Origin of the sequence: Paraburkholderia sediminicola (assembly GCF_046027825.1) — a bacterium.
Taxonomy (GTDB): Bacteria; Pseudomonadota; Gammaproteobacteria; order Burkholderiales; family Burkholderiaceae; genus Paraburkholderia; species Paraburkholderia sediminicola_D.
Genome location: NZ_JAQQDU010000004.1, coordinates 57,672 through 115,342, shown reverse-complemented (window position 1 = coordinate 115,342; position 57,671 = coordinate 57,672). Strand labels below are relative to the sequence as shown.

Here is a 57,671-nt window from a genome sequence, read left to right as displayed (position 1 = left end):
GCCGGGCTCGGAAGCCGCTATCGATCTGATCGACGAAGAGACAATTCGCCGCGGCCGCGACGCCGTGCGCTTCTTCCTGATTTCGCGCAAGGCGGATACGGAATTCGTGTTTGACATCGACCTCGCGTTGAAACAAAACGACGAAAATCCGGTGCACTACGTGCAGTATGCGCATGCGCGGATCTGCTCGGTCATCGCGGAATGCAAGGCGCGTTACAGCACGGACGAAAGCACGCTGGCCGCGGTGGACGTGTCGCCGCTCACCAGCGAGCGCGCCATGGCCTTGCTGAACAAGCTCGCCGAGTTCCCGGACATGCTGCAACACGCGGCCGACGAACTCGCGCCGCACGCGGTCGCGTTCTATCTGCGCGACCTCGCCGGGGAATTCCACTCGTTCTACAATGACAGAGCCGAACGCGTGCTGGTCGACGACGCTGCCGAGCGCAATGCGCGCGTCGCGCTGCTAGCGGCCACGCGCCAGGTGCTGGCCAACGGCCTCGCGACGATCGGCGTCTCCGCTCCCGTCAAGATGTAAGTCCTCCGGCGCAACATGTACGCGGCCGTCGTTATAATCGACGGCCGTTCCAGGGTTCTTTTTGCAGGTGATTCATACGATGGCAAAACCACGCCGCACAACAAAGCAATCGCAATCGAAACAAACCGGGGGGACTTTTCTCGGCATCGTGCTCGGCCTGATCGTCGGTCTCGCGATCGCGGTAGTGGTGGCGCTGTATATCACCCGTGCACCTACGCCGTTCGTTTCGAAGGTCGCGCCGCCCGCGGCGCCTGACACCGGCGCAAGCCAGGCGCAATACGACCCGAACCGTCCGCTGCAAGGCAAGACGCCGGGTCAGCCGGTACCGCAAGCCGCGCAACCGGCGCCGCCGAACACCGCACCGGGCCAGACCAACGCGCAAACGCAGTCGGGCATGCTGGAAGAACCGCAGATCGTCGAAGTGCCGCCGTCGAGCGGCAATACGAACGGCACGGCAGTCGCACCGAAGCCCGCGCAGGATAACGGCAACGGCACAGCCACCGCACCGGCGAAAAAACCGCAAAGCCCCAGCACACCGGCCGCCACTGCGGCTGGCTCGACGCCGAAGAGCACGGCCACCACCGCGGCCAACGCCAAGCCGGGTTCGGGCGCGGCGCCAACAGCGGCTGACGCGAACACGGGCTACTTCCTGCAAGTGGGCGCCTACAAGACCTCGGCCGACGCCGAGCAGCAGCGTGCGCGTCTCGCCTTCCAGGGCTTCGAATCGAAGGTCACGCAGCGCGATGCAGGCGGCGTGACGTACTACCGCGTGCGTATCGGACCGTTCTCGAAGTTCGAGGACATGAATTCGAGCCGTCAGCGTCTGTCCGACGCGGGCGTGGATACCGCCGTAATCCGCTTTACGAAGCAATAAGCAAACAAAAAACAAACGGTGATTTGCCGGAACGCGCCGCCGCCGAACTATCGGCGTGCGGCGCGGGTCACAAACACGACAGACAAGCACAACGGACGACTAATACGTCTAACGCCGACATTAAAAACGGTGACGGGCATTTGCGTGGCGCCACCGCTTTACCGCCTACCTGGGTCAACACAACATGAAAAAACTGCTGAGCATTCTGTTCCTTTCGCTGGGCCTCGTTGCCGCCACGGCGCATGCATCGCCGGCCGCGCCGGTGTCCGGTAAGGACTACACCGTGCTGGCCACGCCGCAACCTACGGACGCGCCGGCCGGCAAAATCGAAGTCACCGAGTTCTTCTGGTACGGCTGCCCGCACTGCAATGAATTCGACCCGTACCTCGAAGCCTGGATCAAGAAGCAAGGTCCGGACGTGGTGTTCAAGCGCGTGCCGGTCGCCTTCCGCGACGACTTCATTCCGCATTCGAAAATGTTCCACGCGCTCGACGCGCTCGGCCTCGCCCAGCAACTCACGCCGAAGGTTTTCAATGAAATCCACGTCAACAAGAACTACCTGCTGACGCCGGAAGACCAGGCCAAGTTCCTCGCGAAGAACGGCGTCGATCCGAAGAAGTACATGGACGCGTACAACTCGTTCTCGACGCAAAGCGCGTTGCAGAAGGATAAGAAGCTGATGGACGACTACAAGATCGACGGCGTGCCGACGCTCGCCGTGCAAGGCAAGTATGAAACCGGCCCGGCGGCGACCAACAGCCTGCCTGGCACGATTCAGGTACTCGACTACCTGGTGCAGCAGATCCGCGCCAAGAAGATGTAAAGCCGAGGCGCCGGAATGAGTTCACCCCTGAAGGTTTTCATTACCGGCGCTTCGAGTGGCATCGGCCTCGCGCTCGCCGCCGAATATGCGCGGCGCGGCGCGATTCTCGGCCTGGTTGCCCGCCGCGGCGACGCTCTCGCCGCCTTCCAGCAGTCCCATCCGCAGAATTCCATCTCCACGTATTCCGTCGATGTCCGCGATTGCGAGGCACTCGCCGAAGCGGCCACGCAGTTCATCGCACAGTACGGTTTGCCGGACATCGTGATCGCCAATGCCGGTATCAGCCGCGGTGCGGTCACCGGGCACGGCGATCTGCGCACCTTCCGCGAAGTGATGGATATCAATTACTTCGGCATGGTCGCCACCTTTGAGCCGTTCGCCGCCGCGATGGTCGTCGCGAAGAAAGGCACGCTGGTCGGAATCGCCAGCATCGCCGGTGTGCGCGGCTTGCCGGGGTCGGGCGCATATAGCGCGTCGAAGTCAGCCGCGCTCAAGTATCTGGAAGCATTGCGCGTCGAGATGCGGCCGCTGGGCGTCGGCGTGGTCACCATCGCGCCCGGCTATATCCGCACGCCGATGACCGAACACAACCCGTACAACATGCCGTTTCTGATGGACGCAGACCGCTTCGCGGTGAAGGTCGCCGGGGCGGTCGAACGGCAGACAGCCTTCGCTGTGTTCCCGTGGCAGATGCGCATCGTGGCGATGCTGCTGCATGTGCTGCCGCGCTGGCTCTACGATCTCGCCTTTGAACGCGCGCCGCGCAAGCCCCGCGCCGTCGCCGAATAAATCATGCAGCCACGTGCGGTCGATGCAGCCGGCGTCGCGCACGAAATGATGGGCGCCAGTGCGCGCATCGTCTCACTGGTGCCAAGCATCACCGAATTGCTGTTCGCTTTGGGGCTCGACAGGCAGATCGTCGGGCGCACGGGTTTTTGCGTGCATCCGCATGACAAGGTGCGGCAGGTACGCAAAGTCGGCGGCACCAAGGCCGTCAATATCGACGCGATTCGTGCTTTGCGGCCCACCCATCTGATCGTCAATATCGACGAAAACGAGCGCGATACCGTCGAGCACTTACGCGCGTTCGTCCCGCATATCGTCGTCACCCATCCGCAGACCCCACAGGACAATCTCTCGCTGTACGCGCTGCTGGGCGCCATCTTTGACCGCGATCCAGAAGCGCAACGCTTGAGCGAGGCACTCGAAGCGCGTCTGTGCGAGGCCGCCGAGCAGGTGTTACCAACGCAAAACGTGCTGTATCTGATCTGGCGCGAACCGTGGATGACCGTCGCACGCGACACCTATATCGCCGCGATGCTAAGACTCGTGAACTGGCAGACGCTGCCTGAAGTGGAAGGCGGAGCGACAGGCGCGGCGCGTTATCCCACGCTCGATTTCGATCACGCACCGTGGCTGGCCGGCGTCGATCGCATACTGCTTTCCAGCGAGCCTTATCGCTTTACACAAACGCATTGCGACGCGCTTAAACGCGATCCTCGTCTGGCCGGCAAACGCATTGAGTTAATCGATGGTGAGCTGGTGTCGTGGTACGGCGTGCGCGCCATCGACGGCGCCGCCTATCTGCTCGGGCGCGCGGCCGCGCCATAAGCGCCGGCGCGGAGCCAAGGCCACCGCGTAGCGCCTCCTGGCGCTCGCATGCGCGGCTTCACAGCCCCGCTCACTGCCCCACGCGGCGCGAAGCGTTGCCTGGGCGAGGCCACCGCGCGAACCCGTGCCCCCCGCACGCCGACTCACGCTGTCCATATGGATATGCGGATTAAATTGTTGTCGCCGCAACCACCCTTCGATAAGCTTTCGCCAAGGCCAAGACACGCGTGTGCTGTAGCAGCCAAACCATGCGTCAGCGCCGGAAACGTATCACAATAAAGAAGACGGCCAGACTGGTCGCCGCCCGTCAACGGAATACAGCCACACCAACCAGACGCACTGCCTGACTGCGCTTGTTATGGGAGATCCTATGCGCTTCAAACTGCTCGCAGCCGCCGTACTGCTCACGGCGCCCGCGCTCGTGCTCGCCAAACCGCTGACCGTCTGTACCGAGTCGAGCCCCGACGGCTTCGATGTCGTGCAGTTCAATTCACTCGTCACGACCAATGCATCGGCCGACGTGATCTTCAATTCGCTGGTCTCGTACGACGAGGCCGCGAAGAAAGTCGTGCCCTCGCTGGCCGACAAGTGGGACGTGAGCGCCGACGGCCTCACCTACACGTTCCATCTGCGCCCGAATGTGCAGTTCCAGACCACCGACTACTTCAAGCCCACCCGCGCGCTGAATGCCGACGACGTCGTTTTCACGTTCGACCGCATGCTCAACGACAGCAATCCGTGGCACAAGGTAGCAGGCGCGAGCGGCTTCCCGCATGCCCAGTCGATGGGTTTGCCGAAGCTCATCAAGTCGATCAGCAAGGTCGACGACAACACCGTCAAGTTCGAACTGAACGCGCCAGACGCGACTTTCGTGTCGATCCTGACAATGGGTTTCGCCTCGATCTATTCGGCTGAATACGCCGATCAGTTGCTCAAGGCCGGCAAACAGGTCGACCTGAATTCGAAGCCGATCGGTACCGGTCCGTTCGAGTTGAAGAGCTACACCAAAGACGCGGTGATTCGCTACGACGTGAACCCGACGTACTGGGGTCCGAAACCGAAGATCGACCGCCTGATCTACGCGATCACGCCGGACGCCACGGTGCGCGCGCAAAAGGTCAAAGCGGGCGAATGCCAGATTGCTTTGTCGCCGAAGCCGCAGGATCTCGCCGACGCGAAGAGCGACAAGTCGCTCGCCATCGTGCAGACGCCGGCGTTCATGACCGCGTTCGTCGCACTGAACACGCAGAAGAAGCCGCTCGACAACCAGAAGGTGCGTGCAGCTCTGAACATGGCGTTCGACCGCACCACGTATCTGAAGGCGATCTTCGACAACACCGCGACGCCGGCCGTGAACCCGTATCCGCCGAACACGTGGAGCTACGACAAGTCTGTGAAAGCGTGGCCGTACGATCCGGTGAAGGCAAAGCAACTGCTCGCCGACGCGGGCTATCCGAACGGCTTTGAAACGACGATCTGGGTGCGTCCGAACGGCAGCGTGCTGAATCCGAATCCGAAAGCCGGCGCCGAACTGCTGCAAGCCGACTTCGCGAAGATCGGCGTGAAGGCGGAGGTGAAGGTGATCGAATGGGGCGAGCTGATCAAGCAAGCCAAGCAAGGCCAGCATGACACGCTGTTCATGGGCTGGGCCGGCGACAACGGCGATCCGGACAACTATCTGTCACCGCTCTTCAGTTGCAACGCGGTGAAGTCGGGGATCAATTTCGCGCGCTTCTGCGATCAGGATCTGGACAAGCTGATCGCCGACGGCAAGGCCACGCCGGATCAGGCCAAACGCGCGAAGGCGTATGAACAGGCGCAGCAGATCATCCACGATCAGGCGCTGTGGATTCCGCTGGGTTATCCGACCGCAGCGGCCATCACGCGTACGACCGTGAGCGGCTATCACGTGAGTCCGTTCGGACGGCAGAACTTTGGAACGGTGGCGGTGCAGTAAAACAACGGTGCACACCACGCTCGACGTTGAGCAACGAAACAGACCCGCTGCGAATGCTGCGGGTCTGTTTTTTTACCTGTACCAGTCGCCCCACCCTGCGCAAAAGGAATCCGCACGCGACAACGCACCGCAGCGGCACGCTTGCATCCGATCCGTTGCGCTTGCTATACTTTTTTCAGATCACTTTCTTCGGACACCAGCCAAAATGAACAACTAAGCCTTCCTTAAATGTTTTCGCTTCACGCAAGCCTTGCTTGCCGGGCGAAAGGTGCAACACATTTTCGGAGGTGCTTATGGCTCATGTCACGCCAGCATCCACACTCGTTTCGCTTCATCAGGTCTCGTTCCATTTCAACGATGGAGCGACGCTGTTCGACTCTCTCAATCTCACGTTCGACACCACGCCCACGGCCATAGTCGGTCGCAATGGCGCGGGCAAAAGCATGTTTGCACGGCTGGTTGCGGGTGAACTGACGCCGTCGGCGGGCAAGGTTGAACGCTTTGGCTCAGTTGCCTACATCAAGCAGAATACAGTCGCGCCGGAGGGCGAAACGATCGCGCAAACCGCCGGTCTTGCATGCACGCTTGATGCGCTCGCACGCCTTGCGGCGGGCACCGCTCAACCCGACGATCTCGACGTCGTCGGAGACCGCTGGGACCTCGCCACACGCTTTCAGATCGCGCTGCAGCAGGCACATTTGCCGGAACTGCAAGCGCACGAAAGCGCGGACATATTGAGCGGCGGCCAGCGGGCACGTGTCGCGCTCATCGGCGCGTTACTGTCCGACGCCGACCTGCTTGTGCTCGACGAACCCACCAACCACCTCGATCGCGATGGCCGCGCCTGGTTGCGCGAGCAACTGCATGAGTGGCGCGGCGGGATGATCGTCGTCAGCCATGATCGGCAACTACTGCGCGAGGTTGAGCGGATCGTCGAACTGACGCCCCATGGGCCACGCGTCTACGGCGGCAACTACGAGGTCTTTCATGCGCAGCGCGAAGCGGAGCAGCAGGCCGCGCAATTCGCGCTCGAACACGCGAGAACCGGACGCGCACGTGAACATCGGCGTCTTGCGCGGGAACATGACACGATCCAGCGCCGCTCAGCGGGCACGCGGCACTACGCCGATATCGCCAACGTCTCGCGGATGGAACGCGCGAAGATAAAAGGTCGAGCGATGGAAGCGATGGGACATGTTCGCAAGTCTCAGCAAACGGTAAAAACCGATCTCAACGACAAGGTCAGCGAAGCCGCGGCGCGCGTCATGCCGGAAAGCGCGGTCTTGCTCTCCTTACCCGGCGCTGCGCTTCCTGCACGTCGTAAAGTTTTCACGCTCGATGAGACGCGTCTGCCCTGGCTGAAAGCGAACGATCCGGCAGCAACGGTGACGTGGGCAGTCGAAGGTCCTGTGCGCATTGCAGTAACGGGCCCGAACGGCTGTGGTAAGTCAACGTTACTTCGGGTACTCGCCGGTGAAGTCTCGCCCCAAGGCGGCACGCGTCTGACACACGTGCCGTGCGCGTACCTCGACCAACGCCTCGACCTGCTCGATCCGGAGCGTTCAATCGTCGAGCAGTTGGGCCTGCTCGACACGCCACTGGCGGAAGGCGAATTACGCAGCCGCCTGGCATTGCTGCAACTCGACGCTCAATGCGCGACGCAGCCCGCGCGGAATCTGAGTGGCGGCGAGCGGCTGAAAGCGGCACTCGCTTGCGCGTTGTGGCGTGGCACGCCGGCGCAATTGCTGCTGCTCGACGAGCCGACCAATCACCTCGATCTCGAATCGGTGCTGGCGTTCGAAGACGCGCTAACGGATTTTCCAGGCGCCATCGTCGCGGTGTCACATGACGCGGGATTTCTTGAAGCGTTGCGACCAACCCATACGATGCAATGGACCATCGAGGGTTGGCACTTCGAACCGGTCAAGGTGGATTGACCACGCGACGATGCGTGGCCGCCTGTCCCACGCGTTAAGCCGCCGAGAACCGGATCACCCCATCCGCATCCTGCGTGCGCTTCAACTCACCGGCGAGCCACAGCAGATGCAGGTGAGCCAACGCCTCGCCGAGCGCGAATGTCATCTGATGGATGTCGAGCTGGCGCTTGAACATCAGCGGCACGATATCCGCTGCGCTCTGCGGCTTCTCCGCGCATGCCTCGCGCACTTCAGCCAGACGCGCGTCATGATGCTCACGCAACTGTTTGATACGCGTGTGCACGCCGCGAAACGGCTTGCCATGCGACGGCAGCACGAGCGTGTCTTCCGGCATCGTCTCGTAGCGGCCGAGCGATTCCAGATACAGTGCGAGCGGCGTGCCTTCCGGCTCCATGCCGAACACCGAGACGTTGGTCGAAATGCGCGGCAGCACCATGTCGCCGGAGATCAGCGTGCCCGTCTCCTCGCAAAGCAATGCGCAGTGTTCCGGCGAATGGCCGAAGCCGGTCACCACGCGCCACGTCTTACCGCCGATCTTCACGCCATCGGCTTCGCGCAGACGGCGGTACTGGCTGGGAATCGCCGGCACGAGGCTCGAGTAGTAGCTCGTGCGATTACGCAGCTTATCGAGCGACGCCTCGTCGTTCAAACCATGACGCGCGAAGTGTTGCGCCGCGCCCTCACCACCCGCGTTCGAACCGTCGCCGGCCGCCATCACGCGGGCCTGCATGTATTCGCCGAGCGTCATCCACAACCGCACGTCCCAACGCTTCTTGTCGCCGCCGCTGCAAATCCAGTGCGCGAGACCAATGTGGTCCGGATGGCAATGCGTAACGATCACGCGCAGCACCGGCAAGCCGTCGAGCACGGACTCGAACACTTTCTCCCAGTTCTCCTTGATCGTGTCCGACGCAATCCCGCAGTCGACCACCGTCCAGCCTTGCTGACCGTCGATTTCATCGCGTAGCAGCCACAGGTTGATGTGGTCGAGTGCGAAGGGTAGCGGCATGCGCAGCCAGAACACGCCAGGCGCGACTTCCATCGCGTGGCCCGCTTCGGGCAGGGTGTCATGGAACGGGTAGTCGAGTTGATGTTCTAGTGCGTTCATTGTGGGTGTCTTCCTCCGTCGGCCGTCCGGCATGGCGAGGTATGCGATGCCGGATGGCGTGGTTGCGTCCCGGTCGGGACATACCGGTGCCGTATTGCGCCGTAGTTGCGTTTCGATCAAGTTGACGATAACGTAAACGTCGATTCTATCGTTCAATCCGATTTTCTGCCCGGTCACGGGATGCCCCGATGAACACGCAATACACGATCACCGAGCTCGCGCGGGAATTCGACGTCACACCGCGGGCGATCCGCTTCTACGAAGACCAGGGTTTACTCTCGCCCAGCCGTGAGGGATCGAGTGGCTTGCGGCGCGTCTATTCGGGCCGCGACCGCACCCGCCTGAAGCTCACGCTGCGCGGCAAGCGGCTCGGCTTCACGCTGTCGGAAATCCGCGATCTGCTCGATGTCTACGAGTCGCCGACCGATACGGTGCCGCAATTGCATGCGTTCCTTGCCACGGTGGCTCGCCATCGCGATGTGCTCGAACGCCAACTGGAAGATCTGAACGCGACGCTCGAAGACCTCGCGCAATACGAAGCCCAGGCGAGAGCGCTGCTGGAGAACGGGACACGCGAAACCAGGTCCGCCTGAGCGGACAGCGGCGCGAGGCGCTGCGGGCCCACCCGGACGATACAATCACGGGTGTCTTCACGACATGGGACGAATGCACGGTCGACATGAATCACTTCCCCAAACTGTTGTCGTCGCAAATCGGCTTTGACGTCGCCCAGACGATGCTCGAAGGATTCGACCGTCATTACCGGATCTTCCGCGACGCCGCGATCCATGCCAAATCGCTTTTCGAAGCAGCCGACTGGCATGGCCTGCAAGCGCTGGCGCGCGAGCGCATCACCTCGTATGACGAACGCGTCGAGGAATGCGTCGTATTGCTCGAAGACGAGTACGACGCCGAGAACATCGACGACGAAGTGTGGCAACAGATCAAGCTCCACTACATCGGCCTCCTGACCACGCACCGCCAGCCCGAGTGCGCGGAGACGTTCTTCAATTCGGTGTGCTGCAAGATCCTGCACCGTTCGTATTTCAACAACGACTTCATTTTCGTGCGCCCGGCAATCTCGACCGAATATATCGAGAACGACGAACCCGCGGCAAAGCCGACCTATCGTGCGTATTACCCCGCCAAGGACGGTCTTGCCGCGACGCTCGAGCGCATCGTCACGAACTTCCAGCTGGAGCCGCCGTTTGAGGACCTGACGCGCGACGTCGAATGCGTGATGCAGACCATTCACGATGCGTTCGGCGTGTTCGACGAAGCGCCCAACTTCCAGATTCATGTGCTCTCGTCGCTGTTCTATCGGAACAAGTCGGCGTATATCGTGGGACGGATCATCAACGGCGATTTGCTGCTGCCGTTCGCCGTGCCGCTGCGTCATGTGAAGCCCGGCGTGCTTGCACTCGATACGGTGCTGCTCAAACGCGACCAGTTGCTGATTATCTTCAGCTTCTCGCATTCGTACTTCCTGGTCGATATGGAAGTGCCGTCCGCTTACGTCGAATTTCTCGGCACGATCATGCAGGGCAAACCGAAGGCGGAAATCTATACGTCGCTGGGCTTGCAAAAGCAGGGCAAGAATCTGTTCTATCGCGATCTGCTGCACCATCTGAAGCATTCCAGCGATCGGTTCATCATTGCGCCCGGCATCAAGGGACTCGTGATGCTGGTGTTCACGTTGCCGTCGTTTCCGTATGTCTTCAAGCTGATCAAAGACCACTTTCCGCCGCCGAAAGAAACCACGCGCGCACAGATCAAGGAAAAGTATCAGCTCGTCAAACGGCATGACCGTCTGGGCCGCATGGCCGACACGCTCGAATATTCGAGCGTCGCGCTGCCGGTTTCGCGGCTGGATGAGGCACTGGTGCGCGAACTCGAAAAGGAAGTGCCGTCCCTGATCGAACACGATGGCGACAACCTGGTGATTCGCCACATGTACATCGAACGCCGGATGGTGCCGCTCAATCTGTTCCTGCAAAACGGCAGCGACGACGAGATCGATCACGGCATCAAGGAATATGGCGACGCGATCAAGGAATTGATGCAGGCGAACATCTTCCCCGGCGACATGCTGTACAAGAACTTCGGCGTGACACGTCATGGCCGTGTCGTGTTCTACGACTACGATGAAATCGAATACCTGACGGCATGCAACGTGCGCGCGGTGCCGGCGCCACGTAACGAGGAAGACGAAATGTCGGGCGAGCCATGGTACTCGGTCGGCCCGCACGACATTTTCCCGGAGACATACGGCACGTTTCTGCTCGGCGACCCACGCGTGCGCCGGTCCTTCATGCAACATCACGCGGACTTCTTCGATCCAGCGCTGTGGCAACGGCACAAGGATCATCTATTGAAAGGCGAACTGCCCGACTTTTTCCCGTACGACAGCAGCGTGCGCTTCTGCATCCGCTATCCGGAACGATTCGCCGACGCGGCGTCCGGACCATCGGATAACCAGGCAGACGAACGCGCCGTGCGCGCGGCTTAAACCTCATGCGCATCACGCGCCGCGCGCATCGTTTAATGCATCGTCCGAACCTAATGTAACGACATCGACCGGTCAATCGGTCGAGCAACCGCCCAGACTCAACATGAACACGAACGATTCTCCCGCTGCCAATCCGCTTGCCCATCTGTTCGACAACAACGACGCGTGGGTGGCCCGCAAACTGTCCGAGGATCCGGAGTACTTCTCGCGTCTCGCGCATCAGCAGACCCCCGAGTATTTGTGGATCGGCTGCTCCGATTCGCGCGTGCCGGCCAATCAGATCATCGGCCTGCCGCCTGGCGAAGTATTCGTGCACAGAAATATCGCCAACGTGGTGGTGCATACGGATCTGAACTGCCTGTCAGTGATCCAGTTCGCCGTCGATCTGCTCAAGGTCAAGCACATCATGGTGGTGGGTCACTATGGCTGCTCGGGTGTCGCCGCGGCGCTGCACGGCCGGCGCGTGGGCCTTGCGGACAACTGGCTGCATCACGTCCAGGACGTGCGCACCAAGCACGCCGCGCTGATCGAAGAGTGGCCAATCGGCGAGGCGCGGCATCGGCGTCTGGTCGAACTCAACGCGATCGAGCAGGTGATGAACGTGTGCCGGACCACCATCATCAACGACGCATGGGCGCGCGGCCAGGAACTTGCGGTGCATGGCTGGGTATATGGCGTGCATGACGGCAAGGTGCGCGACCTCGGCATGACAATCAACGACCCCGCGGCACTCGATGCAACCTACAAGCGCTGCATCGCGGCTGTATCGGCCGGCGGTGCGTACCAGGCAGACAACGATGCAGCGGCCGCCGACGCGGCCCAGCTCGGCGACGTGCCGGCCATCGTCGAAGGTGTGATCAAGGAGCTTAAACATGAATGAGACAAACATGAACGAGACAAAGTCTGATCCGATCGTCATCGTCGGTGTGGCCCGCACGCCGATGGCAGCATTTCAGGGCGATTTCGCAACGCTAACCGCACCGCAGTTGGGTTCGGTTGCGATCGAAGCCGCCGTGCAACGCGCCGGATTGAAACCCGAGCAGATCGACGAAGTGGTGATGGGTTGCGTGCTGCCCGCCGGCCTCGGCCAGGCGCCCGCGCGTCAGGCCGCACTCGGCGCCGGCTTGCCGCTCGCCACCGGCAGCACCACCGTCAACAAGATGTGCGGCTCCGGCATGCGCGCGGCGATGTTCGCGCACGACATGCTGGCCGCGGGCTCGGTCGATGTGATCGTCGCCGGCGGCATGGAGAGCATGACGAACGCACCGTATCTGTTGCCGAAGGCGCGTAACGGCATGCGCATGGGCCACGGCCAGGTGATCGACCACATGTTCTACGACGGTCTTGAAGACGCCTACGAAAAAGGCCGCCTGATGGGCACCTTCGCCGAAGAATGCGCGGCCTCGTTCGACTTCACGCGCGAAGCGCAGGATGCGTTCGCCGTCGAGTCACTGAACCGCGCGAAGCGCGCGAATGAAGACGGCTCGTTCGCCTGGGAAATCGCGCCGGTGACGGTGGAAAGCCGCAAGGGCGATGTCACCATCGATCACGACGAGCAGCCGTTCAAGGCGAACCTCGACAAGATTCCGACGCTCAAGCCCGCGTTCAGCAAAACCGGCACGGTGACGGCGGCGAACTCATCGTCGATTTCCGACGGCGCCGCGGCGCTCGTGATGATGCGTGAATCGACCGCGAAACGTCTCGGCGTCGAGCCGCTCGCTCGCGTGGTCGGCCACTCGACCTTCGCGCAAGAACCGGCGAAGTTCACCACCGCGCCAGTCGGTGCGATTCGCAAGCTGTTCGAGAAGAACGGCTGGCGCGCCGACGAAGTGGATCTGTATGAGGTCAACGAAGCGTTCGCGGTGGTCACCATGGCCGCGATGAAGGAACATCATCTGCCGCACGACAAGGTCAACGTGAACGGCGGCGCCTGTGCTCTCGGTCATCCGATCGGCGCATCGGGCGCACGAATTCTCGTCACGCTAATCGGTGCCCTGAAAAACCGCGGTCTGAAGCGCGGCGTCGCGACGCTGTGCATCGGCGGCGGCGAAGCGACCGCGATGGGCATTGAACTGGTTTAACGCACTGTTTCCAGGCGTTTGAGGGCTTGAGGTGATTCGATGAAAACAGTGTTGATCGTCGGTGCATCGCGCGGCATCGGCCAGGAGTTTGTGCGGCAATACCGGAAGAGCGGCTGGCGCGTGCTCGCCACCGCGCGCGACGGCGCCGCGCTCGACGCCCTGAAGGCACTCGGCGCGGAGACCTTTTCACTCGACGTCACCGCACCCGAAGAAATCGCCGCGTTCGGCTGGAAGCTCGGCAACGAACGGCTCGATGCGGCGGTGCTGGTATCGGGTGTGTACGGGCCGCGCACTGAGGACATCGAAACGATCACCGCAGAAGACTTCGACCAGGTCATGCATACCAACGTGCGCGGACCGATGCAGTTGATGCCGATCCTGCTGCCGCTCGTCGAAGAAGCGGGCGGCGTCTTCGCGGTGATTTCGAGCAAGATGGGCAGTATCGGCGACGCCAGCGGCACGACCGGCTGGTTGTATCGGGCGAGTAAGGCCGCGCTGAACGACGCGCTGAAGCTTGCGTCGCTGGCAGCAACGCGCGCAACCTGTATTTCGCTGCATCCTGGCTGGGTGCGCACCGACATGGGGGGCGCGCAGGCGGCAATCGATCCAGCGCGCAGCGTCACCGGCATGCGCGAAGTGCTCGCGCAGGCAACGGCCTCACACGAAGCGTTCAACGGCCGCTTCTATCAATACGACGGCACGGCGCTCGACTGGTGAGGAGATACATGAAGAGACTAACAAGGAGACCGAGCCATGGTGCTTGATCAGGACCACCTGATGATCCGCGATGCGGTGCGCACCTTCGTTCGCGAAGCGATCACCCCGCATGCAGCGCAATGGGACCGCGAGCGCACCTTTCCGAAGGACGTGCATCGCCAACTCGCTGAACTTGGCGCCTACGGCGTGCTGGTGCCCGAAGCGTACGGCGGCGCCGGCATGGACGCGCTGGCGCTCGCGCTGATCCTCGAAGAAATCGCGGCAGGCGACGGCGGCACCTCGACCGCGATCTCCGTCAACAACTGCCCGGTGTGCAGCATTCTGCTGACCTATGGCAACGACGCGCAGAAACGCGACTGGCTCACACCGCTCGCGCGCGGCGAAATGCTCGGGGCGTTTTGTCTGACCGAACCGCAAGCGGGCTCTGACGCATCCGCGCTGCGCACCACCGCGACACGCGATGGCGACGCGTACGTGCTGAACGGCGTCAAACAGTTCATCACGAGCGGCAAGAACGGCAACGTCGCGATCGTCATGGCCGTGACCGACAAGACCGCAGGTAAGCGTGGCATCAGCGCGTTCATCGTGCCGACCGATACGAAGGGCTACATCGTCGCGCGCGTCGAAGAAAAGCTCGGTCAGCATTCGTCGGACACGGCGCAGATTATTTTCGAAGATTGCCGCGTGCCGGCCGCGAATCTGATCGGCGCGGAAGGCGAAGGCTATCGGATTGCCCTATCGGGGCTCGAAGGCGGACGCATCGGTATCGCCGCGCAGAGCGTCGGCATGGCGCGCGCCGCGTTCGAGGCGGCATTGGCGTATGCAAAGGAGCGCGAGAGCTTCGGCCAGCCCCTGTTTTCGCACCAGGCCGTGCAATTCCGTCTCGCCGATATGGCGACCCAACTCGAAGCCGCGCGTCAGTTGATCTGGCACGCAGCGTCGCTGAAAGACGCCGGCCAGCCCTGCCTGACCGAGGCCGCGATGGCCAAGCTGTTCGCTTCCGAAGCTGCCGAACGCATTTGCTCCGCCGCCTTGCAGATTCATGGCGGCTACGGCTATCTGAGCGACTTCCCCGTCGAACGCATCTACCGCGATGTCCGCGTGTGCCAGATTTACGAAGGCACCAGCGACATCCAGAAAATTTTGATCGCGCGCGGTCTTGGCTGAAGGTCTGATGAATAAGCAATTGTTGTCAACGCAACGACCGTCTGACTGCCCCTGCGGCGGGGGGGGGCGCGCGCCCCCCCCCCCCCCCCCCCCCCCCCCCCCCCCCCCGCGCGCGGGGGGGGGGGGGGGGGGCGGGGCCTGCTGGAAAACGATCTGATCTTTGAGCGTTTTTTCAGCCGATATGAGCATGACCTCAGCGATGCCGATGTAGGCGCTCTTACGAGCCTGCTCGAGCTGAGCGATAACGACCTGATGGACTTGCTGCTGGTCCGCAAGGAACCGGAAGGCGACCTTGCCGACCCGGATGTGATCCGGGTGCTGGAGCTGTTGCGCAACGCTTGAGCGCCGCTTGTTCACCGCTTGTCCGTTGTTCCCAGGCGTGCAAATTATCGAAACCCTGTTTCCATACTTCGATTGAGGATGTGCTATGACCCCGTCAGATGTTAAAGCCACGCTATCGTTCAGCGACAATTCGCCGAGCGTTGAAATGCCGATTTACAAGGGCACTCTCGGCCCGGACGTGATCGACATCCGCAAACTGTACGGCCAGACCGGCAAGTTCACGTACGACCCGGGCTTTATGTCGACGGCGGCGTGCAATTCGGCGATCACCTACATCGACGGCGACAAGGGCGAGCTGCTGTACCGCGGCTACCCGATCGACAACCTCGCGGAAAACGCTGACTTCCTCGAAACCTGCTACCTGCTGCTGAAGGGCGAGCTGCCGAACGAAGCGCAGAAGAAGGAATTCGTCGACACCGTCACGAAGCACACGATGGTGCACGAGCAGATGCACTTTTTCTTCCGTGGCTTCCGTCGCGACGCGCACCCGATGGCGATCCTGGTCGCGGCAGTCGGCGCACTGTCGGCGTTCTATCACGACTCGCTCGACATCAATAACCCGCGTCACCGCGACGTGTCGGCCATTCGCATGATCGCGAAGCTGCCGACGCTGGTCGCCATGGCGTACAAGTACAGCATCGGTCAGCCGTTTGCGTACCCGAAGAACGACCTGTCGTACAGCGCGAACTTCATGCACATGATGTTCTCGAATCCGTGCGAAGAGTACAAGGTCAACGACGTGCTGGTGCGCGCACTGGACCGTATCCTGATCCTGCACGCTGACCACGAACAGAATGCGTCGACGTCGACGGTTCGTCTGGCGGGTTCGTCGGGCGCTAACCCGTTCGCATGTATCGCGGCCGGTATCGCTTGTCTGTGGGGCCCGGCGCACGGTGGTGCGAACGAAGCCGCACTGAACATGCTGGAAGAAATCGGCTCGGTCGACAACATTCCCGAGTTCATCAAGCAGGTGAAGGACAAGAACTCGGGCGTGAAGCTGATGGGCTTCGGTCACCGCGTCTACAAGAACTACGATCCGCGTGCGAAGCTGATGCGTGAGACCTGCCACGAAGTGCTGGAAGAGCTGGGCCTGCACGACGACCCGCTGTTCAAGCTGGCCATGGCACTGGAAAAGATCGCACTGGAAGACGAATACTTCGTGTCGCGCAAGCTGTACCCGAACGTCGACTTCTACTCGGGCATCGTGCAACGCGCGCTGGGCATCCCGACGTCGATGTTCACGTGTATCTTCGCGATGGCACGTACGGTCGGCTGGATTGCACAGTGGAACGAAATGATCGCCGATCCGGAACAGAAGATTGGCCGTCCGCGTCAGCTGTTCGTTGGCGATACGCCGCGTGAAGCGAAGCCGATTGCGCAACGTTGATTGGGGTTGAGTCTGCGTGGTTCGTAGTTGTTGTGATTGCTGCGAAACAGTGTGGAATTAGCTGATAAAGAAACGCCCCAACGGGTTTATCGTTGGGGCGTTGTGTTTTGGGGCGCACCGTATTGCTGGGGATTCTGCATTGCAGCGCTTCGTGTCATGTCATGGTCTGGCTCGCTGCACGGGGTTTCCTGCCATGTCGCGCTGTCAACCCGGCGCGCGCGTCTGACGTCGTCTGGTTCGTTCGAGCGAAGGCGGCCGTATCTCGAGGTTAGCCGGCGTCGCGCCGGCATCCTTCGGCGCGTGCCCATAGGTTTCGAAAAAACGCCGGTACGCGCTCGGCGTCATGCCGCGCGCCGACATGAACTGTCGATTGAAATTGGCGAGATTCGGGAACCCGGCCTTCGTGGCGATGAGTGCGATCGGCCAGCCCGTGCCGGTCAGTTGCCGCGTGGCATAGCCGATGCGCAGCCGGTTCAGATAACGCCCGACGCTCTCGCCTACATGTCGCACGAAGTAACGGTGTAACGAGCGCTCCGAGAGGTTTGCCACCGCGCATAGTTCGGCGATGCGCAACGGTTCGTGGAAGCGTCGATCAAGCAGGTCGAGCACGCGATTCAACCGCTCCGCTTCCGACGCGCTGCCGCCTGGCGCAGCAGCGGGCGCAATGCCAGACCTATTTGCGGCTTGCGCCGTTTGCATCGCTTGTCCGCTTTGAGCGCTACGAGCGGGTTCTTGCCGTGCGCTCCGCGCATGAGCATGCGCAGCCGGCGACGCCAACGGCTCCGATTCCGCTTCAGACAGACACGCGAGCACCTCCAGCACCGCGCCAAGCCGCGTACGCGGCGACTCATTCAGCAAAGCGCCCATTTGCCCGCGCATCAACGCCACAGCGCCGGGCGCAAACCGCAGCCCCGGTGCGCCGCGCCTCAACAACGTCCGCAACGAAGCAAACTCCGGACAACAATCGGCCATCCGCCGAGCCCAATCGCCGCTGAACCAGACAACGATCGCCACCTGCGGCTCGCGTGCATCGATCGGCTCTGTCGATGCCCACGTGTGCGGCATATCCGGCGGCACCAGCACGAGGTCGTCGCCGCTGTAATCGGCGATATGGTCGCCAACGAAGCGGCGGCCGCGGCTATTCATCGTCAGCGTGAGTTCATATTCGGGGTGGTGGTGCCACTCGAACGGGATCTGCGCGAGCTGCCGATGGTAGACGCGGATCGAGCAGCCGTCGGGGATGGTGACGCGTTCGTACTGGGGTTTCACGGTACGCAACCTGGCCGCGGGAAGGAATGGCGGCGAATGTCAGAATTGTATCGATAATTGGCCGAACAGGATGCATGCCGCATGCCAAAGGTCCCTAATCTGGATGCACTGGAGCCCCACACAAAACCGATGCAAGGAGACAAGCTATGCCGCTCGTGATCGACAATCTTCCCGAGGCGATTCGCAACACGAAACGCGCGCTGCGCGCCGCGTTACCGAACTATGCGCAAGTGTTCAGCGAGGTCGAAGGGGCGATCCGGCAGCAGGTCGACGCCATCCGCAGTGACCGTGAGCAGGGGCGCGAAGCCATTCCCGTGTTCGACTACTCGACTATCGTGTCCGGCGACGTCGACCCCGCCACGATTGCCCAGATCAAGACGCGCGGCGCATGCGTGGTGCGTGGGGTTTTCGATCGTCAGCAAGCCAGCGACTGGAATGATGAAATCGCGCAATACGTCGAGCGCAACAATCTGGACGATAAGCTTGCGCGCCGTGCGGAGGATAAGTACTTCGGCAATCTCTCGTCGAGCAAGCCGCAGATCTACGGCGTGTACTGGTCGAAGCCGCAAACGGCGGCAAGGCAGTCCGAACAACTGACAAAGACGCGCGTGTTCCTCAATCGTTTGTGGACGTCGGAGAGTGAAGGGAAGCAGCACTTCGATCCGGAGCGCGTGCCGGTCTACGCGGATCGTATCCGTCGCCGTCCGCCCGGCTCAGAATCGCTGGGTTTGTCACCGCACGTCGACGGCGGATCGGTCGAGCGCTGGCTCGATCCGAATTTCCGTCAGGTGTACCGGCACGTGCTGTCGGGCAACTGGCGCGCGTACGATCCGTTCGACGCCGCTTTTCGCCCCGATGTACAGGAGATCCCGTCGCCCGCCGTATGCTCGATGTTCCGCACCTTCCAGGGCTGGACCGGGCTGACGCCGCAAGGACCCGGCGACGGCACGCTGCAACTGATCCCAATCGCCAATGCGATGGCCTACGTCGTTCTTCGTGCGCTGCAGGAAGATGTTCCCGATGACGAACTCTGTGGTGCACGACCGGGCCGCGCACTGTCGATCCAACCCGCCTGGCATAGCCTGTTGCTGGAAGCGGTCACGCCGATTCCACACATGCAGGCGGGCGACGCCGTGTTCTGGCACAGCGACGTCGTGCATTCAGTGGAAGACACGCACCGTGGCAGCGGTTATAGCAACGTGATGTACATCTCATCGGCGCCATGGTGCGCAAAAAACGAGGCGTATCTGAAGCGCCAACTGCCGAGTTTCCTGCGCGGCGAAAGCCCGCCGGATTTTCCGGCGGATCACTTCGAAACAGACTTCATCGGTCGCGCACAGGAAGGTGACCTCACGCCGCTGGGACGTACACAACTGGGGTTCGATCTGGAACGGTAGTTGATGGACGAGGAGTCGCACGCCTCGGACTATTTGTTGTCTTGTGTCGGGCCCGGTTCTTCTTTCGACGCCGTCTCTTCGTCCAACGCGGCTCTGGCTTCAAATTCGATCGCATCGAAAATCGCTTCCGGGACGAGGCCGGCAAACTGTTTCCTGCGATGGTTAGACACCTTGCCGCCGTTGTCGAGGCACATCATAACGAGCGTCGATAGCGTGCTGCCGCGTACGTCATAGCGCTCATTTACCGCGCGCAGAACTTTGTCATACCGTTGGAGAAAGAGCGTTTCCTGACGGAGTTCAACTTCCAGTGCGAGGTCAGCCATTTGAGCTATGAACTCGACTGCGGGAGTTGCATCCCAGAACTGATAAATGGATACGTCGCCTTGAAACTTGAGGTCATATTTCATCTCATCTAGCCAGCGGACTTGCCAACGTTCCCGAACTGGTTTCGAGAAGTCTTGCAGTGCCTCAAGATAGGCCTGTTCTTGCCGTTTCATGGCAATCGACACCGGCAAAAGCAATCCGTGCTCGAGCTTGCCCGATGAGCAGAGCGCGTGATGAATAAGGAAGCGTGAGAGTCGGCCGTTGCCGTCCATGAACGGGTGCAGGAATACGAAGCCGAACGAGATGATGCTTGCCGCGATAATTGGGTCGATTGCGGTAGGCGCGGTGTTTGCAAATGCCAGCCATTCGTCCATCAGATCTGCCAGCATGTCCGGCGGTGGGGGCACGTAAGTTACGCCGGCGGCCCCTCTGAGGCCGCTTTGCAGATGGTTTTGCTCAGCGCGGTATGCCGCGGCTTGATCCAGTGGATTTGTTACGCAGATGTTCTGCAACTCGACGAGATATTCTTCGCTCAACGGATGACGTTCATGTGCTTGCCGCAGAAGCTTGACGAAGCGCTGTTCCTTGTCTTCCGATGGCGCTTCTTTTTCGATGGCGAACGAGTCTTGAGTCTCGTGAAGATAAGCCCAATTGAGCGCTCGATCCTGCATTTCTGCCGGTAGCGATGCCATGAAATTGCGAGCGCGAGTTAGGACGTCCGAGCTCAGGAGCCAGGCAATGGATGGTGTGCGCGACACCGTCGCGCAATAACGCATTGAGCCAAGGCCATTGAAGTCGACGCGCCAGCGTGCATTGCGCACCGACGGGCCGGTGTAGTACTGAGCCGGGTCGAATAGCGGAACGGCAGCGCCGCCGACGGTCGGCGCGCCCTCAAGCTCCTGGCCAGTGAAAGTCTCCCAAAGAAAGGCTGCTTTGCGTATATAGGCGCCGTTCGGGGCACGGCGCAATTCTGTGAGTAGATCCTCGGCGCTGATGGTTGGGAGCGTTTGGGCAAGAACGGGGAGGTTGGTACCCTCGTGCTTCAAAGCAAACAGGACGTGGTCAAGGTAGGCCCCATCTGCGGGCGCCATGTTTTTGGGAACCGACAGGCAATCGTTGATATTCGTCACACGTGTGACTGGCTTCACAAGGGCTGGGCGCTTGAGTTCGAGCGCGCTCAGATTCAATTGCTGGCGCAAGTACTCGTAACCGACGGCTTTCATGGATGCCCCGAGAAAATTGTCTCAACGGTGCAGTTTACAAATATTTTTTATACCGTCGCAGATTTTTTTACAAAACGCCCTTTGTTTGCGGATTTCTTTACGAGTTGTCCCGGCCGCCGTTAGGTCCGCCTTCGGAAAATTTGTCGTTCGATCCCGTTTCGGCAGTTTTTTTATCGGGCAGCTGGTTTTTTTTGCTGCATTGCGTCTTCCTTGCAGATTTTTTTAGCGATTGTAGTTCCACTTCTGGACGCTCAAAAGACGTCGCGAATACAACGAGTTGGCGATAAAGACCGACCGGTGTTTCCGCCGACTGGCCAGGTTTTCATTCCCGCCATCGCCACGCAATCCCATGCCGGGTAACACCCATACAGGTATCGTCACTACCACCCAACTCCCTGTTTTTTATCGGTTTTCTCCCTAACTCATGGGCCCAAAGCGGGGTTCTGCGTGGCATAATCGACCGACACAGTCAGCCCGCAGTCACTACTACCCCGCATACCATGGCACAGACTCTCTACGACAAATTGTGGAACACGCACGTGGTCCACACGGAAGAAGACGGCACGACGATTCTCTATATCGACCGTCACCTGCTGCACGAAGTCACCAGCCCTCAGGCGTTCGAAGGCCTGAAGCTGGCTGAGCGTCCGGTGTGGCGTATCAGCGCGAATCTGGCGGTGTCGGACCACAACGTCCCCACCACGGACCGCAGCCACGGCATCGCCGATCCTGTCTCGAAGCTGCAGGTCGATACGCTCGACAGCAACTGCGACGCCTACGGCATCACGCAGTTCAAGATGAACGATCTGCGTCAGGGCATCGTGCACATCATCGGGCCGGAACAGGGCGCTACGCTGCCGGGCATGACAATCGTCTGCGGCGACTCGCACACGTCCACGCACGGCGCGTTCGGTGCGCTGGCGCACGGTATCGGCACGTCGGAAGTCGAGCACGTGCTTGCTACGCAAACGCTCTTGCAGAAGAAGAGCAAGAACATGCTGGTGAAGGTCGAGGGCCCGTTGCCGCGTGGCTGTACCGCGAAAGACATCGTGCTCGCGATCATCGGCAAGATCGGCACGGCAGGCGGCACCGGCTACGCCATCGAATTCGGCGGTTCGACGATTCGCGCGCTGTCCATGGAAGGCCGCATGACGGTGTGCAACATGGCGATCGAAGCAGGCGCGCGCGCCGGCATGGTCGCCGTGGACGACACCACCGTCGACTACCTGAAGGGCCGTCCCTTCTCGCCGGAAGGCGTTGAGTGGGATCACGCGGTCGAGTACTGGAAGCAGTTCAAGACAGACGACGGCGCGCAATTCGATCGCGTGGTCGAGCTGAACGCTGCTGAAATCGTGCCGCAAGTCACGTGGGGTACGTCGCCGGAAATGGTCACGGCAATCGATGGTCGCGTGCCGGATCCGGAACGCGAAAAGGACCCGGTCAAGCGCGACGCGATGGAACGCGCGCTGAAGTACATGGCGCTCGAACCGAATGCGCCGATCGAATCCATCAAGCCGGATAAAATCTTCATCGGGTCGTGCACCAACGCGCGCATTGAAGACATTCGTGCCGCGGCTTACGTCGTGAAAAAGCTCGGCCGCCGCGTCGCGCCGAACATCCGTCTGGCCATGGTCGTGCCGGGTTCGGGTCTGGTGAAGGCGCAAGCGGAACGCGAAGGGCTGGATAAGGTCTTCACGGATGCCGGTTTCGAATGGCGTGAGCCCGGTTGCTCGATGTGTCTCGCGATGAACGCCGACCGGTTGGATCCGGGCGAGCGTTGCGCATCCACGTCGAATCGTAATTTCGAAGGTCGTCAGGGCGCCGGTGGCCGTACCCACCTCGTGAGCCCCGCGATGGCTGCCGCTGCGGCTATCGAAGGGCATTTCGTCGATATTCGCAAGCTTGGATAAATCGCATGATGAAGAACATGAATCGCAGCACTCTATTGCGCCGTTTCGCACTCGGTACGCTGGCCGGGCTATTGCTCGGTCTGGCCGGCTGCAACACGGTGCACGGATTCGGCGAGGACATGTCACACCTCGGCAATTCGATTAGCAACCACGCTAATTAATGAGCGGTTTTTGATTTTTGCCGGCGGTGCGCCGGGCGGCTTTCCGGCCGCAACGCGCATCGCCCGGTCTTGAAACGGGCGCAAGCGTCATGGATAAATTCATCGTACACACCGGCGTCGTGGCGCCACTCGATCGCGAAAACGTTGACACGGACGCGATCATTCCGAAGCAATTCCTGAAGTCGATCAAGCGCACGGGATTCGGTCCGAACGCGTTCGACGAATGGCGTTACCTCGACCACGGCGAACCCGGCCAGGACAACTCGAAGCGTCCGCTGAATCCGGATTTCGTGCTGAACCAGCCGCGTTATCAGGGTGCATCGGTGCTGTTGGCGCGTAAGAACTTCGGTTGCGGCAGCTCGCGTGAGCACGCACCGTGGGCGCTGCAGCAATACGGCTTCCGCGCGATCATCGCGCCGAGCTTCGCCGATATTTTCTACAACAACTGCTTCAAGAACGGCCTGTTGCCGATCGTGCTGACCGAACAGCAAGTCGACCACCTGTTCAACGAAACGTACGCGTTCAATGGCTTCCAGTTGACCATCGACCTGGACGCGCAAGTCGTACGCACAACGGATGGCGACGCCGCGTATCCGTTCGAAGTCGCGGGCTTCCGCAAGTACTGCCTGCTGAATGGCTTCGACGATATCGGCCTTACGCTGCGTCACGCGGACAAGATTCGCCAGTTCGAAGCCGAGCGGATCACGAAGCAGCCGTGGCTGAATCACCGCATCGTTGGTTAAAGGCTTACAGGCCTTAGAGCCCTATGGCTCGCTGATTCACGCTCAATAGTTTCCAAGAAAATCATCAAGGAATTCGCATGAAGATCGCAGTCTTGCCGGGCGACGGCATCGGTCCCGAAATCGTCAAGGAGGCCGTGAAGGTCCTGAACGTACTCGGCGAAAAGTTCGAACTCGAAGAAGCGCCGGTTGGCGGCGCGGGTTACGAAGCGAAGGGTCATCCGCTGCCCGATTCGACGCTGGCGCTGGCGAAAGAAGCCGACGCGATCCTGTTCGGCGCCGTCGGCGACTGGAAGTACGACTCGCTCGAACGCGCGCTGCGCCCGGAGCAGGCCATTCTCGGTCTGCGCAAGCACCTGCAATTGTTCGCGAACTTCCGTCCGGCGATCTGCTATCCGCAACTGACGGGCGCTTCGTCGCTGAAGGAAGAGATCGTTTCGGGTCTCGACATCCTGATCGTGCGCGAACTGAACGGCGACATTTACTTCGGCGCGCCGCGCGGCGTGCGTTCTTCGCCGGATGGGCTGTTCGAAGGCGCGAAAGAAGGCTTCGACACAATGCGTTATTCGGAACCCGAAGTGCGCCGCATCGCGCACGTCGCGTTCCAGGCGGCGCAAAAGCGTCAGAAGAAACTGACGAGCGTGGACAAGGCGAATGTGCTCGAAACGTCGCAGTTCTGGCGTGACGTGATGATCGACGTGTCGAAGGAATACGCGGACGTCGAGCTGTCGCACATGTACGTGGACAACGCGGCGATGCAGTTGGTGAAGGCGCCGAAGGCGTTCGACGTGGTGGTCACCGGCAACATGTTCGGCGACATTCTCTCCGACGAAGCCGCCATGCTGACGGGCTCGATCGGCATGCTGCCGTCGGCCTCGCTCGACAAGAACAACAAGGGCTTGTACGAGCCGTCGCATGGCTCCGCACCGGATATCGCAGGTAAAGGTGTGGCGAATCCGCTGGCAACGATCCTGTCGGCCGCGATGATGCTGCGCTATTCGCTGAACAAGGCGGAACAGGCGGATCGCATCGAAACTGCCGTGAAGAAGGTGCTGGAACAGGGCTTCCGCACTGGCGACATTCTGACGCCGGGCTGCAAGCAGGTGGGCACCGTGGCGATGGGCGACGCAGTCGTCGCCGCGCTGTAAGGCGCTTCGGAGCTGGAAGTAGTACAGACGGAAGTTAGGTCGTCAAACGGCCTTTAAGACGCGAATTGGCCTCGAAACAGGCCGATTCGCGCGTAATGCGGACGATCGCGGCAGACAATCAGGTCGCCAGATTCCGGTTTTCGTGTATATTGTAGCGATGGCGCACACAGCTCAAATCTCCCTGATTTCGAAACTCCACGGCAAAACTGCCCGTGCGGTTGAGCTCGCCATTACCACCACCAAAACGATTACCCCGAAAACGATCACGAAACGCTGATCGTCCGTCGTGCCCGCTCATCTTCCCCGCGCGGTCACTGCGGGCAAAGATGCGGGGAAGTTTCCATTCGAAGGGTATGAAGTCATGAACGTAGGTCTCGTAGGTTGGCGCGGTATGGTCGGTAGCGTCCTGATGCAACGTATGCAACAGGAAGGCGATTTCGACTTGATCGAACCGGTGTTTTTCAGCACCAGCAACGCGGGCGGCAACGCGCCGTCGTTCGCCAAAAACGAGACCAAGCTCAAAGATGCGACAAGCATCGAAGACCTGAAGAAGTGCGAAGCGATCATCTCCTGCCAGGGCGGCGATTACACGAATGAAGTGTTCCCGAAGCTGCGCGCAGCGGGCTGGAACGGCTACTGGATCGACGCGGCTTCGTCGCTGCGCATGAAAGATGACGCGGTCATCATTCTCGATCCGGTCAACCTCGACGTGATCAAGAACGCGCTGGTCAAGGGTCAGAAGAATTTCATCGGCGGCAACTGCACGGTCAGCCTGATGCTGATGGCGCTGGGCGGCCTGTTCCGCGAAAACCTCGTCGACTGGATGACGGCCATGACGTATCAGGCTGCTTCGGGCGCGGGTGCGCAAAACATGCGCGAACTGCTGCAGCAAATGGGCACGCTGTACGGTGCGGCCAAGGAAGACCTGGCTGATCCGTCGTCGGCGATTCTCGACATCGACCGCCGCGTGCTGGGCGCAATGAACAGCGACCGCATGCCGACCGACAACTTTGGCGTGCCGCTCGCCGGCTCGCTGATTCCGTGGATCGACAAGGATCTCGGCAACGGCATGTCGAAGGAAGAGTGGAAGGGCGGCGCGGAAACCAACAAGATCCTCGGCAAGCCGGCTATGGGCACGCCGGGTTCGATCCCGGTTGACGGCCTCTGCGTGCGGATCGGCGCCATGCGCTGCCACTCGCAGGCGCTGACCATCAAGCTGAACAAGGACGTGCCGCTGGACGAAGTGAACAGCATCCTCGCGTCGGGTAACGACTGGGTCAAGGTTGTGCCGAACGAACGCGAAGCGTCCATGCGCGATCTGTCCCCGGCTGTGGTCACGGGTACCCTGACGGTGCCGGTCGGCCGTGTGCGCAAACTGGCGATGGGCGGCGAATATCTGTCGGCCTTCACGGTCGGCGATCAACTGCTGTGGGGCGCGGCCGAACCGCTGCGTCGCATGCTTCGCATTGTGCTCGACAAGTAAAGTAAACTACGCGCTCACGACGCGTAGAAAACTCAAGAAGCGTCGCGCTTGCGCGGCGCTTTTTTCATTGTGTGCTCCGATTATCTTGTCTCTTTCCAACCGCAAAAAAGGGCTGCGCGCTGACGCGCCAGGGGTCCCGATGAACCTTCGACTCTCTTCCCTTCGGGCTATGTTTATGCATCAAGGTACGGGCCGGCTGACGGCCGCAGCCGCTTTGGCGTTCGCGCTGGCTGGCGCCGGTGTGGGTAGCGCGGTGGCCGCGCCCGGCGACGCCGCAAGCGCGCCGGAGGGCGCTTCCGTTTCTTACGCCGCTGGGAGTCAATATACGGTTCGGCCCGGGCAGTCGTTGAACGACGTGGCGATTGCCGTCACGCAGTCGCGCGACAAGGGAACGCTCGCACGCGCTTCGCGGGCGCTGTTCGATGCGAATCCGAATGCCTTCATGAATCATGACCCGAGCCGGATGCGCGTAGGCGCGCTGTTGACGGTCCCGGCGCTGGATGCGTCTGGTGCTGCGGCGGCTTCTGCGCCGGTTGCGGGGACGGCGTCGGCCGCACCATCGGCCGCTACGGCTGCGCCGGCTTCCGCGCCGAACGCGGCGGCGGTGGGTGCGGCGGTTGGTGCCGCGAGCGGCGTGGCGCAGGTCAATGCGGCCGCAGCCAGCGCGGCAAGCGCCGCGGCTCGCGCTGCTGCGCCGGCCACGCCCGCGGTTTCGGGGGCGGCCAGTTCGACGGCAGAAGCAAGCTCGGCGACATCGGGTAGTACGACAGTGACTGGCGCGGTCTCGGCGGCGCCCGTCGCGGGTTCGCAGGCTGCAGGTGCGTTGCCGGCCAGCGGCGCGCATGTCTGGTCGGGAGCGATCCAGCCCTCGGCTAGCGAGGCTGCTGAGGGTGCGTCGGCGGCGATTACCGCACAGCCGGCATCGCAACCGCGTGCGCAGGTGTCCAGCTTGCAGCAATTGCTTGCGCTGAAAAATCGCGTGCTGATGGAGTTGCAGAAGCACGGCATCGGCGGTTCGCCGGCCGCGACGGGCACAGCCTCGACGAACGGCGCGCAGCCTTCGGTGGGCGCTTCGCCTGCGGCGGCCGTTGCTAGTCATGGCGGCGCTCCGATTTCCACGTCGAACGACGTCGGCATCTCGCAGACGAATTTGAGCATAGCGGCGGCGATTGGCGCGGCGTTGGTCGCGCTGCTGGCGGCCTGGCGTCTGCGTCGGCGTAAGCGCGCGGGTGTTGCCGCGGCTGAAGGCTCGCTGGCGGCGGACGCAGCGGCGGCCTCGGCGCGCGCGGCTGGGTCAGCGGATGTCGTGTCGACGCGCGATGCGTCGGATGCGAGCGACGACGTGGCGGCGGGGCATGCGGCGTCGGCACTGGCGGCTGAGCGTGAGAGCGCAGAACGTGATGCGGCGGCGCGGGAAACGGCGGAGCGCGTGGCAGCGGAGCGCGAAGCGGAAATTCGCGAAGCGGCAGCACGGGAAGCGGCGGCGCGTGAGGCAGCAGAGACAGAACGTGCAGCAACCGAACGCGCGGAGGTAGAACAAGCTGCAGCAGAGCACGAAGCCGCTGCTCACCAACCGCACCACACGGGCTTGCCCGCAGAAGAAGACCCCAGCACCTCCCAGCACGTGCAGCAGGAAAGCCACCCGGCGCCTGCCTCCGTCGAACCTGCGCAGCCAAGCCCGGACCTCGTGCCGACGGCCGAAAGCGGTTTCACATCCGAACCGCTTCCCGCAGCCCATCACGAAAACCTCGACGGTGCGACCACCGCCGCGAGCCTTGCAGCTGCTGCGGAACTCGGGGCTGAAGCCTTGCCGCTGGCATCGCTTGAACCGGTCAGCGAGACTTTCCAGCAAGAGGTGCCTCCGCACCGCCTGCAATGGGACGACGAACCGGTATCGAGCCCGCCGGTGGCAGAGCCGACGAATGAGCCGCTTGCCGAGCCGCAGCGCCATCTCGACACCCCGTCGCCGGTCCTCGATTTCGCGCAGCAGCAGGCCGAGCCGCACACGACTTCGCCGTTCGGTCAGCCGCACAACGACACGTCGGCGCATCCGGTGCCCGAGACATCCGTGCCGGCCGAGCCCACGACCCAACAGGACGCGGCCCACGTCGAACCGGCGTCTCAGCCGTCTGATGAGCCGCAATCGCAGTCGCATCAGCAAGTCGAAACCGGCACGCCCGCTGGCGCACCGAATGTCGAACCGGAACCCGTCGCGCCAATTCAGCCCGTGCTGACCGCTCCGACCGAGTTCCCACGCGACGCCGTCGATGCATTCAGCAGTCTGGACATGCCCTTGCCGCCGCGTCTCGAATTGACCGACGCAGCCGTGAGCGCGCCCGCATCGCTGTCGACACAGCCGGTTGCATCCCCAGAAACCACAGCGCAGCAAGCCATTGCGCCGTACGATCCGGATGACGCACCGCACATCGCCGATCAAATTTCCGCCGGCACTGCGGGCCATGCAGCCGTCGCAGGCTTGGGCGCGGCGGGCTTCGGCGCGCTGAAGCTCGATTTCGACCTCGAGTTGCCGCCGAGTCCGGCTCAGCCATTGCCCGCGTTCACGCCGGCCGATCTCAGCCGCATCGCGCGCAACAAGCTCGATCTGGCCACCGAATATATCGACCTCGGCGACCTGTCCGGCGCGCGCGCACTCATCAACGAAGTGATTGAAGCGAACGATCCGGCCACGCGTACTGACGCCCGCGCGCTGCTCTCGACGCTCGCTCCGTTGTCGTGAAGCGTATTGCACTAGGCGTCCAGTACGACGGCTCGGCATTCTGCGGCTGGCAGTCGCAGCCGCACGGCAAGACCGTGCAGGACGAGCTCGAACGGGCATTGCGCGAGTTCGCGCAAACGCCCGTGCAAACCGTGGTGGCGGGCCGCACGGATACGGGTGTGCACGGCCTCGGCCAGGTCGTGCACTTCGACACTGAACTCGATCGCACAGATTTTTCGTGGATTCGCGGCACCAACGCCTTCCTGCCGAAGACAATCGCCGTGCAGTGGGCCAAGCCCATGCCCGACGCGTTCCACGCGCGGTTTTCGGCGTTCGAGCGGACCTATTACTACGTCCTGTACGTTCACCCGTTTCGCTCGCCGATGCAGGCGACGCGGGCCGGCTGGGTGCACACGCCGGTCGACGTCGATGCCATGCGGACCGCCGCCGCCCATCTGATCGGCGAACACGATTTTTCGGCGTTCCGTTCGTCGCAATGCCAGGCTAAAACACCGGTCAAGCATCTGTATCAGATCGACATGCGGCAACAGGGTGACTTCGTTCATTTCCGCTTTCGGGCGAACGCGTTTCTGCACCATATGGTGCGCAACCTGATGGGCTGTCTCGTCGATATTGGGCGGGGACGCCATCCGGCTGACTGGATGGCCGAAGTGCTCGCCAGCCGCGATCGCGACTGCGCCGCGCCCACCTTCATGCCTGACGGCCTGTACCTGGCGCAGGTGGGCTATCCTGAGCAATTCGCCGTGCCCGCGCCGCAGATAGGCAGCGTACCGTGGAGCAACCTATGGACCGAGCAAGCGCAAACATGAAATCAACTGAAAATCCGGCGGCCGAAGCAAACGCCGGCGCGCAACAGCATGCCGCGCCGCATCGCACGCGTATCAAGCTGTGCGGCCTGTCGAAGCCGGAGGACGTGTCTCACGCGATCGACCTCGGCGCCGACGCGATCGGCCTCGTGTTCTATCCGCCGAGCCCGCGGTCGGTGAGCGTCGCGCAGGCTGTCGAGCTGGTGCATGACGTGCCCCCGTTCGTGTCGGTCGTCGGTTTGTTCGTCAATGCGACGCAGGACTGGATTCGCGAAGTCGTCAGCAATGTCGGGCTCACGCTGCTGCAGTTCCATGGCGACGAGACCCCGGAGCAGTGCGAATCGCTCGCTGGCATTGCGGGTTTGCCTTGGTTGCGCGCGTTGCGAGTCGCGGCGGATACTCAACCGGCTGATTTGGTAAAATCAGCACTTAACTATTCAGCAGCCAGCAGCCTTCTGTTCGACACCCATGTCGAAGGCTATGGCGGCGGCGGGAAGGTTTTCGATTGGTCACTTATTCCAGCAGAGCTCGCGCGTCGGGCCGTTTTGAGTGGTGGGTTGAACGCGCAAAACGTCAGTGATGCGATCCATCGCGTGCGCCCGTACGCGGTCGATGTCTCGAGCGGCATCGAAGTGCCGGGCGCCAGGGGCGTGAAAGATCACGCCCGGATGGCGGCGTTCGTACGCGCGGTGCGCGCAGCGGACGCTGAATGATTCAGGCGGCGCGGTTGTCTCATAGGAAAGCCGCGCGCCACACTGAGAAGAGTGATCACCATGTATAACTTGCCTGACGAAAGAGGCCATTTCGGCCAATATGGCGGCGTGTTCGTCGCTGAAACGCTGGTTCACGCGCTCGACGAGCTGCGTGCCGCGTATGAGAAATATCAGAAAGACCCGGAATTCGTCGCTGAATACGAGCGCGAACTGAAGTATTTCGTGGGTCGTCCGTCCCCGATTTATCACGCACAGCGCTGGAGCGAAATGCTCGGCGGCGCGCAGGTCTTCCTCAAGCGTGAAGACCTGAACCACACCGGCGCGCACAAGATCAATAACGTGATCGGCCAGGCGCTGCTCGCAAAGCGCATGGGCAAGCCCCGCGTGATCGCGGAAACCGGCGCGGGCCAGCACGGCGTGGCGACCGCGACCATCGCGGCGCGCTTCGGCATGGAATGCGTGGTCTACATGGGCGAGGAAGACGTGCGCCGCCAGGCGGCCAACGTCTACCGGATGAAGCTGCTCGGCGCGACCGTCGTGCCGGTGGCGTCCGGCTCCCGCACGCTGAAGGACGCGCTCAATGAAGCGATGCGCGACTGGGTGACCAACGTCGAAAACACCTTCTACATTATCGGTACGGTGGCCGGGCCGCATCCGTATCCGATGATGGTGCGCGATTTCCAGCGCGTGATCGGCGACGAGTGTAAGGTCCAGATGCCCGAACTGGTCGGCCGCCAGCCCGACGCCGTGATTGCGTGCGTTGGCGGCGGTTCTAATGCGATGGGTATCTTTTACCCGTACATTGACGACGCTTCGGTGCAACTGATCGGCGTCGAGCCGGCGGGCGATGGGATCGAAACGGGCCGGCACGCAGCCTCGCTGATCGCCGGCACGCCGGGTGTGCTGCACGGTAACCGCACGTATCTCCTGCAAGACGAGAACGGTCAGATCATCGAAACCCATTCGATCTCGGCCGGTCTGGACTATCCGGGCGTCGGCCCCGAGCACGCGTGGCTTAAAGACAGCAAGCGCGCGCAATATGTCAGCATCACCGACGAAGAAGCGCTCAAGGCGTTCCACGATTGCTGTCGCATCGAAGGCATTATTCCGGCGCTCGAGTCCAGCCATGCGCTGGCGTACGCCGCGAAGCTCGCGCCGACGCTGCCGAAGGACAAGGTCCTTCTGGTCAATCTGTCGGGCCGCGGCGACAAGGACATGCATACGGTCGCTGAGCGATCGGGCATTCAGTTCTGAGCGCCGCGACGATGCGCGACGAGTTCGACGAGCCGCAACCGGCGCTTGAAACCACCCCGGTCACCGAAGTCGTGGTGGCCGAGGCGCCTGCACCCCTGTTACCGCAGGTGCCCGCCGGCATCCGGCTGTTGAACCGCGATTTTCTGACCGATGTGGCGAACATCCCCGACGGGTCGATCGACCTGATCCTTTGCGATCCGCCTTATGGGCTCGGCAAGGATTATGGCAACGACTCCGACATGCGCTCCGGCGAGGATTTCCTCGCCTGGACGCGTGGCTGGCTCGAGCTGGCTATTCCGAAGCTCAAGCCGTCGGGTTCGCTGTATATCTTCTGCACGTGGCAGTACGCGCCGGAAATCTTCAGCTTCCTGAAGACAAAACTCACGATGATCAACGAAATCATCTGGGACCGGCGCGTGCCGAGCATGGGTGGAACGGTGCGCCGTTTTACCTCGGTGCACGACAACATCGGCTTTTTCGCGGTGTCGAAAGATTATTTTTTCGATCTCGATCCCGTCCGCATCCCGTACGATGCCGTCACGAAGAAGGCGCGTTCGCGGAAATTGTTCGAAGGCAGTAAGTGGCTGGAGCTTGGCTATAATCCGAAAGACGTCTGGTCGGTATCGCGACTGCATCGGCAACACGCCGAACGCGTCGATCATCCGACCCAGAAGCCTCTGGAAATCGTCGAGCGGATGGTGCTGGCAAGTTGTCCGAAGGGCGGGCGCGTACTCGACCCGTTCATGGGCAGCGGCACCACCGCAGTCGCTTGCGCCCGGCAGCAGCGCGAATTCGTCGGCTATGAGATCAATGAAAGTTACTGCGCAATAGCGCGCGAACGCGTTAGCGCGGCCGCGTCGGCGCCCCCTGTCTCTCGTAAAGCCCGCAAGGTTGCGGCCAAAACCGAGCGGCAAACCGAGGCGCAATAAGCGCGCAGTAGCCCAAAAATCCGAGAATATTCCATGTCCCGTATCAAGAACACGTTTGCCGCGTTGTCCGCCCAGGGTAAGAAGGGCCTGATTCCGTTCATGACGGCCGGCGACCCGGATCCGGCGCGCACGGTCGAGTTCATGCACGCGCTCGCCGCCGGCGGCGCCGATGTGATCGAACTCGGCGTGCCGTTTTCCGATCCGATGGCCGACGGCCCGGTGATCCAGCAGTCGTCCGAACGCGCGTTGGCGCATGGTGTGTCGCTGCGTCACGTGCTGGCCGATGTGAAGCGCTTCCGCGAAACCGACGACAAGACGCCGGTGGTGCTGATGGGCTACGCCAATCCGATCGAACGCATGGGCACCGAAGCGTTCGCCAAGGCGGCGAAGGAAGCTGGCGTAGACGGCGTGCTGGTTGTCGACTACCCGCCTGAAGAGTGCGTTATCTTCGCTGAACAGATGCGATCTGCCGGCATCGATCCGATCTTTTTGCTTGCGCCCACCTCCACGGACGAGCGTATCGCAGAAGTCGGCAAAATCGCCAGCGGTTATGTTTATTATGTGTCGTTGAAAGGCGTGACCGGCGCGGCAAATCTGGACGTTTCCAGCATCGCGAGTAAAATCCCGGCCATCAAGTCGCGCGTACCCCTGCCGGTGGGCGTCGGTTTTGGCATCCGTGATGCGCAAACGGCGCGTTCGGTGGCCGAAGTGTCCGATGCCGTCGTGATCGGCAGCCGTATCGTGCAGTTGCTCGAACAAGCGGCTCCCGAAACCGCCGCCGAGTCGCTCAAGCACTTCATCGCTGAAGTGCGCGAGGCGATCGATAGCGTCGCGACTGCCCGATAACAGTTATTTTTGTCGTCTGTAGTGTGAACGGCGGGTTCGTCCCGCCGTTTGCGCCACCGTTGACCCCAGAAGGATTCAATATGAGCTGGCTCGATAAGCTGCTGCCGCCGAAAATCAAACAAACCGACCCGAAGAACCGCAAGGGGATTCCGGAAGGCCTGTGGATCAAGTGCCCGTCGTGCGAAGCCGTGCTGTACCGCAATGACGTCGAGGCCAATCTGCACGTTTGCCCGAAGTGCGACCATCACATGCGCATCGGCGCGCGTGAGCGGCTCGACGGCCTGCTCGACCCGGAAGGCCGCTACGAAATCGGCCAGGAAATCGTCCCGGTCGACGCGCTCAAGTTCAAAGACAGCCGCAAGTACCCGGATCGCCTGAAAGAGGCGATGGACGACACCGACGAAACCGACGCGATGGTCGTGATGGGCGGTGCCATCCACACGCTGCCGGTGGTGGTCGCATGTTTCGAGTTCTCGTTCATGGGTGGGTCGATGGGTTCGGTGGTCGGCGAGCGTTTCGCGCGCGGCGCGCAGAACGCGCTCGAACAGAAAGTGCCGTTTATCTGCTTCACCGCTTCGGGCGGCGCGCGGATGCAGGAAAGCTTGCTTTCGCTGATGCAGATGGCGAAGACCACGGCCATGCTCACCAGGCTCGCTGAAGCCAAGCTGCCGTTCATTTCCGTGCTGACCGACCCGACCATGGGCGGCGTGTCGGCGAGTTTTGCGTTCCTCGGCGACGTGGTGATCGCCGAGCCGAAGGCGCTGATCGGCTTTGCCGGCCCGCGCGTGATCGAACAGACCGTGCGTGAAAAGCTGCCGGAAGGCTTCCAGCGCGCCGAGTTCCTGCTGACGAAGGGCGCGGTCGATATGATCGTCGACCGTCGCAAGCTGCGTGAAGAAATCGCGCAATTGATGGCGCTGTTGAGCCATCAGCCGGCGGACGCGGTGGCGTAAGCCTTCGCATCCATGCCGCGGCGCGCCCTGTCAGGTGCGGCCGTCGTCAGAAAAGCAGTCAAAAAATAGCGCGCCGCGAGAGTCATCAAGCGGCGCGCTGTCATTTCCGGGATAATCACGATCTCGCAACGCAGCACAGCTCAGATTCACTCGATGACCACATTCCCCACCCTCGACGCGTGGCTCACGCACCTTGAATCCGCGCATCCTGTCGGCATCGACATGGGATTGGGCCGTATCACCCAGGTACGTGACGCGATGCAGTTGTCGTTCGCGTGCCCGATCATCACGGTCGGCGGCACGAACGGCAAGGGGTCGACCTGTGCGATCCTCGAATCGATTCTGCTGCGCGCGGGCTTCAGGGTGGGCTGCCATACGTCGCCGCACCTGCTGTCGTTCAATGAGCGGGCGCGCGTGAACGGCGAAATGGCGAGCGACGCAGATCTGCTGCCGCATTTCGAAGCCGTCGAAGCCGCACGCCTGAGCCTCGCCGAACCGGTTACGCTGACCTACTTCGAATTCACGACGCTGGCGATCATGAGTCTGTTCGCCTCGCGCGGATTGGACGCGGTGATTTTCGAAGTCGGCCTTGGCGGCCGCCTCGACGCGGTCAACATCCTCGATACGGACTGCGCGATCATCACCAGCATCGATATTGATCACACGGATTATCTCGGCGACACGCGCGAGAAAATCGCTTTCGAAAAAGCCGGCATTTTCCGGCCGGGTAAGCCGGCGATCTGCGCCGATCCGGTGGCGCCGCAAACTTTGATCGATCACGCCGAAAAGATCGGCGCCGAATTGTGGTTGTTCGGCCGCGACTTCCGTTATGAAGGCCAGGCGGGCAGCGAGCGCCAGCAATGGAGCTACGTGGGCCCGACGATGCGCCGTTCCTCGCTCGCCTATCCGGCGTTGCGCGGGGCGAATCAGTTGATCAACACGTCGGCGGCCCTCGCGGGTCTTGAAGCGCTGCGCGACCGGCTCCCGGTCTCGGCGCAGGACATCCGCCTGGGCCTCGCCAACGTCGAACTGCCGGGGCGCTTCCAGGTGCTGCCCGGCAAGCCGGCCATCGTGCTCGACGTGGGGCACAACCCGCACGCAGCCGCGGTGCTGACGCAAAATCTCGGCAATATGGGCTTTTTCCCGTACACCTATGCCGTGTTCGGCGCGATGCGCGACAAGGACATTGCCGGCGTGCTGGCCCATCTGAAGGGCGAAATCGATCATTGGTGCGTGACCGATCTGCCGACCCCGCGTGCGGCTTCGGCGGCAGAACTCGAGGCGGCCTTGCGCGAGCAGGGCGTGGATGATAGCAACGATAGCAGCGTGACGCGCTACGCATCCCCGGCAGAGGCATTCCAAGACGCGCTAAAACGAGCGTCAGAGAATGATAGAATCGTGGTTTTCGGCAGTTTCTATACGGTAGCAGGCGTGATGGCCTACCGTAAATCGCAGCAACACTGAACGGGCGCCAGGCTCGAACCAAGCGATTCATGGGAATTTTCTCGTTCGGCAAGAAAGACGACGCACCTACCCGGCGCGGCGCAAACACCAGTTCCACCCGGGCCGCCCGTGGCGAGCGCGTGGAGCGGCGAACCCGCCGCACGGAGCGCACCGTGGATGCAGATGCGATGCTGCTCGACCCTACGTTGCCTGAAAAGCAGCGTGCGCGGCGCAGACTCGTCGGCGCGATCGCGCTGGTTGTCGCCGCGGTCGTGATCCTGCCGATGGTGCTGGACTCGCACCCGAAGCCCGTTACTGACGACATTTCCATCGATATTCCGAGCCGCCCCGCGCCGAAGGTCGCCAAGACCGACGAAGACACGCAGGCTGGCGTAGCACCGGATAACCCAGTGCCTGACGCGGCACTTGCCGCTTCCGGCCTTGCGCCGACAGCGGCAGCCACGCAAGGCCAGTCCGGCGCCGCCAATCAGCAGAGCGCGGCGACCAGCGCAGCACCCGCAGCCAAGCCGGCCGCGAAACCGCAAGCGCCCGCCGCCGTCGCCGCCAATCCGGCAGCGCCTGTCGCGCAAGCGCCCGCCAAACCGGCCAAAGCACCCGCCACGCAAAGCGCGGCGAATGTTCCGGCGCCGAGCGACGACAGTGCGAATACGGCCGCCGCAAGCGCGGACGCCAATTCCGGCACGCCGGCGTCGCCCCCGGGCAGCCGTTTCGCCGTCCAGTTGGGCGCATTTGCGAACGATGCCAGCGCGCGTAATTGGGCCGCCAAGTTGAAAGCGGCCGGTGTGCCCGCATATACCGAACATCGGAAACAGGCCGACGGCTCGACGCTCACGCTATTGCGCGCCGGTCCGTTCGCCGACCGTGCAGCGGCTACCGCCGCGATTGCGAAGGTTCGTGAGGCCGGCTTGACGTCGGGCGCGAACAGCGGCGCTGCACAGTAAGCGAGCGATGTTCACTGCCTTCGACTACGCTGTAATGGCGGTGATCGGTTTGTCGGCCTTGCGCGGCACGTGGCGCGGCTTTTTGTCTGAGATATTCGGGCTGATCGGCTGGATCGCGGCGTTTTTCATTGCTTGCCGCTTCGTGGGTTATGTCGTGCCGTTTATCCCCGCCACGTGGCCGGGCGGCGCGCTGACCCAGTGGCTTCTGGCATTCGCGCTCGTGGTGATTGGCGTGGTGCTGGTGGCAAGCGTGCTGAACGCGTTGCTGAGCCGCATTGTGCAGGCAACCGGCTTGAGCGGCGTGGACCGCTCGCTCGGTTTGATGTTCGGCCTCGTACGCGGGGTCATGCTGGTGCTGATTCTGGTCGCCCTTGCTGGCTTGACCGAACTGCCCCAACAGGAATTCTGGCGCAACGCCTTGCTCCGGCCCTATGCGGTCGAGGGCGTGCACGTAATGAAACCGCTGCTTCCCGAGACGCTCGCTGCCTACGTCCGCGTGTGACGATCAGGTGAACGGTTAAGGGACCGCAGCAGGACTCCGGCGCAATCCGGTTGCCTGTATGCACCGTCGCGTACCCTCGCGCGGCATCGCAGGCACCGGCCGCCGTTACGAATTTCGTACCTTTGAAGGACATGCCATGTGCGGCATCGTAGGCGTAGTTTCCCATTCTCCGGTCAATCAGCTGATCTATGACAGCCTGCTGCTGCTGCAGCACCGCGGTCAGGACGCCGCCGGCATCGCAACAGCGAACGGCAGCAACTTCCACATGCATAAGGCCAACGGCATGGTCCGCGACGTGTTCCGCACGCGCAACATGCGCAGCCTGCCCGGCACCACCGGTATCGGCCAGGTCCGTTACCCGACCGCCGGTTCTGCATCGAGCGAAGAAGAAGCCCAGCCGTTCTACGTGAACGCGCCGTTCGGCATCATCCTCGCGCACAACGGCAATCTGACCAACTGGCAGCAACTGAAAGATGAGATGTTCCGCATCGATCGCCGCCACATCAATACCAATTCCGACACCGAAGTGATGCTCAACGTGCTCGCGCACGAACTGCAGCTGTCCAGCTCGAGCCTGCAACTCGATCCGGCGGCGCTGTTCAAGGCGGTGTCGGGCGTGCATCGCCGGGTGCGGGGTTCGTACGCGATCGTGTCGCTGATTGCCGGCTACGGTTTGCTCGGTTTCCGCGACCCGTTCGGCATTCGTCCGCTGTGCCTCGGCAAGCAGGAAACGCCGGAAGGCGTCGAGTGGATCCTGGCGTCGGAATCCGTTGCGATCGAAGGGATTGGTTTCGAATTCGTGCGTGACATTGCGCCGGGCGAAGCCATTTTCATCGACCTCGAGGGCAATCTGCACTCGCAGCAATGCGCGACGAATCCGAGCCTGAACCCGTGCATTTTCGAACTCGTGTACCTCGCGCGTCCGGACTCTGTGCTCGACGGCGTGCCGGTCTACAACGTGCGTCTGCGCATGGGCGATTACCTCGCCGAGAAGATCAAGCGCGAATTGCCGGATGTTCCGATCGACGTCGTGATGCCGATTCCCGATTCGTCCCGCCCGGCTGCAATGCAGGTCGCGAAGAAGCTGGGTGTCGAATATCGCGAAGGCTTCTTCAAGAACCGCTATGTGGGCCGTACCTTCATCATGCCGGGCCAGGCGATGCGCAAGAAGTCGGTGCGCCAGAAGCTGAACGCCATGGGCATCGAGTTCAAGGGCAAGAACGTGCTGATCGTCGACGATTCGATCGTGCGCGGTACCACGTCGCACGAAATCGTGCAGATGGCACGCGACGCCGGCGCGAACAAGGTGATCTTTGCTTCGGCGGCGCCGCCGGTGAAGTACCCGAACGTCTACGGTATCGATATGCCCACGCGCGGCGAACTCGTCGCACATGGCCGTACGGACGATGAAGTCGCGCGCATGATCGGCGCGGACTACCTCGTTTATCAGGACGTAGACGCCCTGAAGCAGGCGGTGCGCGATATCAACCCGGCGCTGAAGGAATTCGAAGCATCGTGCTTCGACGGCAACTACGTGACCGGCGATGTGACCACCGAGTACCTCGACCGCATCGAAACCGCGCGTCTCGCACCGTCTTCGCAATCGGATCGCGATGCCGCGAGCGAAGCGGCCGACGGCGGCCCGGCGCGCTCGCAACTGCATCTGCAGTTGTCGGTAGGTTGAGTGATCCCGCTCATGGCGTGGCCCGCTGCACGCCACGCCGCGAGCGTGTTAGCATGATGGCTTGCGTCGATTTGATCTCAGCTTGCGGACGCGGGGCAACCCAAAACAGCTAAAGCGAAAGGTGGAAAAAGCCGCAATCATCCGCCTCCGCTCCAGCTTTCCCCCGCACATGAAGCCCGCTTATGCCGACGCAAAAGCGGGCTTTTTTGTTGCTGCCGTTCGGCGTGATGCGCGCTTCCCACGTGAATCACGTGAGCCGTAGACGCCGAACCCAGTCATGGAACATTGGAAACCAGAACTAACATGGACGACTCCCTGAACTTCGATACGCTGGCAGTCCGCTCGGGCACAGTGCGCAGCGACTTCAACGAACATTCGGAAGCGATTTTCCTGACCTCGAGCTTCGTCTTCGCGAGTGCCGCGGACGCCGCCGAAAAATTCAAGAATTCCGAAGACAACTACACCTATTCGCGCTTCACGAACCCGACCGTCTCGATGTTCCAGGACCGTCTGGCCGCGCTCGAAGGCGGCGAAGCGTGCATGGCCACGGCTTCGGGGATGGCCGCAATCATGTCGGTGGTGATGTCGACGCTGCAGGCCGGCGACCATCTGGTCAGCTCGCAGGCGCTGTTCGGTTCGACGCTCGGCATGTTCTCGCAGATCTTCAGCAAGTTCGGCATCACGACGACTTTTGTCGATCCGACCGATCTGGAGGCCTGGAAAAACGCCGTGCGTCCCGAGACGAAGATGTTCTTCCTCGAAACGCCGTCGAACCCGCTGACCGAGGTCGCCGATATTGAAGCGATCAGCAAGATCGCGAAGTCGGCCAACGCGATATTCGTGGTCGACAACTGCTTCTGTAGCCCGGCTTTGCAACAGCCGCTGAAGCTCGGCGCGGACGTCGTGATGCACTCGGCCACCAAGTTCCTCGACGGCCAGGGGCGTGTGCTTGGCGGCGCGCTGGTCGGCTCGAAGCAGTTCATCATGGACAAGGTGTTCCCGTTCGTGCGCAGTGCTGGGCCGACCTTGTCCGCGTTCAACGCATGGGTGCTGCTCAAGGGCATGGAAACGCTGTCGCTGCGTGTTGAGAAGCAGTCGGCGAATGCACTCGAAATCGCCCGCTGGCTCGAAACGCATCCGGCCGTGAACCGCGTGTTCTATCCGGGGCTCGAATCGCATCCGCAGCACGCGCTGGCGATGCGTCAGCAGAAGGCGGGCGGCGCGATCCTGTCGTTCGAACTGAAGGGCGATACGCCTGAGCAGATGCGCGCGAATGCCTGGCGTGTGATCGACAACACGAAGATCTGCTCGATCACCGGCAACCTCGGCGATACGCGTACCACCATCACGCATCCGGCGACCACCACGCATGGTCGCGTGACGCCGGAAGCGCGCGCGGCGGCGGGCATCAGCGAAGGGCTGATCCGTCTTGCAGTGGGTCTGGAAAACGCCGGCGATATCCGCGGCGATCTGGAGCGCGGTCTGACGGGTTAATCACGCCAGGCAGGTTGTAGCAGGAAACGCGGGCTGCCTTTTCAGGTGGCTCGCGGATTGCGCGAACTCAGTGGCGCAACGCGCGCCATTGACCGGGCGCCAGCCCGAAACGCCGCGTGAATGCGTGCGTGTAAGCGCTTTGATCGCCGAAGCCGATTTCCAACGCGATATCGCTGAGCGACAGGCGCGGATCGGACAGTAAGCCAAGAGACGTATCGAGCCGCAGACGCTGCAAATAGCGATGCGGCGTTTCGCCGAAGGCGTCGATAAAAAGCTGATGAAAGCGCCGCATGCCGAAGCCGCAGTGCGTGGCGAGGTCGGCGATACGCAGCGGTTCCGACAGATGCTCGCGCAGCCAGCGGTCGATGCGCGCGAAGTCGAGGCCAGGCGCGTGTGTCCCGGTCATAGTGCCGGCGTCCGCCACTAACGCAGCGCCCAATCGTGCGGCTGCGTCCCATTGAAAACGCCGGGTGTCCAGCTCGTCGGCTTGCACGCCCCCTGTGGCGTGCGCCGCAATCCGATGCACGAGTTGCGTGAGCGAGGCATCTACCGTCACGGCCCGTGCGCGGTCGAAGAGACGTTCCGGCACGGCCAGCGAGGCGGCCGGCAGATCCAGCACCAACTGCCGGTTCTCGCCGACGCCCGCGTAATCGTGCCGCGCTCCAGCCGGGATGAGCCACGCAGAACCGGCGTCGATCTGTTGCGCGACGCCGTCTACCGCCATCACCATCGCGCCGTCGAGCCCGAGCACGACCTGGTGAAAGTCGTGCACGTCCGACGCTTCGATCGCGCCGTAACGGCGCAGCGAAACGCTAGGTGCAGTGACGGCGGCATGACCCATTGGCGAAGCCCGATTACAAAATACAGAACAGCACAGCGAAAAACTTAAACGTCGAGCAGTTCGACTTCGAACACGAGCGTTGCATTCGGCGGAATCACGCCGCCTGCGCCACGCACGCCATAGCCGAGTTGCGGCGGAATCGTCAGCTTGCGCGTGCCGCCAACCTTCATGCCTTGCACGCCTTCATCCCAGCCCTTGATGACCATGCCGCCGCCCAGCACGAACGCGAACGGGTCGTTGCGGTCTTTGCTCGAGTCGAACTTCTGGCCGTCGGTCAGCCAGCCGGTGTAGTGCACGCTGACGGTCTTGCCGGCAACCGCTTCGGCGCCAGTGCCTTCAACGATGTCTTCGTATTTCAGGCCGGATTCGGTAGTCACAGTCGACATGTGTCGCTCCTTAGGTCAAAAACGTAAAAACCGACATTGTAGGCGTGTTGGCGTCGCATCGCCCAGGATTGCCGCGTGGCATGCGGTTTGCGTCCACGTTGGCCATCCGGCCAGGCTGGTTGCGCTGGGCGGCATGCCTATAATGGGACTTCTTTTAACAATTCATGTACCGCCTGAGAGGGCTCGATCGTGACAACGTCTTCCACCGGGGCCACCGGCGCACAGCCGGCTATTTCCGGCTTCGCCGTTTCCGAACGCACCGCGCATCTGCGCGCGGAGACCGCGCTGTTTATGCGCGATCACGTGCTGTCGCTGGTGTCGCACGACTTGCGTGGTCCGCTGAACGCCATCCATAGCTGGGCGTACGTGCTCGAGCGCAAGCTCGATGCAAACGACCCCAACGCGCAGCGCGCCGTCACCGGGATTCGAAGCGGCGTGGACCAGCAGGTAAAGTTGCTGGAGACGATTATCGACGCCACGCGGGCCGGAACCAAATCGCTGGCGCTCGCTTGTGCGACGTTTCCGCTGCATCCGCTACTCGATGAAACCGTTGCAGAAGTCCGCTCCGGATTGGCGCGCACGCGTGGCGTCGACGTGACGGTCGAGTCGCAACTCGCCACCGAGCAGGGCAACGGCGACCGTGAGCGCCTGGCCGCCGCGCTGTGGGTGATGCTCACGTTTGCCGTCGAGGCGAGCACGGAGGGCGCCGCGGTCACGCTGGCCGCACGCGCGGATGCCACCAGGTGGTACGCCACCGCCACCTTCAAGCCGAGCGCCGCCGCACTGGACGATCCTGCGCTGCCTCATTTGCTGGAAGTCTTTGCCCGCAAGCAGGCGCGCGAACCGCGTGAAGCCAATCGGATCGCGTGGGTGTTCGCGCTGTGCAAGCGCGTCGCGGAAGCGCACGGCGGCAGTTTCGAGCAAAGCGACATACTTGAGAGCGAAACTGCTACGCTCGCGCTGCATGTGCCGCTGAGTGCGACGACCGCAGCGTGAGTGTCGGCCGTCGCCGTGCATTCCTGTGCGCGATTAACTTTCATTCAGCTTTCGCCCTCTATACTGACAACTTTAGTTGCCGGAGCCCTTCGCTTTGATCCAGGTTGTCGCCCTTATCGGTGCTTTGTTTCTCGTTGCCCTCAACGGATTTTTCGTCGCCGCCGAATTCGGTCTGGTGAAGCTGCGGCAGACCCGTGTGCAGAGCCTTGCCGCCAAACACGGTATGCGCGGGCGTTTGCTGGCGAAGGTGCATGGGCGGCTCGACGCCTATCTGTCCGCCTGTCAGCTCGGTATTACGCTGGCGTCGCTCGGACTTGGTTGGATCGGTGAGCCGGCGTTCGCGGAACTCCTCACGCCTGTCTTCAGCCTGCTGGGTGTGGAATCGGAGAAGCTGATCCACGGTATCTCGCTGTTCTTCGCGTTCTCGTGTATTTCGTTCCTGCACATCGTGGTGGGCGAGCTAGCCCCGAAATCTCTGGCGATTCGCGAGTCGGAAAAGGTTTCGCTGTGGGCCGCCACGCCGCTCTACGGCTTTTACTGGGCGATGTACCCGGCGATCTGGGTGCTCAATTCCAGCGCCAATGCGGTGTTGAGACTCGCGGGTCTGGCCGCGGACCACGGCCACGATTCGCATTACTCGACCGACGAACTCAAGCTGATCCTGCGTGGCCGCCACGCCAACGTCGCGACTGAACTCGGTTCGCCGGATGGCGCCTATAGCCAGGACGAATGGAACACGATTGCGCATTCGCTGGATTTTTCGCGCATGACCGTCTCGGATCTGATGCGCCCGTCCTATGAAATGGTCGGCATGCGGCGCGATTTGCCGTTGCGCGAAAACATGCAGGTGGTGGCGCGGCACCGCTTCAGCCGCTATCCGCTGTTCGAAGACGCGTCCGGCGAGCGCGTGGCCGGCATGATCCACTTGAAAGACCTGCTGCTGGCACGGCACGCGGGGAGCACGCTCGACGACCTCTCCAAATATGCGCGGCCCGTACAGTATGTGAAGCCGGACATGCCGGCGCTCGAACTGTTTCGCCGCTTCCGCAAGGGTGCGCCGCACTTCGCGCTGGTTGGCCACAAGAACGCGAAACCGATCGGCTTTCTGACGCTGGACAATCTGCTCGGCGCACTGGTTGGGCAGATCCACGACGAATTCCGCCAGGGCGACGCCGACTGGACGCGTATGGACGACGGCACGTTGATGGGCAAGGGGAGTTTGCCGGTGGTGTCGCTGGAACGCGCGCTCGGGATCGATATCGACGAGGGCAAGGCCGAATCGGTCGGCGGCCTCGTGATTCAGGCGCTCAACGATTTGCCTACCGAAGGGCAGCGCATTGAGTTCGATCGCTTCGACGTGGTGGTCAAGAAGATGAAGGGGCCGCGGATTGTGCTCGTGCGCGTGTATCCGAAGACCTTCGACGATGAAGGCGGCTAATGGGCTTTAATCGGCTTCTGCACTGAATCCGTCCCAGGTCACTGAAACATTGCTCGGGTAAAATCGTCGTCCATACCACCGGGGGCGATATGGGATATTTGCTGGTGCTGGGCGTCGGTTTGCTGGCGGGCACGCTGAGCGGCGTGATCGGCACGGGCTCGTCGATGATGCTGATGCCCGTTCTCGTAATGCTGTTCGGTCCGCAGCAGGCGGTACCGATCATGGCGATCGCCGCGATCATGGGCAACTTCGGCAAGATCCTTGCGTGGTGGCGCGAGATCGACTGGCGAGCCTGCGGCGCTTACTGCGTGACTGCGGTTCCAGGCGCCGCGCTGGGCGTGCGGACGCTTCTTGCGTTGCCGCCCCACGCGGTCGAACTTGCGTTGGGATTGTTCTTTGTCGCGATGGTGCCGACGCGGCGCTGGCTGGCGCGACGCGCTATCAAATTCACTTTGTGGCAGCTTTCGCTGATCGGCGGCGTGGTGGGTTTTCTCACCGGCATCGTCGTGTCCACCGGGCCGATTACGGTGCCCGTGTTTATGTCGTATGGCCTTGTTAAAGGCGCTTTTCTTGCGACCGAAGCGGCCGGATCCCTGGCTGTCTACGGCACCAAAGTCGCGGTTTTCAAGCATTTCGGCGCATTGCCATTGCATGTGGTGATCGACGGTTTGATCACCGGCACGGCACTCATGATCGGGTCTTTTTCCGCGCGGCTGATTGTGGTCCGGATGAGTCCTGCGGTTTTCAAACTTGTCGTTGATGGGTTGATGTTGTCGTCGGGCGTTTCGTTGCTGTGGGCGGCAGGGCGCTAGGTTCCTCTTAGCGAAAAGGTGTGGAACATCACCCCACCGACGCCTGAAACACCCTCTGGTAGTTGCCCCCAAGAATCGCCCCGACTTCCGCTTGCGAGAATCCCGCCTGTAACAGCGCACTGGCCAGATCGGGCAACTGCTTGTAGCTCGTGAACACGGGGGGTGAAATAAACCCGAGCATGTCTGTCCCGAGGCCGACATGTTCCACCCCGACGACATCCGCCATGCGCTTGACGCCCTCGGCCATCGCATGCAAATCGCGAAACGATCCTGAGCTCGGCCAAACGCCAATCACGCCACCCGTACCGGCGATCATCCGCGCATGATCCGGCGTGATGTGCCGGCTTCGCGCACTCGGATGCGTGGCCAATGCCGAATGCGAGAGCACCAGTGGCTTGGTCGACGTATCGGCCGCGCGCTTCACCAGGTCGTAGGTGCCGTGCGCCACGTCCACGACGATTCCCAACGCATTACAGCGCTGTACCACCTGCACGCCGATGTCCGTGAGGCCGCCATGCACCGGCGGCTCGGTCTGGATATCGCCCAGTTCATTCACGCGATAGTGCGTCAGTTGCAGATGCCGCAATTGATGCTTCGTGTACGCCTCATCGACACGATCCACCTGGCCTTCGAGAAAATCCGAGCCTTCAGCGGAGATGATCGCGCAGGGTCCGAGCGGGCCGAGCTTCGTTAGCGACGCCGTATCTGTTACCACTCGAATCTGCTCACGTTCGACCAATTGATGCGCGCGCAGGAATTCAGTCTGGCCGAGCGCATACAGTTCGCCCGGCTGTGGCTCGCGCCATGCTTCGAAACGCTTACGGTTATCCGCCACACGCGTGACGGTCGTATCGGTGACGATCGCCAGGCAGATGACATTCATGCCGCCGGCGCGCATCGGCGCGGCCAGCGGGATAAACGGACGGTTTGCGCCGATCACCGGATTGCGTGACACGATCACGCGGCCACCGTGGCTGTGCATGTCGATGGTGAGCATGCCGGGAGGCGCTTGCCATGCCGGTGCGGTTTCGGATTGTGCGGATTGTGCCGGTTGCGTTGTCTGTGCCGTCTGTGTCGTTTCGGCGTGGGCCTCGGTGTAGCCGGCAAAGCGCCCGGGCGCACAGGCCGTCAACCCAAGCGCCGCGCCTGATGCCAGAAACGCGCGCCGGCTAAATCGACGCTGTGGCGCGTGCGGAGGATCGAGCGGCATTGCATCGACTAACCGATAGCGCCAGCCCGCAGGATCGTCGAGCAGACGAACCAGCCGGCCGCGCAGAGCCAGCGCCTCAGCCTGTGGCGCGAGCGGCATGGCCATCTGCACTTCGATCGATGTCAGCGGATTGCGCGGCACGCAGCCCCCACAGCATGGCTCGTCGGCGCTCAGCAAGAAGTAATCGACTGCGTCCGCTTGCGGGTCCAGTGGAATCATCCAGCCTGATATGTCGACACGCGTGCCGTGCAAGGTGTCAGCACTTCCACTCTGAATACTCGGCCAGTCGATCTGCATCGGTGTTCCTCTCGAGTACGGCTTACTTGCGGGCTGCTGTGGCCCGGCTCTTATCGGCAGTCAGCGCGCCGACCATGCTTTCAACGAGCTTCAACGCTTCGGCTTTCAGTGCAACGGGGTCGTCCGCGCCGTCGAGCAATTGTGCCGCTTCGCACACCATGCTGCCGATCATGCGCGCGGCGAGGTAGGCCTTTGCTTTTTCATGGCCAGTGGTCTGGTCCGTCAGCGCGCCGATGAGCAGACCGTAGACGTGCGCTTCTTCGATCTCACGGCACCGCGCCGGGCCGAGCACGGCGGGCGCGGTTTCAATGACGAGTTGCCGGTAGGCGGGTTCGGTGCAGACCTCCAGGAATTCGCGAATGCCCGCGCTCATCTGTTTTGCTGGTGGAGCGGCAACAGCTGCGGATTGGACTTTTGACGCGGCGCTCGCCTGGAGAGACTCGACCAGGGCGTCGAACAGTTCGGCTTTGTCAGCGAAGTGGTGATAGAAGGCGCCGCGAGTGACGCGTGCGCTGCGTGCGATGGCTTCTATTCCGACTTGCTGGTAGCCCTGTGAGGTGAATAGCTCCCCCGCAGCGGTCATGAGCGCCTGACGGGTCGCGTCCGCGTATTCCTCGCGACGGGATCTTGGGGTGGGATCTGCTGTCGGCATCGGGTTCGATTTTTATCCCTTGATTTTTCACATTCTGATTGTAGTATACATACACGGTGTATGTGAAAATCGTGTTGTATGTTTAGATTGCCTTTGGCTGCGGCTTGGATGCATGGGCAAAACAACACCGTAGGTAAGCAACCCATTCAGGAGCAAACCCACATGACGTCAGCAGAAAAATACCTTCCCCCGACCGCGGAGCAGTTAGCCAATGCCCGGACAGCAGTGCAACGCTTCGCCTCGGAGTGGCAAAACCCCGTGGCCGATAACCTCGAAGATCTCATGCACGAGGACACACAAAACCTGATCCCACCCATGACGGAACCGGCTAACAGGGCTGGCGTAATCGAACACTTCCGTCAGGTCCTAACTCAACTCCCGGACTTGAAGGTAGATGTCCTTCAATGGGCGCCTACGGGCGACGCCGTCATGATCGAATGGCAGGCATCAGCCACCGTAGCCGGGCAGGCGCTGAAGTGGCAGGGTGTCGACCGCTTCAACCTGCGCGGTGACCGGATGTACAAAGGGCAGGTGTATTGGGACACGCGGCGAGTGGCGGAGCAGGTGGCCGAGGCAGTCAGACGTGCGCAGCAAGGCGGCTTAGCGGGGTGATGCATCGCCTTGAATGAGACGATAAAAAGGCGGCTAAAGCGTGTGTGCCTGAGCCGCCTTCAACCTTCGACAAATCACAGATCAACTGCGCGGCACACCATCCTCCACCAACACTGCGATAGGCATCGCCCCCAACGCATCGCGCAGATACAGCAAGCCGTTTTCATCGACCTTGGGCGCCGCCGGACTCAACCAGTCGAACAGCGCCCGCCCGGCCAGATCCGCAGGCATCTCGATTGCCGTATCGCCCCATTTGGCCGGATCGACCATCGGCAGATCGCCGTGCTCGCCGAGCAACCCGGCAGCAAGCCGGCTCGCCACCACCACGGCCCACGCATTCCCGTGCCGTCGCGCAAACGCGATCACATTCGACGCATGCGCACCGCGCACCTCGAGCGGCAGATAGGTACTCTGACTCAGTAATTCCGGCAAATGCGCGCGCAACGCCAGCACGCGTTGCACCACCGCGAGCTTCACCCGGCCATCGTGCCAGCTCGCCAGAAACTCTGAAGGTGGCGTCTGTGCCAGCCATGCCCCACGTTTGGCAAAATCGACGGGCCGGCGATTGTCGGGATCGACCAGACTGAAATCCCACAACTCGGTGCCCTGATAAAGATCGGGAATCCCAGGTGAGGTCAGCCGTAACACCGTCTGCTGCAAACTATTGAGAGCACCCGCGCGCCCAATCCGTGCGACGAACGCGGACAACTCGCGCAGGAACCCATCGCGCCGCTGCGGTGCCAGGATATCGAACAGGAAATCGCGGCAGCCGGCTTCATACGCTTCGTCGGGTGCGAGCCAGTTGGTCTGCAGCTTCGCTTCCCGCAGCGCCTTCAACTGCCATTGCGCGACGCGCTCGGCCAGTTCCTTGACGCCCGCTTCATCGTCCGGCTTTAGATCCGGTGGCCAGCAGCCCACCAGGGTCTGATACAGCATCGCCTCAGCGGCGGGGCCAGGCGCCCAATCGTAGCTCGTGTCGTGGCTCACGCTACTGATCGGCTTACCGTCGAGCGCACGCCGATGCGGCGCGTTCAAGGTCGACCACGCACGCAACGTCGCGCTCCAGTCATGAAAAATCTCGCTCAACACCGCAAGCCGCGCGCGCACGTCTTCGCCACGCTTGTGGTCATGCGTTGCCGTGGCGAGCATCGCGTGAGGAAAGCGCTGCGAACGCCCGAGATTCGCCGCATGAAACTGCTCGACTGACAAAGCAAACTCGCCGGGGTCCGAGCCGACCTCGTTGCGCGACAGCAAACGGCCATAGCGATAGCACGCGGTATCTTCAATCGCCTTCGCGGCGACCGGCGCGGTCAATTGCGAAAACAGCGTCTGCGCAGTGCGCCGCGCGGAACCCGCATGACTCGGCGGTGCGCCATTCGGACCCTGCTGCTGCGATTGCGCATTGCCGCGTGTATTCGGCGCTTCTTCCGCACTACCGCCGAGCCACGCATTCACGCGGTCGAGCACCTCATAGTCCGCGCGCGAAAGCGTCTGTCTCGCGCCTGCCAGCGCCTGCTCGAAATACACGTTATCGGCGGCGCTGCGCAGCCCGTTCTGTGGATAGATCCGATACACCGGAAAATGCACAACCAGTTCGGCCAACACCCGCCGTAACGCCGTGAAGGTGAAATCGCGCGTCGTCAGCGAATCGCGGGCAATGCGATGCAACGCACGCGCCGCGCGGTCCAGTTCCGCCGGGAGGTTCTCCGCGAGAATCTTGCGCCGCGCGGCCAATGCTTCGTCGGCGAATCGCGGGCTACGGCCAGTGAGTTCGGCCCATGTCTGCGCCAGCGGCTCGGCGCCCGCCGGATCGTGCAGCAGCGCGCCCACGTCGTTCATGAAATCGTAGCCGGTCGTGCCGTCCACGGGCCAATCGTCGCGCAGCGGCTCGCCGCGGCCGAGAATTTTTTCGACGATCACATACGGCGCCGTGTCGCGCAATTCGGTAAGACGTTGCCGCAGACGCTGACAGTACTCACGCGGTTCAGCAAGACCGTCCACATGATCGATCCGCAAACCATCCACCACGCCTTCCTGATACAGACGGAAAATCAGCGCATGCACGGCCTCGAAGACTTCGGGCCGTTCCACACGCAAGCCGGCGAGCGTCGAGATGTCGAAGAAACGCCGCCAGTTCACGTCGTCCGACGCGGTGCGCCACCACGCGAGGCGGAAGTGCTGCCGTTCGATCAATCGATGCAAACGGTCACGTGTCACCGGATCCGTGGGCGCATACGCTTCGAGCACCAGGTCGATCGCCGAGGCGCCGTTTTGCGCGACGAACTCGCGCAGCATGTCGCGCCCTTCGGCGGCGCGCGGTTGATCGGCCGGTTGTGTTGTCAGACCCTGGAAACGTTCGGCGAGCGCGTTGAGATCGGCGCGGTCGGCGCTCTGCAGAATTGTCGCGTAGTCGATCGGACACACCGGAAACACATGCGGCCCGTAGCCGATATAAAAGCGCCCACTGTCGGCTGAAAAATGCAGCGCAATCCGGCCTGCCGCGAGTTCCTCGCCGTACGGCGCGCCAAGGGTCGGCGCCAGTACCTTGCCGCGCAAGGCCGGGTCGGGCGAATGCCAGTCGACATCGAAATGGCGTGCGTACGTGCTGTGCCGGCCCCATTCGAGGATGTCGAGCCACCACGCATTGCTCGAGCCGCCGACGCCCATGTGGTTCGGCACCACGTCGACGATCAGCCCCATGTTGTGCGCGCGCAGCTTGTCGGCGAGGCGTTTCAGGGCCGCCTCGCCCCCGCATTCGGCGCTGACCTGGCTGTAGTCGACGGTATCGTAGCCGTGCATCGAGCCCGGCTCGGCGGTGGTGATGGGCGACGCGTACACGTGGCTGATGCCGAGCGCGGCGAAGTAGTCGACATGCTTCGCGGCATCGTCGAAGGTAAAGCCTCGATGAAACTGGAGGCGGAGCGTGGAGCGCGGGACGGTCATGGCGTATCAGGCTCCGAAGAAGCGTTGGAAGAAGCCGCAACCGTTGCGCCGCGGCGCGCGCGGTCGACGGCCAGCAGACGATCGCTGAACGTGCCGTCGTCGAACAGTTCGTCGATGGGCAAGGCCACGCGGCGGCGCCAGTTCGGATGCTGATCGATCGAGCCCGGCAGATTCGGCTGCTCGACCAGCGCGAGCAAATCTTCCAGCGGGAACGTGACGAGCGGCCCGGGCGTCGCGGCGACGAAGGCGAGCGCTTCATCCACGGGTGCCTTGTCGGGCGGCGGCGCCTGGACGTCTGGCGCGGCGACACCGGCTTGCTGGAACGCGCGCCATAACAGAGCGCGATCGGCGGCGCGTTCTTCCTGCGCCACTTCTTCCGCGTCGCGGCCATCGGCGCGCGCCATCGTCTGTCCAATCCTGTTGCGCCACGTGATGTCGCTGCCGCGCCACCAGCCCGCTACGGTCGGCAGATCGTGGGTGGTCGTGGTGCCGACAGCGTTGCGGTCCCACGCGTGCGGTGGCTTGAAGCCCTTGCCGCCGTCCGCGTTTTCAAACCACAGTACGCGAATACCGGCGAGGCCGTGTTCGTTGAGTCGCTCGCGAAAACCGGGCGGCACGGTGCCGAGATCTTCGCCGATCACGATTGCGCGATGCCGCCACGATTCGAGCGCGATCAGCCGCAGCAGGTCTTCAAGTGGATAGCGCAGATAGGCGCCGTTACGTGCGCTCTCGCCTTCGGGCACGAGCCACAGGCGCCGCAAACCGAGAATGTGGTCGATGCGGATGCCGCCCGCATGCGCGAACGCGGCACGCAGCATGTCGATGAACGCCGAGAAGCCCTGCGTGCGCATCGCGCGTGGCGAGAAGGTAGTAAGACCCCATGCCTGGCCGGCCTGGTTGAACAGATCGGGCGGCGCGCCCACCGAAATACCTTGCAGCATGTCGTCACGGTACGACCATGCATGGCTGCCGGCACTATCGCAGCCAACGGCCAGGTCGGCGATCAGGCCGACGGCCATCCCGGCGTCGGTCGCGGCATGCTGCGCGTGCGACAAACCCTTGGCGGCGAGCCATTGCAGAAACAGATGAAAATCGACTTCATGCCGATGCGCGTCGGCAAAGGCTTCAACTTCCGGGCTGCGCGGATCACGCAATGCCTCAGGCCAGTTGCGCCAATGGCCGTTGCCGCCCGCTTGAGCCAACTGCACGGCCTGCAGCGCTTCGAAACGCGCGTGATCTTCCAGCGCGCGGCCGGCACGTTCGCAGAAGCCGCGGAATTCGAGCGCACGCGGCGTGTCGTGCGCGCGTTCCTGCGTGCAGAAGTTCTCGTACAGCACGCGTAAAACCTTCAGCTTCAGCACGACCGCGTTCGGCCAATCGATCAGCGGCAGGTCTTCGAGTGCCGACCATGCGCCGGTGCCCTGCGCGGTATCGAGCGCGGCGCGCGCGGCGTCCGCGCCGAACACCGCGGCGGGATCGATATGCGTGACGTTCAGCCACAAACGCGACGACGGCGAATACGGACTGAAGCGGTTCGGCTCGGCGCTGAACATCGCGTGTGTCGGACTGACGGCGAGCGCATGCGCGCCGCGCTTCGCGCTTTCAATCGCCATTTGCGCGAGAGCCGTATAGTCGCCGATGCCGCCATCGCCCTTGCGGCGCAAGCCGTATAACTGCGCGGCAATGCCCCACAGCGACGGCGTTTGCGCCGCGGCACCGTCGTGCAGCGTGCGCCACGCATCGGCGACGGTATAACAGCGTGACGGCGCCACGGCCAATGTCACGCGTTGCTCGTTGATCACCAGCGTGTGATAACCGGGTTCGTCGATCGGTGCGAGCAACGCTTCCTCGCCTTTGGGCGCTGTGAAGCGGCCGTCGATGATCGACCCGCTTTCAAGTTCGATCCGGTAGTGACTGCCGGATTTGATCGCGGCGGCAGGCAGTGCGATGCCGCGTTCGACCTCGGCGGTCATCAACGGCGGCAGTTTGCGACCGGACAGTTCAGCATCGAGTGCGGCGGCGCTGTGCCGGATTTGCGTGGCGTTGCCGCATGGCAAGCCCATCCGGTCGAGCAGCACGGCGAGCGTGCTCTCCGGCACATGCTGCGTCGTATGGTGCGCATCCCGCCACTCGACCTCGAAGCCGGCGCGCGTGGCAAGGGTCACGATCGTATCGTTTGGACGTCGGGTCGCACTCACGCGTGGCGCTCCTGTTGGCCCGCGATGCGAGCATCGTGGCCGATGGCATAGTCGCTGACGTCGCCGGTCACCCACGCGACAAATGCGTACGACGGCAACGCCTTGGCGTCAACCTGTTCGCGTACGCGCGGCGGCGTTTCGAAAATCACTTTGCCGGCAGGCAGATCGGGAAACGCCACGTTCTCCTTTGAGAGATTCAACGCGATCGACAAGGTCTCGCCATCGCCGAGTCTCCAGCGGGCGATCAGCGCATTGGCGTTCCCGCCGTTTGCGGCGGTCAGCACGGTCGAGCCGAGCGCTTTGGCATGTTTCAGGCGTGGCGTGATCAGCTTCGCCCGCACGGCGAGCGCGGATTTGTAGAAGTGCATCCAGTCGAGCCGGTCTTTCGCGTCGTCATCCGCCGCGGAGCCTTGAACAGGTTCCGGTGGTGACGATGCGGCAAAGGTCTTCACGTCGTTTGGATCGGGAATCTGCGCGCGACGTTTCTCGTCGCTGAACGCCGAAAAACGGGCGAATTCGCGGCGCCGCCCTTCGCGCACGGCGTCGGCGAGCTCGCCGGTGTAGTCGGTGAAAAACAGGAACGGCTGGGTTGACCCGTATTCCTCGTCCATGAACAACAGGGGGACTTGCGGCGACAACAACAGCAAACCGGTGGCGGCGCGCAAGGCATCGTCCGACGTCAGCTTGCGCAGGCGCTCGCCCAATGCGCGATTGCCGATCTGATCGTGATTCTGCAAGAACATCACGAACGAGGTGGGCGGCAGATGTCCGCTCGATTCGCCGCGTGGCGCACCGTCGTGAATCGGCGAGGGGTCGCCCTGATACGCGAAGCCTTCCGACAACACGCGCGCGAGGCGGCGGATCGGCTGGTCTTCGTAGGCGTGGTAGTAGCCTTCGGTTTCGCCCGTTAGCAGGACGTGCAGCGTGTTGTGCGCGTCGTCGTTCCATTGCGCGTCGAAATGCGTGTCCAGCAGGCTCGCGCTGTTGTGTTCGTTTTCCAGCACCAGATGCACATGCCGCCCGTGCTGCACTTTCGTGCGGATATGGTCGGACAATTCGCGCAGCCACGCATGATTGCCGATGGCATGCACCGCGTCGAAACGCAGGCCGTCGAGGCGATATTCGTTGATCCAGTAGACGGCGTTGTCGACGAAGAAGTCGCTCACTTCACTGCGGCTGAAGTCGATCGCGGGGCCCCACGGCGTGTGCGAGCCCTCGCGGAAAAACGAGCGGGCGTATTGGTGCAGATAATTGCCGTCCGGGCCGAAGTGGTTGTAGACCACGTCAAGAAACACCATCAGGCCGAGGCCGTGCGCGGCGTCGATCAGCGCTTTCAGTTCTTCGGGGCGGCCGTATGCGGAATCGGGCGCATACGGCAGCACGCCGTCGTAGCCCCAATTGTGTTTGCCGGGAAAGTCATTCACCGGCATCAATTCGATGGCCGTCACGCCGAGCGCGGCAAGTATAGGCAAACGCTTCTGCACCCCCCCGTAGCCGCCCATTGCGCCGACGTGCAACTCGTACAACACCGTTTCTTCCCATGGGCGGCCGTGCCAGCTGGTGTGTTCCCAGCGATACGCGCGCGGGTCGATCACTTCGCTCGGGCCGTGCACGTCTTGCGGCTGGAAGCGCGACGCAGGATCGGGCACCGCATGCTCGTCATCGAGCCGGAACCGATACAGCGTGCCCGCGCCGCCGTCGACGGTTGCTTCGAACCAGCCGTTGCCGGCGGGTGTCATGTCATGCGCGCCTTGGGCGGGTCCGTTTTCGATTTCCACCTGGACGGCCTTGCACGAAGGCGCCCAGAAACGAAACCGCGTGCGCGGGTTCGCGCCTGTCGCGCCCAGCAACTGTGCGCCGAACGGCAGGCAATGCGCGTGATGATGCGCGTGAGGATCAATCGGACTTTCGGACATGATTCATCACCATTCGGTTTTGCTTCTCGCCTACGTGCTCGGCGACGTATCGCTGACCGGCGCGTGCTCACCAGGATCGGGCGGCAGCGCGGTCAACAGCCGCGGCCCGTGCTGCGCGCCGGCTTTCCAGCCCGCCTGCCAATCCGCTTCGCCCACGGGCTGCGCCGCCAGCATCACGAGGCTATGCGCGGCCACTTCGACCTCGGGCACCGCCAACCGGTGCGGCGCGCTTTCCGGCTCCGCTGTGTCTAGCAGCACATGCCATTCCAGATGTGGCGCGGGTGGCGTAAAACGCAGCGTTTCCTCCGCAGCGTTGAGCATCATCAACAATACTTCCGTTTCGCCATTCAAACCTGGACCCGCGCGCCGCAGCGTGAACGCACGGCCTTCAGGGTCCTGCCAGGCTTCGATCGTGAGCGGATCGCCGTGTTCATCGAACCAGCCGACATCGAACAGGCCCGGCAACACCTCGCGGTCGCCGAACAGAAAGCGCGTTTCACGCAGCAGCGGATGCTGTTTGCGCAGTGCAATCACGCGCGCGACGAACGCAGTCATCTCGCGTCCGTCGCGTGACTCCGCGCGCTCCCAGTCAAGCCATGATAGTTCGTTATCCTGGCAGTACGCATTGTTGTTGCCGTTCTGCGTGCGCAGCGACTCATCGCCTGCCAGCATCATGGGCGTGCCGAGCGCCATCAGCAGCGTGGCGATCAGCGAGCGGGCCACGCGCTTGCGGGTTTCGAGGATGGCCGGATCGTCGGTGGGGCCTTCTACGCCCCAATTGCGACTGCAGTTTTCATTGTGGCCGTCGTTGTTGTCTTCGCGATTGGCCTCATTGTGCTTGTGCTCGTAAGCGGTGACATCGGCGAGCGTAAAACCGTCATGCGACGTGACGAAGTTGACGGATGCCCATGGTTTCCTGAAACGCCGGTTGAACAGATCGGCGGAGCCGGTTAGACGCGCGGCGAGATCGGGGCGCAGGCCCGCGTCGCCGCGCCAGAAGCGGCGTACCGTGTCGCGGAAACGATCGTTCCATTCGGCGAACCCCGGCGGATGATTGCCGAGCTGGTAACCGCCTGGGCCGATGTCCCATGGTTCGGAAATCAGTTTGCGTTGCGACAGGATCGGGTCCTGACGCAATACGTCGAAGAAGCCGGAGCCGGGATCGAAACCGTGTTGCTCGCGGCCGAGCGTCACGCCGAGATCGAAACGGAAGCCGTCGATATTGAATTTCGTCGACCAGTAGCGTAGCGAATCCGTCACCATCTGCAGTACACGCGGATGCGGCAGGTTCACGGTATTGCCGCAACCGGTGTCGTTGATATTGTGGCGTTCATCGCCGGGAATCAGGCGGTAGTAGCTGGCGTTGTCGAGGCCGCGCCACGAGACGGTCGGCCCCATCTCGTTGCCTTCGCAGGTGTGGTTGTAGACCACGTCGAGAATCACTTCGATGCCGGCCGCATGCAACTGACGCACGGCGATACGCATTTCATCGAGCCGGTGTGTGCTCAGATACGACGGCTCCGGCGCAAAAAATGCCGCGGTGTTGTAACCCCAGTAGTTGCGCAGACCGCGTTCCACCAGAAAGCGGTCGTTCAGAAACGCATGCACGGGCAGCAATTCGACGGCGGTCACGCCGAGCTTCAGCAAATGCCCAATGAACTCCGGCGACGCCAGCGCGGCGAACGTGCCGCGTTCGTGCTGGCGCAAATCGGGCCGCAACATCGACACGCCGCGCACATGCGCCTCGTAGACGATCGTTTCGCCCCACGGCACATTCGGACGCTTGTCGTGCGACCAGTCGAAGGCTTCGTCGATCACGACGCACTTCGGCATGGCCGGCGCCGAATCGCGCCGGTCGATGGAAAGGTCGGCGCGATTCGAATGCACGCGATAACCGAACAGCGCGTCGGACCAGCGAAACTGTCCGACCAGTTTGCGTGCATACGGATCGAGCAATAGTTTGTGCGGATTGAAGCGATGCCCATGCTGCGGCTGATACGGCCCATGCGCGCGAAAGCCGTACGCCGTGCCGGGGTGTGCGTTGGGCAGATAGCCGTGCCAGACTTCGTCGGTGCATTCGGGCAGCGTGAAACGCCTCATTTCCTTGCGACCGGTGGGATCGAACAGGCACAGCTCGATTTTCTGTGCATTCGCCGAGAACACCGCAAAGTTGACCCCGAGGCCGTCCCAGCTAGCGCCGAGCGGATAGGGCGAGCCGGGCAGAAGCCGGTCGGGCAGTGCATGCGACATGATTCCCCTTCCTTGTTCTGATTTATGAACGCTATCGTGGGACTTCATGCAACGAGCGCGTGGCTTGGCCGCCGCGCGCTCGCCTTACAACCCA

At 62.3% G+C, this 57,671-nt stretch carries 47 protein-coding genes and 1 pseudogene (1 of these 48 only partly in view); 37 read left to right on the top strand and 11 right to left on the bottom strand.

From position 1 onward, the window contains the following. The 7 genes from argS to PQQ96_RS03590 form a co-directional block, all read left to right on the top strand. Positions 1–535, top strand: the 3' end of a protein-coding gene (gene argS, locus PQQ96_RS03620) for an arginine--tRNA ligase (RefSeq protein ID WP_408288862.1). Its footprint begins 1,256 nt before the window's first position; the window shows 535 of its 1,791 coding nt (coding positions 1,257–1,791); its start codon lies beyond the left edge, outside the window; its stop codon occupies positions 533–535. 61 nt (positions 536–596) lie between these two features. Further along, positions 597–1,409, top strand: a complete 813-nt coding sequence (locus PQQ96_RS03615) for an SPOR domain-containing protein (RefSeq protein ID WP_408288859.1) — start codon at positions 597–599, stop codon at positions 1,407–1,409. 184 nt (positions 1,410–1,593) lie between these two features. Further along, positions 1,594–2,232 carry a thiol:disulfide interchange protein DsbA/DsbL gene (locus PQQ96_RS03610; protein WP_408288856.1) on the top strand — a complete coding sequence of 213 codons (639 nt, stop codon included), beginning with the start codon at positions 1,594–1,596 and terminating at the stop codon, positions 2,230–2,232. Positions 2,233–2,247: 15 nt separating this feature from the next. Then, on the top strand, positions 2,248–3,021 hold the full coding sequence (locus PQQ96_RS03605) for an SDR family oxidoreductase (RefSeq protein ID WP_408288853.1): 774 nt from the start codon (positions 2,248–2,250) through the stop codon (positions 3,019–3,021). 3 nt (positions 3,022–3,024) lie between these two features. Further along, a complete protein-coding gene (locus PQQ96_RS03600; protein ID WP_408288850.1) occupies positions 3,025–3,843 on the top strand; it encodes a helical backbone metal receptor in 819 nt (272 codons plus the stop codon). A 370-nt stretch (positions 3,844–4,213) separates the two neighbouring features. After that, positions 4,214–5,800 (top strand): ABC transporter substrate-binding protein, encoded by a 1,587-nt coding sequence (locus PQQ96_RS03595; RefSeq protein WP_408288847.1) that lies wholly within the window; start codon positions 4,214–4,216, stop codon positions 5,798–5,800. A 293-nt stretch (positions 5,801–6,093) separates the two neighbouring features. Continuing rightward, positions 6,094–7,737, top strand: coding sequence for an ABC-F family ATP-binding cassette domain-containing protein (locus PQQ96_RS03590; RefSeq protein ID WP_408288844.1), 1,644 nt, complete (start codon positions 6,094–6,096; stop codon positions 7,735–7,737). Between the two features lie 34 nt (positions 7,738–7,771). On the opposite strand, the gene PQQ96_RS03585 is transcribed toward PQQ96_RS03590, so the two are convergent. Next, complete coding sequence (locus tag PQQ96_RS03585; protein ID WP_408288841.1) at positions 7,772–8,845, bottom strand: MBL fold metallo-hydrolase; 1,074 nt, start codon at positions 8,843–8,845, stop codon at positions 7,772–7,774. 188 nt (positions 8,846–9,033) lie between these two features. Between PQQ96_RS03585 and PQQ96_RS03580 the strand changes: the two genes are divergently transcribed. The 8 genes and pseudogenes from PQQ96_RS03580 to gltA all read left to right on the top strand — a co-directional run bounded on the left by PQQ96_RS03580 (position 9,034) and on the right by gltA (position 17,048). After that, positions 9,034–9,438, top strand: a complete 405-nt coding sequence (locus PQQ96_RS03580; RefSeq protein ID WP_408288838.1) for a MerR family transcriptional regulator — start codon at positions 9,034–9,036, stop codon at positions 9,436–9,438. An 86-nt stretch (positions 9,439–9,524) separates the two neighbouring features. After that, positions 9,525–11,354 carry a bifunctional isocitrate dehydrogenase kinase/phosphatase gene (gene aceK / locus PQQ96_RS03575; protein WP_408288835.1) on the top strand — a complete coding sequence of 610 codons (1,830 nt, stop codon included), beginning with the start codon at positions 9,525–9,527 and terminating at the stop codon, positions 11,352–11,354. Positions 11,355–11,457: 103 nt separating this feature from the next. Further along, positions 11,458–12,234, top strand: coding sequence for a carbonate dehydratase (gene can / locus PQQ96_RS03570; protein ID WP_408288832.1), 777 nt, complete (start codon positions 11,458–11,460; stop codon positions 12,232–12,234). Continuing rightward, positions 12,227–13,435 carry an acetyl-CoA C-acetyltransferase gene (locus PQQ96_RS03565; protein ID WP_408288829.1) on the top strand — a complete coding sequence of 403 codons (1,209 nt, stop codon included), beginning with the start codon at positions 12,227–12,229 and terminating at the stop codon, positions 13,433–13,435. The genes can and PQQ96_RS03565 overlap by 8 nt, the downstream gene beginning before the upstream one ends. 39 nt (positions 13,436–13,474) lie before the next feature. After that, on the top strand, positions 13,475–14,152 hold the full coding sequence (locus tag PQQ96_RS03560; protein WP_408288826.1) for an SDR family oxidoreductase: 678 nt from the start codon (positions 13,475–13,477) through the stop codon (positions 14,150–14,152). A gap of 36 nt (positions 14,153–14,188) precedes the next feature. Further along, positions 14,189–15,319 carry an acyl-CoA dehydrogenase family protein gene (locus tag PQQ96_RS03555; protein ID WP_408288823.1) on the top strand — a complete coding sequence of 377 codons (1,131 nt, stop codon included), beginning with the start codon at positions 14,189–14,191 and terminating at the stop codon, positions 15,317–15,319. A gap of 132 nt (positions 15,320–15,451) precedes the next feature. Next, positions 15,452–15,661 (top strand): annotated as a pseudogene (locus PQQ96_RS03550) (FAD assembly factor SdhE); the annotation flags it as partial. Positions 15,662–15,746: 85 nt separating this feature from the next. Then, positions 15,747–17,048, top strand: coding sequence for a citrate synthase (gltA, locus tag PQQ96_RS03545; protein ID WP_074289031.1), 1,302 nt, complete (start codon positions 15,747–15,749; stop codon positions 17,046–17,048). A 204-nt stretch (positions 17,049–17,252) separates the two neighbouring features. Here gltA and PQQ96_RS03540 read toward each other — a convergent pair whose 3' ends face one another. Then, on the bottom strand, positions 17,253–18,317 hold the full coding sequence (locus PQQ96_RS03540) for a helix-turn-helix domain-containing protein (RefSeq protein WP_408288821.1): 1,065 nt from the start codon (positions 18,315–18,317) through the stop codon (positions 17,253–17,255). 146 nt (positions 18,318–18,463) lie between these two features. Here PQQ96_RS03540 and PQQ96_RS03535 point away from each other — a divergent pair, with 146 nt between their 5' ends. Further along, positions 18,464–19,714, top strand: a complete 1,251-nt coding sequence (locus PQQ96_RS03535) for a DUF1479 domain-containing protein (RefSeq protein ID WP_408288818.1) — start codon at positions 18,464–18,466, stop codon at positions 19,712–19,714. Positions 19,715–19,743: 29 nt separating this feature from the next. Here PQQ96_RS03535 and PQQ96_RS03530 read toward each other — a convergent pair whose 3' ends face one another. Further along, the gene (locus PQQ96_RS03530) at positions 19,744–21,261 is read right to left on the bottom strand and encodes a Fic family protein (RefSeq protein ID WP_408288816.1); all 1,518 of its coding nucleotides are present in this window, start codon (positions 21,259–21,261) and stop codon (positions 19,744–19,746) included. Positions 21,262–21,761: 500 nt separating this feature from the next. Between PQQ96_RS03530 and leuC the strand changes: the two genes are divergently transcribed. From leuC to PQQ96_RS03445, 17 genes are all read left to right on the top strand, one after another. Further along, a complete protein-coding gene (gene leuC / locus PQQ96_RS03525) occupies positions 21,762–23,171 on the top strand; it encodes a 3-isopropylmalate dehydratase large subunit (RefSeq protein WP_408288813.1) in 1,410 nt (469 codons plus the stop codon). A gap of 5 nt (positions 23,172–23,176) precedes the next feature. Continuing rightward, complete coding sequence (locus PQQ96_RS03520; protein ID WP_120306156.1) at positions 23,177–23,332, top strand: entericidin A/B family lipoprotein; 156 nt, start codon at positions 23,177–23,179, stop codon at positions 23,330–23,332. An 89-nt stretch (positions 23,333–23,421) separates the two neighbouring features. Continuing rightward, positions 23,422–24,075 (top strand): 3-isopropylmalate dehydratase small subunit, encoded by a 654-nt coding sequence (gene leuD / locus PQQ96_RS03515; protein ID WP_408288809.1) that lies wholly within the window; start codon positions 23,422–23,424, stop codon positions 24,073–24,075. 77 nt (positions 24,076–24,152) lie between these two features. After that, entirely contained in the window at positions 24,153–25,220 is a 1,068-nt protein-coding gene (gene leuB, locus PQQ96_RS03510; RefSeq protein ID WP_074289025.1) for a 3-isopropylmalate dehydrogenase, read from the top strand. A 361-nt stretch (positions 25,221–25,581) separates the two neighbouring features. After that, positions 25,582–26,703: an aspartate-semialdehyde dehydrogenase gene (asd, locus tag PQQ96_RS03505; RefSeq protein WP_408288806.1), complete on the top strand. Its 1,122-nt coding sequence runs from the start codon at positions 25,582–25,584 to the stop codon at positions 26,701–26,703. 169 nt (positions 26,704–26,872) lie between these two features. Continuing rightward, complete coding sequence (locus tag PQQ96_RS03500; RefSeq protein WP_408289009.1) at positions 26,873–29,440, top strand: FimV/HubP family polar landmark protein; 2,568 nt, start codon at positions 26,873–26,875, stop codon at positions 29,438–29,440. Further along, complete coding sequence (truA, locus tag PQQ96_RS03495) at positions 29,437–30,249, top strand: tRNA pseudouridine(38-40) synthase TruA (RefSeq protein ID WP_408288803.1); 813 nt, start codon at positions 29,437–29,439, stop codon at positions 30,247–30,249. The genes PQQ96_RS03500 and truA overlap by 4 nt, the downstream gene beginning before the upstream one ends. Then, positions 30,246–30,959, top strand: coding sequence for a phosphoribosylanthranilate isomerase (locus tag PQQ96_RS03490; RefSeq protein WP_408288800.1), 714 nt, complete (start codon positions 30,246–30,248; stop codon positions 30,957–30,959). Before truA ends, PQQ96_RS03490 begins: the two co-directional genes overlap by 4 nt. Positions 30,960–31,019: 60 nt before the next feature. Continuing rightward, the gene (gene trpB / locus PQQ96_RS03485; protein WP_408288797.1) at positions 31,020–32,213 is read left to right on the top strand and encodes a tryptophan synthase subunit beta; all 1,194 of its coding nucleotides are present in this window, start codon (positions 31,020–31,022) and stop codon (positions 32,211–32,213) included. Positions 32,214–32,224: 11 nt separating this feature from the next. Next, complete coding sequence (locus PQQ96_RS03480; protein ID WP_408288794.1) at positions 32,225–33,142, top strand: DNA-methyltransferase; 918 nt, start codon at positions 32,225–32,227, stop codon at positions 33,140–33,142. Positions 33,143–33,175: 33 nt separating this feature from the next. Beyond that, on the top strand, positions 33,176–33,988 hold the full coding sequence (gene trpA / locus PQQ96_RS03475) for a tryptophan synthase subunit alpha (RefSeq protein ID WP_408288791.1): 813 nt from the start codon (positions 33,176–33,178) through the stop codon (positions 33,986–33,988). Between the two features lie 80 nt (positions 33,989–34,068). After that, complete coding sequence (accD, locus tag PQQ96_RS03470) at positions 34,069–34,941, top strand: acetyl-CoA carboxylase, carboxyltransferase subunit beta (RefSeq protein WP_035561032.1); 873 nt, start codon at positions 34,069–34,071, stop codon at positions 34,939–34,941. 153 nt (positions 34,942–35,094) lie between these two features. After that, positions 35,095–36,405, top strand: coding sequence for a bifunctional tetrahydrofolate synthase/dihydrofolate synthase (gene folC / locus PQQ96_RS03465; protein WP_408288787.1), 1,311 nt, complete (start codon positions 35,095–35,097; stop codon positions 36,403–36,405). 29 nt (positions 36,406–36,434) lie between these two features. After that, positions 36,435–37,346 (top strand): SPOR domain-containing protein, encoded by a 912-nt coding sequence (locus PQQ96_RS03460; protein WP_408288784.1) that lies wholly within the window; start codon positions 36,435–36,437, stop codon positions 37,344–37,346. 7 nt (positions 37,347–37,353) lie between these two features. Next, the gene (locus PQQ96_RS03455) at positions 37,354–37,848 is read left to right on the top strand and encodes a CvpA family protein (RefSeq protein WP_408288781.1); all 495 of its coding nucleotides are present in this window, start codon (positions 37,354–37,356) and stop codon (positions 37,846–37,848) included. Between the two features lie 136 nt (positions 37,849–37,984). Continuing rightward, positions 37,985–39,532, top strand: a complete 1,548-nt coding sequence (gene purF, locus PQQ96_RS03450) for an amidophosphoribosyltransferase (protein WP_074290132.1) — start codon at positions 37,985–37,987, stop codon at positions 39,530–39,532. A gap of 303 nt (positions 39,533–39,835) precedes the next feature. Then, complete coding sequence (locus PQQ96_RS03445; protein ID WP_408288778.1) at positions 39,836–41,026, top strand: O-succinylhomoserine sulfhydrylase; 1,191 nt, start codon at positions 39,836–39,838, stop codon at positions 41,024–41,026. A 67-nt stretch (positions 41,027–41,093) separates the two neighbouring features. On the opposite strand, the gene PQQ96_RS03440 is transcribed toward PQQ96_RS03445, so the two are convergent. Continuing rightward, positions 41,094–41,867: an AraC family transcriptional regulator gene (locus PQQ96_RS03440; RefSeq protein WP_408288776.1), complete on the bottom strand. Its 774-nt coding sequence runs from the start codon at positions 41,865–41,867 to the stop codon at positions 41,094–41,096. 44 nt (positions 41,868–41,911) lie between these two features. Beyond that, positions 41,912–42,253 (bottom strand): FKBP-type peptidyl-prolyl cis-trans isomerase, encoded by a 342-nt coding sequence (locus PQQ96_RS03435; RefSeq protein WP_006047612.1) that lies wholly within the window; start codon positions 42,251–42,253, stop codon positions 41,912–41,914. Positions 42,254–42,442: 189 nt separating this feature from the next. On the opposite strand from PQQ96_RS03435, the gene PQQ96_RS03430 reads away from it, so the two are divergent. From PQQ96_RS03430 to PQQ96_RS03420, 3 genes are all read left to right on the top strand, one after another. Next, positions 42,443–43,249 (top strand): sensor histidine kinase, encoded by an 807-nt coding sequence (locus PQQ96_RS03430; protein WP_408288773.1) that lies wholly within the window; start codon positions 42,443–42,445, stop codon positions 43,247–43,249. A 94-nt stretch (positions 43,250–43,343) separates the two neighbouring features. Beyond that, positions 43,344–44,687 (top strand): hemolysin family protein, encoded by a 1,344-nt coding sequence (locus PQQ96_RS03425; protein WP_408288770.1) that lies wholly within the window; start codon positions 43,344–43,346, stop codon positions 44,685–44,687. 89 nt (positions 44,688–44,776) lie between these two features. Continuing rightward, on the top strand, positions 44,777–45,499 hold the full coding sequence (locus PQQ96_RS03420; protein WP_408288767.1) for a sulfite exporter TauE/SafE family protein: 723 nt from the start codon (positions 44,777–44,779) through the stop codon (positions 45,497–45,499). Positions 45,500–45,527: 28 nt separating this feature from the next. On the opposite strand, the gene PQQ96_RS03415 is transcribed toward PQQ96_RS03420, so the two are convergent. Together PQQ96_RS03415 and PQQ96_RS03410 are read right to left on the bottom strand one after the other, a co-directional pair. Then, positions 45,528–47,006, bottom strand: a complete 1,479-nt coding sequence (locus PQQ96_RS03415) for a dipeptidase (protein WP_408288764.1) — start codon at positions 47,004–47,006, stop codon at positions 45,528–45,530. Positions 47,007–47,028: 22 nt separating this feature from the next. Then, on the bottom strand, positions 47,029–47,658 hold the full coding sequence (locus PQQ96_RS03410; protein WP_408288761.1) for a TetR/AcrR family transcriptional regulator: 630 nt from the start codon (positions 47,656–47,658) through the stop codon (positions 47,029–47,031). A gap of 162 nt (positions 47,659–47,820) precedes the next feature. Between PQQ96_RS03410 and PQQ96_RS03405 the strand changes: the two genes are divergently transcribed. Beyond that, positions 47,821–48,270 (top strand): nuclear transport factor 2 family protein, encoded by a 450-nt coding sequence (locus PQQ96_RS03405; RefSeq protein WP_408288758.1) that lies wholly within the window; start codon positions 47,821–47,823, stop codon positions 48,268–48,270. 81 nt (positions 48,271–48,351) lie between these two features. Here the strand turns inward: PQQ96_RS03405 and treY are convergent, their stop codons facing one another. Genes treY through glgX form a run of 4 tightly spaced genes read right to left on the bottom strand, consistent with a single transcriptional unit; the run spans position 48,352 to position 57,577 of the window. After that, positions 48,352–51,213, bottom strand: a complete 2,862-nt coding sequence (treY, locus tag PQQ96_RS03400) for a malto-oligosyltrehalose synthase (protein WP_408288755.1) — start codon at positions 51,211–51,213, stop codon at positions 48,352–48,354. Then, positions 51,210–53,411, bottom strand: coding sequence for a 4-alpha-glucanotransferase (gene malQ / locus PQQ96_RS03395; protein WP_408288752.1), 2,202 nt, complete (start codon positions 53,409–53,411; stop codon positions 51,210–51,212). The genes treY and malQ overlap by 4 nt, the downstream gene beginning before the upstream one ends. After that, positions 53,408–55,327 carry a malto-oligosyltrehalose trehalohydrolase gene (gene treZ, locus PQQ96_RS03390; RefSeq protein WP_408288749.1) on the bottom strand — a complete coding sequence of 640 codons (1,920 nt, stop codon included), beginning with the start codon at positions 55,325–55,327 and terminating at the stop codon, positions 53,408–53,410. The genes malQ and treZ overlap by 4 nt, the downstream gene beginning before the upstream one ends. A gap of 30 nt (positions 55,328–55,357) precedes the next feature. Further along, positions 55,358–57,577, bottom strand: a complete 2,220-nt coding sequence (gene glgX / locus PQQ96_RS03385; protein WP_408288746.1) for a glycogen debranching protein GlgX — start codon at positions 57,575–57,577, stop codon at positions 55,358–55,360. Between the last annotated feature and the right edge of the window lie 94 nt (positions 57,578–57,671).

Bases quoted from the DNA above. Each gene is read 5' to 3' on its own strand.
- PQQ96_RS03590 (WP_408288844.1), top strand. From the start codon at position 6,094: ATGGCTCATGTCACGCCAGCATCCACACTCGTTTCGCTTCATCAGGTC.
- PQQ96_RS03520 (WP_120306156.1), top strand. From the start codon at position 23,177: ATGATGAAGAACATGAATCGCAGCACTCTATTGCGCCGTTTCGCACTC.
- PQQ96_RS03405 (WP_408288758.1), top strand. From the start codon at position 47,821: ATGACGTCAGCAGAAAAATACCTTCCCCCGACCGCGGAGCAGTTAGCC.
- PQQ96_RS03435 (WP_006047612.1), bottom strand. From the start codon at position 42,253: ATGTCGACTGTGACTACCGAATCCGGCCTGAAATACGAAGACATCGTT.
- purF (WP_074290132.1), top strand. From the start codon at position 37,985: ATGTGCGGCATCGTAGGCGTAGTTTCCCATTCTCCGGTCAATCAGCTG.
- PQQ96_RS03460 (WP_408288784.1), top strand. From the start codon at position 36,435: ATGGGAATTTTCTCGTTCGGCAAGAAAGACGACGCACCTACCCGGCGC.
- PQQ96_RS03600 (WP_408288850.1), top strand. From the start codon at position 3,025: ATGCAGCCACGTGCGGTCGATGCAGCCGGCGTCGCGCACGAAATGATG.
- accD (WP_035561032.1), top strand. From the start codon at position 34,069: ATGAGCTGGCTCGATAAGCTGCTGCCGCCGAAAATCAAACAAACCGAC.
- PQQ96_RS03610 (WP_408288856.1), top strand. From the start codon at position 1,594: ATGAAAAAACTGCTGAGCATTCTGTTCCTTTCGCTGGGCCTCGTTGCC.
- PQQ96_RS03595 (WP_408288847.1), top strand. From the start codon at position 4,214: ATGCGCTTCAAACTGCTCGCAGCCGCCGTACTGCTCACGGCGCCCGCG.
- PQQ96_RS03555 (WP_408288823.1), top strand. From the start codon at position 14,189: ATGGTGCTTGATCAGGACCACCTGATGATCCGCGATGCGGTGCGCACC.
- PQQ96_RS03480 (WP_408288794.1), top strand. From the start codon at position 32,225: ATGCGCGACGAGTTCGACGAGCCGCAACCGGCGCTTGAAACCACCCCG.
- PQQ96_RS03415 (WP_408288764.1), bottom strand. From the start codon at position 47,006: ATGCAGATCGACTGGCCGAGTATTCAGAGTGGAAGTGCTGACACCTTG.
- glgX (WP_408288746.1), bottom strand. From the start codon at position 57,577: ATGTCGCATGCACTGCCCGACCGGCTTCTGCCCGGCTCGCCCTATCCG.
- PQQ96_RS03560 (WP_408288826.1), top strand. From the start codon at position 13,475: ATGAAAACAGTGTTGATCGTCGGTGCATCGCGCGGCATCGGCCAGGAG.
- can (WP_408288832.1), top strand. From the start codon at position 11,458: ATGAACACGAACGATTCTCCCGCTGCCAATCCGCTTGCCCATCTGTTC.
- leuD (WP_408288809.1), top strand. From the start codon at position 23,422: ATGGATAAATTCATCGTACACACCGGCGTCGTGGCGCCACTCGATCGC.
- trpA (WP_408288791.1), top strand. From the start codon at position 33,176: ATGTCCCGTATCAAGAACACGTTTGCCGCGTTGTCCGCCCAGGGTAAG.
- treY (WP_408288755.1), bottom strand. From the start codon at position 51,213: ATGACCGTCCCGCGCTCCACGCTCCGCCTCCAGTTTCATCGAGGCTTT.
- PQQ96_RS03500 (WP_408289009.1), top strand. From the start codon at position 26,873: ATGTTTATGCATCAAGGTACGGGCCGGCTGACGGCCGCAGCCGCTTTG.
- PQQ96_RS03420 (WP_408288767.1), top strand. From the start codon at position 44,777: ATGGGATATTTGCTGGTGCTGGGCGTCGGTTTGCTGGCGGGCACGCTG.
- PQQ96_RS03535 (WP_408288818.1), top strand. From the start codon at position 18,464: ATGCCGCTCGTGATCGACAATCTTCCCGAGGCGATTCGCAACACGAAA.
- PQQ96_RS03490 (WP_408288800.1), top strand. From the start codon at position 30,246: ATGAAATCAACTGAAAATCCGGCGGCCGAAGCAAACGCCGGCGCGCAA.
- folC (WP_408288787.1), top strand. From the start codon at position 35,095: ATGACCACATTCCCCACCCTCGACGCGTGGCTCACGCACCTTGAATCC.
- PQQ96_RS03565 (WP_408288829.1), top strand. From the start codon at position 12,227: ATGAATGAGACAAACATGAACGAGACAAAGTCTGATCCGATCGTCATC.
- treZ (WP_408288749.1), bottom strand. From the start codon at position 55,327: ATGTCCGAAAGTCCGATTGATCCTCACGCGCATCATCACGCGCATTGC.
- PQQ96_RS03445 (WP_408288778.1), top strand. From the start codon at position 39,836: ATGGACGACTCCCTGAACTTCGATACGCTGGCAGTCCGCTCGGGCACA.
- leuB (WP_074289025.1), top strand. From the start codon at position 24,153: ATGAAGATCGCAGTCTTGCCGGGCGACGGCATCGGTCCCGAAATCGTC.
- trpB (WP_408288797.1), top strand. From the start codon at position 31,020: ATGTATAACTTGCCTGACGAAAGAGGCCATTTCGGCCAATATGGCGGC.
- PQQ96_RS03530 (WP_408288816.1), bottom strand. From the start codon at position 21,261: ATGAAAGCCGTCGGTTACGAGTACTTGCGCCAGCAATTGAATCTGAGC.
- PQQ96_RS03440 (WP_408288776.1), bottom strand. From the start codon at position 41,867: ATGGGTCATGCCGCCGTCACTGCACCTAGCGTTTCGCTGCGCCGTTAC.
- PQQ96_RS03410 (WP_408288761.1), bottom strand. From the start codon at position 47,658: ATGCCGACAGCAGATCCCACCCCAAGATCCCGTCGCGAGGAATACGCG.
- leuC (WP_408288813.1), top strand. From the start codon at position 21,762: ATGGCACAGACTCTCTACGACAAATTGTGGAACACGCACGTGGTCCAC.
- aceK (WP_408288835.1), top strand. From the start codon at position 9,525: ATGAATCACTTCCCCAAACTGTTGTCGTCGCAAATCGGCTTTGACGTC.
- PQQ96_RS03455 (WP_408288781.1), top strand. From the start codon at position 37,354: ATGTTCACTGCCTTCGACTACGCTGTAATGGCGGTGATCGGTTTGTCG.
- PQQ96_RS03585 (WP_408288841.1), bottom strand. From the start codon at position 8,845: ATGAACGCACTAGAACATCAACTCGACTACCCGTTCCATGACACCCTG.
- gltA (WP_074289031.1), top strand. From the start codon at position 15,747: ATGACCCCGTCAGATGTTAAAGCCACGCTATCGTTCAGCGACAATTCG.
- PQQ96_RS03580 (WP_408288838.1), top strand. From the start codon at position 9,034: ATGAACACGCAATACACGATCACCGAGCTCGCGCGGGAATTCGACGTC.
- asd (WP_408288806.1), top strand. From the start codon at position 25,582: ATGAACGTAGGTCTCGTAGGTTGGCGCGGTATGGTCGGTAGCGTCCTG.
- PQQ96_RS03605 (WP_408288853.1), top strand. From the start codon at position 2,248: ATGAGTTCACCCCTGAAGGTTTTCATTACCGGCGCTTCGAGTGGCATC.